The 57086-nt window shown below is 57.5% G+C and carries 43 protein-coding genes and 7 pseudogenes; 37 read left to right on the forward strand and 13 right to left on the reverse strand.

Annotated features, from left to right (window positions below):
- Positions 1–835 precede the first annotated feature (835 nt).
- The 3 genes and pseudogenes from hisC (at position 836) to EN932_RS00880 (ending at position 4529) form a co-directional block, all read left to right on the forward strand.
- Positions 836–1966, forward strand: coding sequence for a histidinol-phosphate transaminase (gene hisC / locus EN932_RS00870; protein ID WP_063169376.1), 1131 nt, complete (start codon positions 836–838; stop codon positions 1964–1966).
- A gap of 71 nt (positions 1967–2037) precedes the next feature.
- Positions 2038–3072 carry an LLM class flavin-dependent oxidoreductase gene (locus EN932_RS00875; RefSeq protein ID WP_063169375.1) on the forward strand — a complete coding sequence of 345 codons (1035 nt, stop codon included), beginning with the start codon at positions 2038–2040 and terminating at the stop codon, positions 3070–3072.
- A gap of 254 nt (positions 3073–3326) precedes the next feature.
- Positions 3327–4529: pseudogene (locus tag EN932_RS00880) on the forward strand (IS3 family transposase).
- Here the strand turns inward: EN932_RS00880 and EN932_RS00885 are convergent.
- A pseudogene (locus tag EN932_RS00885) lies at positions 4524–4665 on the reverse strand (transposase); the annotation flags it as partial. The pseudogenes EN932_RS00880 and EN932_RS00885 overlap by 6 nt on opposite strands.
- Positions 4666–5034: 369 nt before the next feature.
- On the opposite strand from EN932_RS00885, the gene queC reads away from it, so the two are divergent.
- The 21 genes and pseudogenes from queC to EN932_RS00995 all read left to right on the forward strand — a co-directional run bounded on the left by queC (position 5035) and on the right by EN932_RS00995 (position 25109).
- The gene (gene queC / locus EN932_RS00890; RefSeq protein WP_063170389.1) at positions 5035–5733 is read left to right on the forward strand and encodes a 7-cyano-7-deazaguanine synthase QueC; all 699 of its coding nucleotides are present in this window, start codon (positions 5035–5037) and stop codon (positions 5731–5733) included.
- Positions 5733–6089, forward strand: coding sequence for a 6-carboxytetrahydropterin synthase QueD (queD, locus tag EN932_RS00895; RefSeq protein WP_063169374.1), 357 nt, complete (start codon positions 5733–5735; stop codon positions 6087–6089). Before queC ends, queD begins: the two co-directional genes overlap by 1 nt.
- Positions 6090–6094: 5 nt before the next feature.
- On the forward strand, positions 6095–6820 hold the full coding sequence (gene queE, locus EN932_RS00900; protein ID WP_164548811.1) for a 7-carboxy-7-deazaguanine synthase QueE: 726 nt from the start codon (positions 6095–6097) through the stop codon (positions 6818–6820).
- Between the two features lie 770 nt (positions 6821–7590).
- Positions 7591–8343 (forward strand): carbonic anhydrase, encoded by a 753-nt coding sequence (locus tag EN932_RS00905; protein WP_063169372.1) that lies wholly within the window; start codon positions 7591–7593, stop codon positions 8341–8343.
- A 160-nt stretch (positions 8344–8503) separates the two neighbouring features.
- Positions 8504–8700: pseudogene (locus EN932_RS38650) on the forward strand (7-carboxy-7-deazaguanine synthase QueE); the annotation flags it as partial.
- A 1097-nt stretch (positions 8701–9797) separates the two neighbouring features.
- Positions 9798–10691, forward strand: coding sequence for a nitrogenase iron protein (nifH, locus tag EN932_RS00920; RefSeq protein WP_024505261.1), 894 nt, complete (start codon positions 9798–9800; stop codon positions 10689–10691).
- 87 nt (positions 10692–10778) lie between these two features.
- Positions 10779–12281, forward strand: coding sequence for a nitrogenase molybdenum-iron protein alpha chain (nifD, locus tag EN932_RS00925; protein ID WP_024505262.1), 1503 nt, complete (start codon positions 10779–10781; stop codon positions 12279–12281).
- A gap of 129 nt (positions 12282–12410) precedes the next feature.
- The gene (gene nifK / locus EN932_RS00930; RefSeq protein WP_024505263.1) at positions 12411–13952 is read left to right on the forward strand and encodes a nitrogenase molybdenum-iron protein subunit beta; all 1542 of its coding nucleotides are present in this window, start codon (positions 12411–12413) and stop codon (positions 13950–13952) included.
- Positions 13953–14013: 61 nt separating this feature from the next.
- Positions 14014–15498, forward strand: a complete 1485-nt coding sequence (gene nifE, locus EN932_RS00935; RefSeq protein WP_024505264.1) for a nitrogenase iron-molybdenum cofactor biosynthesis protein NifE — start codon at positions 14014–14016, stop codon at positions 15496–15498.
- Positions 15499–15506: 8 nt separating this feature from the next.
- Positions 15507–16859: a nitrogenase iron-molybdenum cofactor biosynthesis protein NifN gene (gene nifN / locus EN932_RS00940; protein WP_024505265.1), complete on the forward strand. Its 1353-nt coding sequence runs from the start codon at positions 15507–15509 to the stop codon at positions 16857–16859.
- Positions 16856–17353: a nitrogen fixation protein NifX gene (gene nifX, locus EN932_RS00945; protein ID WP_063169371.1), complete on the forward strand. Its 498-nt coding sequence runs from the start codon at positions 16856–16858 to the stop codon at positions 17351–17353. The genes nifN and nifX overlap by 4 nt, the downstream gene beginning before the upstream one ends.
- Positions 17354–17369: 16 nt before the next feature.
- Positions 17370–17849 carry a NifX-associated nitrogen fixation protein gene (locus EN932_RS00950; RefSeq protein ID WP_024505267.1) on the forward strand — a complete coding sequence of 160 codons (480 nt, stop codon included), beginning with the start codon at positions 17370–17372 and terminating at the stop codon, positions 17847–17849.
- Positions 17846–18661, forward strand: coding sequence for a response regulator transcription factor (locus tag EN932_RS00955; RefSeq protein WP_063169370.1), 816 nt, complete (start codon positions 17846–17848; stop codon positions 18659–18661). The genes EN932_RS00950 and EN932_RS00955 overlap by 4 nt, the downstream gene beginning before the upstream one ends.
- 95 nt (positions 18662–18756) lie before the next feature.
- On the forward strand, positions 18757–19629 hold the full coding sequence (locus EN932_RS00960) for a universal stress protein (protein ID WP_063169369.1): 873 nt from the start codon (positions 18757–18759) through the stop codon (positions 19627–19629).
- An 842-nt stretch (positions 19630–20471) separates the two neighbouring features.
- Positions 20472–21770: a SidA/IucD/PvdA family monooxygenase gene (locus EN932_RS00965; protein WP_063169368.1), complete on the forward strand. Its 1299-nt coding sequence runs from the start codon at positions 20472–20474 to the stop codon at positions 21768–21770.
- Positions 21771–21783: 13 nt separating this feature from the next.
- Entirely contained in the window at positions 21784–22161 is a 378-nt protein-coding gene (locus EN932_RS00970; protein ID WP_024505270.1) for a hypothetical protein, read from the forward strand.
- A gap of 272 nt (positions 22162–22433) precedes the next feature.
- Positions 22434–23579: a TlpA disulfide reductase family protein gene (locus EN932_RS00975; RefSeq protein WP_063170388.1), complete on the forward strand. Its 1146-nt coding sequence runs from the start codon at positions 22434–22436 to the stop codon at positions 23577–23579.
- A 320-nt stretch (positions 23580–23899) separates the two neighbouring features.
- Positions 23900–24343: a DUF269 domain-containing protein gene (locus EN932_RS00980; protein WP_245483244.1), complete on the forward strand. Its 444-nt coding sequence runs from the start codon at positions 23900–23902 to the stop codon at positions 24341–24343.
- A gap of 90 nt (positions 24344–24433) precedes the next feature.
- Entirely contained in the window at positions 24434–24592 is a 159-nt protein-coding gene (locus tag EN932_RS00985) for a CCE_0567 family metalloprotein (protein ID WP_224571204.1), read from the forward strand.
- Complete coding sequence (gene fdxB, locus EN932_RS00990) at positions 24589–24906, forward strand: ferredoxin III, nif-specific (RefSeq protein ID WP_174800308.1); 318 nt, start codon at positions 24589–24591, stop codon at positions 24904–24906. The genes EN932_RS00985 and fdxB overlap by 4 nt, the downstream gene beginning before the upstream one ends.
- Positions 24903–25109 (forward strand): exopolysaccharide production repressor protein, encoded by a 207-nt coding sequence (locus EN932_RS00995; RefSeq protein ID WP_082826584.1) that lies wholly within the window; start codon positions 24903–24905, stop codon positions 25107–25109. The genes fdxB and EN932_RS00995 overlap by 4 nt, the downstream gene beginning before the upstream one ends.
- Positions 25110–25706: 597 nt before the next feature.
- On the opposite strand, the gene EN932_RS01000 is transcribed toward EN932_RS00995, so the two are convergent.
- Entirely contained in the window at positions 25707–27509 is a 1803-nt protein-coding gene (locus EN932_RS01000) for an ABC transporter ATP-binding protein (RefSeq protein ID WP_063169366.1), read from the reverse strand.
- Between EN932_RS01000 and EN932_RS37850 the strand changes: the two genes are divergently transcribed.
- Both EN932_RS37850 and EN932_RS01005 read left to right on the forward strand, forming a co-directional pair.
- Positions 27489–27791 (forward strand): hypothetical protein, encoded by a 303-nt coding sequence (locus EN932_RS37850; protein ID WP_127262113.1) that lies wholly within the window; start codon positions 27489–27491, stop codon positions 27789–27791. The genes EN932_RS01000 and EN932_RS37850 overlap by 21 nt on opposite strands.
- A gap of 354 nt (positions 27792–28145) precedes the next feature.
- Complete coding sequence (locus EN932_RS01005) at positions 28146–28892, forward strand: LuxR family transcriptional regulator (protein WP_063169365.1); 747 nt, start codon at positions 28146–28148, stop codon at positions 28890–28892.
- Positions 28893–28908: 16 nt separating this feature from the next.
- Here EN932_RS01005 and EN932_RS01010 read toward each other — a convergent pair.
- A pseudogene (locus tag EN932_RS01010) lies at positions 28909–29144 on the reverse strand (transposase); the annotation flags it as partial.
- Positions 29145–29863: 719 nt separating this feature from the next.
- Between EN932_RS01010 and EN932_RS01015 the strand changes: the two are divergent.
- The 7 genes from EN932_RS01015 (at position 29864) to EN932_RS01045 (ending at position 40464) form a co-directional block, all read left to right on the forward strand.
- On the forward strand, positions 29864–30580 hold the full coding sequence (locus EN932_RS01015) for an SPASM domain-containing protein (RefSeq protein WP_224571099.1): 717 nt from the start codon (positions 29864–29866) through the stop codon (positions 30578–30580).
- 1064 nt (positions 30581–31644) lie between these two features.
- Positions 31645–32901: a diaminobutyrate--2-oxoglutarate transaminase gene (ectB, locus tag EN932_RS01020; RefSeq protein ID WP_063169362.1), complete on the forward strand. Its 1257-nt coding sequence runs from the start codon at positions 31645–31647 to the stop codon at positions 32899–32901.
- Positions 32894–33733 carry a hypothetical protein gene (locus tag EN932_RS01025; RefSeq protein ID WP_063169361.1) on the forward strand — a complete coding sequence of 280 codons (840 nt, stop codon included), beginning with the start codon at positions 32894–32896 and terminating at the stop codon, positions 33731–33733. The genes ectB (EN932_RS01020) and EN932_RS01025 overlap by 8 nt, the downstream gene beginning before the upstream one ends.
- Positions 33734–33899: 166 nt before the next feature.
- Complete coding sequence (gene ectB / locus EN932_RS01030; protein WP_063169360.1) at positions 33900–35201, forward strand: diaminobutyrate--2-oxoglutarate transaminase; 1302 nt, start codon at positions 33900–33902, stop codon at positions 35199–35201.
- A 463-nt stretch (positions 35202–35664) separates the two neighbouring features.
- Entirely contained in the window at positions 35665–37494 is a 1830-nt protein-coding gene (locus EN932_RS01035; protein ID WP_063169359.1) for an IucA/IucC family siderophore biosynthesis protein, read from the forward strand.
- A 390-nt stretch (positions 37495–37884) separates the two neighbouring features.
- Positions 37885–38451: a GNAT family N-acetyltransferase gene (locus EN932_RS01040; protein ID WP_158515808.1), complete on the forward strand. Its 567-nt coding sequence runs from the start codon at positions 37885–37887 to the stop codon at positions 38449–38451.
- A 282-nt stretch (positions 38452–38733) separates the two neighbouring features.
- On the forward strand, positions 38734–40464 hold the full coding sequence (locus tag EN932_RS01045; protein ID WP_224571100.1) for a GMC family oxidoreductase N-terminal domain-containing protein: 1731 nt from the start codon (positions 38734–38736) through the stop codon (positions 40462–40464).
- Between the two features lie 81 nt (positions 40465–40545).
- On the opposite strand, the pseudogene EN932_RS38655 reads toward EN932_RS01045, so the two are convergent.
- Positions 40546–40689, reverse strand: a pseudogene (locus tag EN932_RS38655) (transposase); the annotation flags it as partial.
- Between the two features lie 456 nt (positions 40690–41145).
- Here EN932_RS38655 and EN932_RS01050 point away from each other — a divergent pair.
- Both EN932_RS01050 and EN932_RS01055 read left to right on the forward strand, forming a co-directional pair.
- Positions 41146–42075: a 2-oxoglutarate and iron-dependent oxygenase domain-containing protein gene (locus EN932_RS01050; protein WP_063170383.1), complete on the forward strand. Its 930-nt coding sequence runs from the start codon at positions 41146–41148 to the stop codon at positions 42073–42075.
- A 476-nt stretch (positions 42076–42551) separates the two neighbouring features.
- Positions 42552–42992 (forward strand): GNAT family N-acetyltransferase, encoded by a 441-nt coding sequence (locus tag EN932_RS01055; RefSeq protein WP_158515807.1) that lies wholly within the window; start codon positions 42552–42554, stop codon positions 42990–42992.
- 142 nt (positions 42993–43134) lie between these two features.
- On the opposite strand, the pseudogene EN932_RS01060 reads toward EN932_RS01055, so the two are convergent.
- The 9 genes and pseudogenes from EN932_RS01060 to ectB (EN932_RS01100) form a co-directional block, all read right to left on the reverse strand.
- Positions 43135–43365 (reverse strand): annotated as a pseudogene (locus EN932_RS01060) (IS3 family transposase); the annotation flags it as partial.
- A 117-nt stretch (positions 43366–43482) separates the two neighbouring features.
- Positions 43483–44652 carry a Xaa-Pro peptidase family protein gene (locus EN932_RS01065; protein WP_063169356.1) on the reverse strand — a complete coding sequence of 390 codons (1170 nt, stop codon included), beginning with the start codon at positions 44650–44652 and terminating at the stop codon, positions 43483–43485.
- Positions 44653–44733: 81 nt separating this feature from the next.
- On the reverse strand, positions 44734–46002 hold the full coding sequence (locus EN932_RS01070) for an acetyl-CoA carboxylase biotin carboxylase subunit family protein (RefSeq protein WP_082826583.1): 1269 nt from the start codon (positions 46000–46002) through the stop codon (positions 44734–44736).
- 313 nt (positions 46003–46315) lie between these two features.
- The gene (panD, locus tag EN932_RS01075; RefSeq protein WP_063169354.1) at positions 46316–46759 is read right to left on the reverse strand and encodes an aspartate 1-decarboxylase; all 444 of its coding nucleotides are present in this window, start codon (positions 46757–46759) and stop codon (positions 46316–46318) included.
- Between the two features lie 986 nt (positions 46760–47745).
- Positions 47746–48939, reverse strand: a pseudogene (locus EN932_RS01080) (IS256 family transposase).
- Positions 48940–49695: 756 nt separating this feature from the next.
- Entirely contained in the window at positions 49696–50163 is a 468-nt protein-coding gene (locus EN932_RS38660; protein ID WP_224571101.1) for a transporter substrate-binding domain-containing protein, read from the reverse strand.
- Entirely contained in the window at positions 50141–50509 is a 369-nt protein-coding gene (locus tag EN932_RS01090) for a GNAT family N-acetyltransferase (RefSeq protein WP_063169352.1), read from the reverse strand. The genes EN932_RS38660 and EN932_RS01090 overlap by 23 nt, the downstream gene beginning before the upstream one ends.
- 328 nt (positions 50510–50837) lie before the next feature.
- Positions 50838–52298, reverse strand: a complete 1461-nt coding sequence (locus tag EN932_RS01095; protein ID WP_063169351.1) for an aldehyde dehydrogenase family protein — start codon at positions 52296–52298, stop codon at positions 50838–50840.
- A gap of 225 nt (positions 52299–52523) precedes the next feature.
- Positions 52524–53840 (reverse strand): diaminobutyrate--2-oxoglutarate transaminase, encoded by a 1317-nt coding sequence (ectB, locus tag EN932_RS01100; protein ID WP_063169350.1) that lies wholly within the window; start codon positions 53838–53840, stop codon positions 52524–52526.
- Positions 53841–54461: 621 nt separating this feature from the next.
- On the opposite strand from ectB (EN932_RS01100), the gene EN932_RS01105 reads away from it, so the two are divergent.
- Positions 54462–54926: an Lrp/AsnC family transcriptional regulator gene (locus EN932_RS01105; RefSeq protein ID WP_063169349.1), complete on the forward strand. Its 465-nt coding sequence runs from the start codon at positions 54462–54464 to the stop codon at positions 54924–54926.
- A gap of 523 nt (positions 54927–55449) precedes the next feature.
- Positions 55450–57086: GMC family oxidoreductase (locus EN932_RS01110; RefSeq protein ID WP_245483245.1), on the forward strand; the 1637-nt coding region annotated here is incomplete at its 3' end.

Genomic DNA, 57086 nt, shown 5'->3' on the forward strand with positions numbered 1-57086 from the left:
ACGCAGCGGTGTGAGACGGGCATTCTTGTGGATGTTCATTCGGACCCTCCGATGGATGCTGAAGCGTGGTAACTCCAGTCTCCTCGGTCCGGTCCGAATGGACAACCTCTCGAAAGCTCACACCTAGTGCCGGCAGTGGCACCGCTGTTGTCCGTCGACAGGTCCCGCGCTTGCTCGGTGCGACCAACAACCTTAAGCGCTAGGGCGTAACCTGACCCTGCAAGATCTCCTCACCGACTATAAGGTGCGCCTCACGATCTGAGACGATGGGACAGGATGGCTAAGGAGGTGCGCCGTCTTGCATGCCCCGCCAGCGAGGCGAACCCTCTCGGCTACGCGCGCCACCAGCGACGCTCCATATCGTCAGGCCTGCGTCTCATGCTCAGATGAGCCGGTATTTGGCTCTCTCATCAGCAAACCGAGAGAGCCCATGCCAAGACGGAAGCAAGCAAGACGAACGAGCGTCAGAGATATCCTGCGCCTGACCCATAAACAGGGCAGTCCGGTGGGCCAAGGTGGCAGAGCAACTGAGGTTCGGCAAGACTTCGGCTTCCACCTATCTGCGGGCGCTGGAGACGGGCTGTCGTGCAGGCCCTGCATGCGGCTTTGAGGACGATGCGATGTTGAAACACCGTCTGTTGCGCCGAATCGGCCGTCGGCCAAACGTTGGGTCGTCATCAGGTTCTCGACAGCTTCCCGGTGTCAAATCCAAACCGTGGTCGGCGATCCCCACCAGGGTGGGAAGGCAGCGCTGATATAGCCGAACGTCGATCAAGTCACGATCAACGATTGCCTCATGTCACATGCCCTGCGGGACTGAAAAACGGAGAAGAACATGTGCGATGCAAAACTGAAGACCGTGCTTTCGCTTTTTTCGCCGGTGGCCAGCAAATTAGATGCTCTCTCGTCCAACGGACCAGCGACGGATGCAAACTGCGTTAAGCTAAATACGAACGAGAACCCGTTTCCGTTGCCGAAGAGCGTAATGCAAAGTGCAATTGCTGCGATCGAACACCAGTATCTTTATCCGGAAGACGACAATCTCAGCTTAAGGGCAGCTGCCTCCGATGCTTACGGATTTTCCAAAGATCAGGTGATTGCCGGCAACGGTTCGTCGGAGCTGCTCGGACTCATCTACAGAGCTTTCCTCGCCCCAGGAGATAGAGTGGCAATGCTGTCGCCCGGATTTTCGTTCAACCGTAAACTTGCCATGTTGCAGGGTGCCGAGTTTCTCGAAATCGCATCGAGCGAAGCTCATCCCCTGCCGATAGAAAAACTGCTGTCCGGCCCCGCAAAAGACGCGAAGTTCATTCTGTTGGCTAATCCGAACAATCCGACCGGAACATTCGTGCCGGTGGCCGAAATCGAACGCCTTGTGGAGCAAGCAGATCGCTTGGTCGTCTTGGATGAGGCCTACGTTGACTTCGCACCCGACAATGCCCTGCGCCTCGTCAATAGACATCCGAATCTTTTGATCTTGAGGACTTTTTCAAAGAGCTATGCTGCCGCTGGCGTGCGAGTCGGCTTCGGTTTCGGTCACCCAGAAATCATTGGCAGGCTGCGCAACATCCAGAATGTCTTCAACATGAACGTGATCGGGCAGGCGGTCGGGAAAAGCATTCTTGCGCATCGCCACGCCTACGAAGAGAACCACAGGCACATCAAGCATGAACGACAGCGAGTGACCCTGGCGCTGTTGCAACTTGGCTTTTCCGTAACACCCTCCCACGCAAACTTTTTGCTGGCCCGTGTGCCGGCGGGACAGGAGGGCTCATGCTGGCAAGCCGCGTTGAAAGAGCAGGCGATCCTCATCGCCAGCTTTCCTGACGTAGATTTGAAGAACTGTATTCGCGTCAGCATTGGCACCACAGAGCAGATGGACAAATTCCTTGCTGCCGCCGAACGCGTCTGTATGAACTTTAAGAAGGATCGCGGTGCTCACAAGCATGAAGTCGATTCACATTAAGCATCAAGTAATGATATGTCGTGAGCTATGATGATTAGCGAATAAATATAGGTAATTTGGAGAACAATTAATTGAAGAAAATTTCCGCTTCGGGCCTGACCTTCGGCATCTTCGATCATCTGGACGAAAACGGCGATGACATCGCACAACAATATGCAGATCGGCTGAGCCTAGCAGAAGCGTGCGATGGCTATGGCTTTTATGCGTATCATCTCGCCGAGCACCACTGTACGCCGCATGGCAGAGGTCCATCACCGAATTTGTTCTTAGCGAGCGTCGCCCAGCGAACCCGCAGTCTTCGTGTTGGTCCCATGGTAATGCTACTTGCGCTCTATCATCCGCTGCGTGCCTTCGAGGAGATCTGCATGCTTGATCAGTTGAGCGGCGGCAGGCTTGAACTCGGCATAGGGCGCGGCTCTGCTCCCACTGAATTGGGATACTTCGGGGTTGCTGTAGAAGCAGCACCAGAACAGTATGCGGAGGCCAGTGAGATTCTCATCAATGCGATGAAAGGCGGGACGCTTTCTTATCAGGGCCGCCACTTTGAGTTGAAAGATGTTCCGCTGACGTTGAGACCTCACCAATATCCCCGTCCGCCGACATGGATCGCCACCAATCGACCCGAGCCGGCTAGCTGGGCCGCTGCGAATGGGGCAAACATCGCCTGCGTCGGACCTTCCACTTCTGTTCGCAGCGTTACCGACGCGTTCCGCGCCGCCCGAATTCACGATGCTGACATTGGCCAGCAAGCGCCATTTCTTGGATTGCTCCGAATGGTGGTGATAGGGCGTTCTGAAACAGATGCGTATTTGCTCGCAGCACCTGCCTATGAACGATGGCTCAATAGCTTCAAATTTCTATACGAACTAAATGCCATTTCCACTCCACCAAACTTGCCTTTGAACTTCGATGCAGCAATTGAAAGTGAATTGTGCGTCGTGGGAACGGCAGATTCTGTCCGAAAAGCTCTCCTTGATCAGCTGGAAGAGGCAGGTGCTAATTATCTTCTGTGTCAACTGGCATTTGGGGATTTGCCGCTGGATGCCTCACTATACACCGCATCGGCCATTGGATCCGAAATCATGGCTCGAGTTGCCGCATCGTGAATCCGTCGTGTGATTGGAGGAGCAGCGGCAGCGCTGCTCCTCATTGCGAAACGGTTGTGGGGGCCGGACTCCTGTGTCAGGTGTAAACCATTGGAGCACGTCCTATCTGATCCAGGTCATATCCTGCGGCTTTGAAGTAGTTGGCACATTCGGCTGGGGTGAAGAGGTCGACGACCGCGCCGAGGCGTCCTGACCTTGCCCCTCTGATCTAATCCGGTTTGAAGTTCGTTCTGGCCCATCCAGAGGACCAGGACATGAAACGCAGCCGCTTCTCTGAAGAGCAGATCATCGGAATTTTGAAGAAACACGAGGCCGGGGTATCGGTTGGCGATCTGTGCCGCAAGCACGGGGTCAGCGACGCCTCGATCTACAATTGGAAGGCCCGCTTCGGCGGGATGGATGTCACCGAGGCTCGGCGACCTGAAGGCGCTGGAGGACGAGAACACGCGCCTGAAGCGGCTTTTGGCCGACGCCATGCTCGACAATGCCGCGTTGAAGGACCTTGTGGGAAAGAAATGGTGACGCCCGCCGCCAAGCGGAAAGCTGTCGCTCGCCTGAAGGAAGGCTTCGGGATGAGCGAACGGCGGGCGTGTAAAGCCATCGGCTGTTGCCGCATGACGGTTCGCTACCAGACCAGCAGGCCGGACGACCGCGAGGTTCGCGAGCGGATGAAGGCCGATCGCGCAGGAGCGTCGCCGGTTCGGCTACCGGCGTCTTCTCGTGATGCTGAGGCGGGAGGGCCTGGTCGTGAACCACAAGAAGCTGTTCCGGCTCTATCGGGAGGAGAAGCTCGCCGTCGCCGCCGTGGCGGCCGCAAGCGGGCGATCGGGACCAGGGCGCCGATGCTGGTGCCGCTGAGGCCCGACGAGCGCTGGTCGCTCGACTTCGTATCGGACCAGCTCACCGACGGGCGCCGCTTCCGCATCCTGGCCGTCGTCGACGACTGCACGAGAGAGTGCCTCGCACTCATCGTTGATACGTCTCTCTCGGGCATGCGGGTTGCCCGCGAATTGGACGGCTCATCACCGAGCGGGGCCGGCCCAGGATGATCGTCAGCGACAATGGCAGCGAGTTCACCTCGAACGCCATCCTCTCCTGGGCGGATCAGAACCGCGTCGAATGGCATTACATTGCGCCCGGCAAGCCGATGCAGAATGGCTTCATCGAGAGCTTCAACGGCCGACTGCGCGATGAACTGCTCAACGAGACGCTGTTCACCTCGCTGGCTCAGGCGCGCGTAGCCATCGCCCTGTGGCACGCCGACTACAACACCGCGCGGCCGCACTCCCCCCTGGCAGACCCCGGCCAAGTTCGCCAGCACCTTCAATCCGCGACGGTCGCTCGCGCTGCGCTATGCCAAAGGCTCCGCGCCAGCGCCCGTCGCTTCACCCGCCCAGCAGGGCACAACCCACGCCGGAAACGAACTCAAAACTGCTGGGGCAACGTCAGTCCCATAGAGCCTTGATGGTTATCTCGGCCTTTGCTCGCAGCAGCGCCTTAGGTTGGGCGAAGGCGTTCTCAATCGGATTGAAGTCGGGACTGTAGGGCGGCAGTTAGAGCAGGCTCGCCTGCGGCCTCAATCGCGCCGCGCAGGGTTCTCCAGGCGGATGTCGCCAATGTCAAATTTGCTGGCATCCATGTCGCCCTCGCCAACCGCACAAGCGAAGGCCAGAAAGCCAACATGTGTTCTGCGGCTTAATTAAGAGTCAGCCGATGTCGGCCGAACATCACCTTGTCTCGAAGTCGACGATCGGACAGCAGGTTGCGAAAGTTGGCGCGATGCGAAACAAACTGCTGAAGCGCTCAACTTTTATTGATCACGCGTGTTGGACGCGACGCACTCCCGTTCCAATCGGGCTGAGCGCAAATTCTCCCGGTTCACAAAACTGAGTCGCTGGAGTAGTGGGGGCGCAGAGAAATCTCCGGTCGCAGCCTTACCCGGTCAAAACAAGGATACCAATGATGAAGACTCTCGCCGTCTGCTCTGGCGGATTGGACTCCGTTTCCCTTGCTCACATGGTGGCAGCGGAGCACGAACTCACCGGCCTTCTATCTTTCGACTATGGCCAACGGCACAGGAAGGAATTGGGCTTCGCCGCTCTTTGCGCGCAGCGACTGAAGGTCCCGCACCAGATCATCGACATCGGCGAAATTGGCCGTGGCCTTTCCGGCTCAGCGCTGACTAGCAGTATCGACGTGCCGGACGGCCACTACGCCGAAGACACGATGAAGATTACGGTGGTGCCGAACCGCAATGCCATCATGTTGGCAATCGCCTTCGGTCTCGCCGCCGCCCACAGCGCCGAAGCGGTGGCGGCGGCCGTGCATGGTGGGGACCATTTCATCTATCCCGATTGCCGTCCGGCCTTCATTGAAGCTTTCCAGACAATGCAAGACCGCGCGCTCGACGGCTATGCGCAGATACGCCTCTATGCACCGTATGTGAATCTCGGAAAAGCTGACATTGTTGCGGATGGCGCAAGATACGGCACCCCGTTTGCTGAGACCTGGTCCTGTTACAAGGGCGGCGTGCGTCACTGCGGACGATGCGGGACCTGCGTCGAGCGGCGCGAAGCGTTCCATCTCGCCGGGCACGCTGATCCCACCGACTACGAGGACGCCGATTTCTGGCTTGAGGCGCTGCGCAGGAGGCGCGCGTAATGTTCCACATCAGCAAGGAATTCCACTTCTCGGCCTCGCATCAGCTCACCTCCTTGCCTCCCAACCATCAATGCGCGCGCCTGCACGGGCATAACTATGTCGTCGTAGTGGAGCTGTCGGCCAAGGAACTGGACGCCCACGGCTTCGTGCGCGACTATCACGATCTGGCGCCGCTCAAACGCTACATTGACGAGAGCTTCGACCATCGGCACCTCAACGACGTGCTGGGACATGAGAAGGTCACGGCGGAATGCCTGGCCAGACATTTCTATGAATGGTGCAAGGCACGTCTGCCGCAGACCGCGGCCGTGCGCGTTAGCGAAACACCGAAAACTTGGGCGGAATACCGTCCGTGACCGACATGCATCCCGCAATCCGTGTGAGCGAGATATTCGGGCCGACTATCCAGGGCGAGGGCGTGCTCATCGGCTTGCCGACGGTGTTCATCAGAACCGGCGGATGTGATTATCGCTGTTCATGGTGCGACAGCCTTCACGCGGTGGACAATCAGTATCGCCATGAATGGCTACCGATGCCGATCGATGCCGTGTGGCAAACCGTCCATGCGCTTTCCGGCGGCAGGCCGGTTATGGTCTCCTTGTCAGGCGGCAACCCGGCCATTCAGCCGTTCGGTCCCCTCATAGAACGAGGCCATCGCGAGGGCTATCGTTTTGCACTGGAAACGCAGGGTTCCGTGGTGAGGGAGTGGTTTGCGGATCTTGACGTGCTGACCCTTAGCCCAAAGCCGCCGTCCAGCGAGATGACGACCCGTTGGGCTGCGTTTGATGCATGCCTCGAAGCGGCGCAAGAGAAGCCGCAAATCGTGCTCAAGCTCGTCGTTTTCGACGAGAGTGACTATGCCTACGCCAAAGAAGTCGCGGCGAGATATCCGCACCTTCCGATCTATCTGCAACCCGGCAATCACACGCCGCCGCTCCCTGGCAGTGAAGACGCCTCTGTCGACTTGGACGGAATAATGATGCGAATGGAATGGCTTGTCGAAAGGGTGACTAGCGACAGGTGGTTCGAAGCCCGCGTGTTGCCGCAGCTGCACGTTCTGCTTTGGGGTAACAAGAGGGCGGTCTAGTCTGTGGCTTGCGTCGCACCGGAAGGCCGGGCTCCAACGGCTTGGCAGGCTCTCTTCGCGTGCCGAGTACAGCCGAGCTTTGTTCGCGTCAGCGGTCTCGCGATTGTGCGGCTGGAAACCGCCCGGACACCCCGCTGCCGGCGTGTGTCACCTTGACTCCGATGAGCTGTCGTCACGCAAAGTTGAAATCCGCAAGAACTGGCCTTCTCGCCCCACCTGCTCCGTCGCAAGCACGTCATCCCCTCATCCTTGTCCAGCTCTTATCGATGTATCTCATTGTCCGGCCTGACGCACGACTGTCAGCATGGGAATGCATCCATTGCGCAAATGCCTTCCATAAAGAAGATCGATTTCCTCATTGGCCCAACGTGAAATATAGCAACGTTTTCGTGGCGTGGGTCGGCTGCGTCGGGAGTAGCGATGAAAACGTATTGGGGTCGCCTGCGTCTCCTTGGGCAGCGAGTGTAAAGTATAGCGATGCGGCCTCCGGCGCGAACGGCAGCCGCGCAGTGATCACCTTCGCCTGTGCCTTTGCGGCGGGGGTCAAGCGCTGGTCTGCTAAAATTTTTTATCGTTTAGCTGGTTGAAACTGCCCCCGTTGCGGGCTGCAGAAGCCGGCCAGCCGAGAAACGGCAGCCGCACTTATGAAAGCACGCCAAGGCGTGCGGGCATCTATCAGTTGCAAAGGACAATACTGGCCGCGCCGATTGGCCATCACGCGTCCATTAGGGCAGCCACCAACATCAGTTCGCAAGAGGAGCAAAAGTAATATGTATCGTCGTCACCTGATCAAAGGGTTGGTTGCGCTCGGCGCATGCCGGATTTGCGTTCAAGCCGCCCAAGCGACCAGTGCCCATTGGGGGTACACCGGTCCGGTCGGACCGGAGCACTGGGCTGATCTGGATAAGGAAAATTTCGTATGCTCTGCCGGCACGCAGCAATCGCCGATCAATATCAACAGCGCGGTCAAGGCGGATATCCCGCATATCGCCATCGGCTGGCACAAGGGCGGCGGCAATATGGTGAACAACGGCCACACCATTCAAATCAATATGCCACAAGGCAGCACGCTGACCCGCGGCGATCGTGTCTACGAACTGGTACAGTTCCATTTCCATGCGCCAAGCGAACATCACGTGGCGGGCAAGAGCTTCCCGATGGAGGTGCATTTCGTTCACAAGGACACGCAAAGTGGTACTCTGGGCGTGCTGGGCGTCTTTTTAACGCCCGGCGCGACAAATGCCAGCTTTGCTGCCCTTGCTGCGGCCTTTCCCGAACTGCCGAATGGGGAGGTGACGATCGACGAGGTGAATCCCAACTGGCTTCTGCCAGCCTCGCTTGGCTATTGGACTTATGAGGGCTCACTGACGACGCCGCCGTGCACCGAAAACGTCGAGTGGATGGTGGCGATGGAACCGGTTGACGTTGATCCGGCAGACATCCAGCGATTTGCCTCACTCTACCCGTCGAACGCGCGCCCTATTCATTCACCCAATCGACGCTTCATCCTGCGCCAGAGTTGAGCGCCGCCCCAGCGGTTCCGCACGGTCCAACATTCTTGGCACAAGTTGGCGCGAAGCCTCCTCTTCCGGTCTGGCGGTCTGACGGCGCTCCCCAAGCTGGCTAGTCTAAATGATAGGGATTCGGTGCCGACACCACTCGTCCCAAATACGTCGCGGCGAGGTTTGTCTGCAACCCGGCAATCACACGCCGCCCCGCCGTGGTAATGAAGACGTCTCTGTCGAGTCCGACGGAATATGATGCGCATGGAACCGCTGGTAGAAAAGGTGACCAGCGACAGGTGGTTCGAAGCCCGCGTCTTGCCGCAGCTGCACGTTCTACTCTGGGGTAACAAGAGGGTAGTGTATACCTTCTCCTAGCTTCGCCGCCAACTACTCGGTTTTCCGAATTGCTCTCTATATTCTTGAAGACGATGCGTTCGTTAAAGACATGTGCTGCGCACCTGGTGTAAAAGCTGCTCTCATCATGCAGAGGTCAAGCCAGTCGGGCTCATCCGAGGCTATGGCCGTGAGCACTGTTCAGTTCGGCAGAGAGGGCGCTTTTGTACACACTTTGCGATCGTGGCGGCCCCGTGGGCAGATCTGCAAGCTGCCGCGACACTAACCTCTCGAAGCCCGCCCGCCCGCCTTTCGTGCAGCTTCCTCTGAACAAAACCACCGCTCGCCCTTCAATAGGTTGATGCGTGTCTCCCAGTAAGATTCCTGTCCAAGAACGTGATAATCTTCTTGCCAGTGTTGTAGCTGATGTTGCCCTTGATGCCGCAGCCTACCGCGGCGGGACCAAACTCAATGGCAAGCAGGCCGGCTAGGATCGTGCAGCCAGTCGCGAGCCTCGCCCACAACGGGGTCTCACGCGCATGAGGGCGCCGACCATGGGTTCGGCGGTTCATACGCGTATAACACGTATCTTTCTGAAAAAATCAATGCTCTCGGCTAAGCTACTGAATTATTTGGCTTCCATATAGCGCGTCGGCGGAACCAACTTGTAGACGGGCTATGAAAGGTTAAGCGCGGATGTCTATCGGCCGCCGGCGTTCCCGCTCTGTAAGCCTGCCTGAACTACCCGCGCCGCGGTCAAGCCCCAGGCTCCTGCTCATCCAGCGACCGCCCGATCAATGGCAGGCTGGAAAGACAAGAGCCGATGTCTTCCGATGGTCTCGCCATCAGCTTTGGGCTAACTTCCCCATTCTCCCGCTTCGAGCTCGACACACGGCGGTTTGGATGGCGCACGACAATCTGTGTCGGCTTTGTCGTGTCCGTGACAGACGCCTGAAAGGCCCGTTCGCGCGTTTTGCCGCCGTCTAAGCGGCTGGAATTTAATGACAAAGTTTCTTCTGGGATCGGCCGATCACGCTGGTACGCTTTTTGCGATGCTTGGTGTGAGGCGGCACGAGCTGCCTATCGGCACTTGTGTCGCGGGCAGTCGCGATAATTAGAACGAAGGAAGGAAAGCTATTATGTCAGGTCTGCGTCAGATCGCCTTTTACGGAAAAGGCGGCATCGGCAAGTCCACCACGTCCCAAAATACGCTCGCTGCCCTTGTCGACCTCGGGCAGAGAATCCTCATCGTAGGATGCGACCCCAAAGCCGATTCCACACGCTTGATCCTGAATTCGAAAGCTCAGGATACCGTCCTGGATCTCGCCGCACAGGAAGGCTCGGTGGAAGACCTCGAACTCCAGGACGTGCTCAAGGTGGGCTACAGAGGCATCAAGTGCGTGGAGTCCGGCGGCCCCGAGCCGGGTGTCGGTTGCGCCGGCCGCGGCGTCATCACCTCGATCAATTTCCTCGAGGAGAATGGCGCTTATGACGATGTCGATTATGTCTCCTATGACGTCCTCGGCGACGTGGTATGCGGCGGCTTCGCCATGCCGATCCGCGAAGGCAAGGCCCAGGAGATCTATATCGTCATGTCCGGCGAGATGATGGCGCTCTATGCCGCCAACAACATCGCCAAGGGCATCCTCAAATATGCCCATTCGGGCGGTGTGCGGCTGGGCGGGCTGATCTGCAATGAACGTCAAACCGACCGCGAACTCGATCTGGCCGAAGCACTGGCTGGCCGATTGAATTCCAAGCTCATCCACTTCGTGCCCCGCGACAACATCGTCCAACATGCCGAACTCAGGAAGATGTCGGTGATCCAGTACGCGCCGGACTCAAAGCAGGCAGGGGAATACCGCGCTCTGGCCGAGAAGATCCACGCCAATTCGGGCCAGGGTACGATCCCGACGCCGATCACCATGGAGGAGCTGGAGGAGATGCTGCTCGACTTCGGCATCATGAAGACCGACGAGCAGATGCTTGCCGAGCTTCACTCCAAGGAAGCGGCGAAGGCGGCGGCCCAGTAGTGACATTAGCGCTGCCATGAATCGGCGCGCCTTGCAGAGAACGGCGCCTATTCTTTGAGGCGTCACCCAACCTTGAAAGGGGGACTCATGAGCCGGGAATACGAGAATGACGGTGCTCTTCATGCGAAGCTTATCGAAGAGGTGCTGTCGCATTATCCCGACAAGGCGGCGAAGCGCCGCAAGAAGCACCTCAACGTCGCAAAGAGCGGCAACGAGGCTGGCGGGGAAAGCGAGGTCCTTTCCGAATGCGACGTCAAATCGAACATCAAGTCCATTCCCGGGGTGATGACGATTCGCGGCTGTGCATATGCTGGTTCGAAAGGCGTGGTGTGGGGGCCAGTCAAGGATATGGTCCATATCTCGCACGGCCCGGTCGGCTGCGGCCAATATTCTTGGTCGCAGCGCCGCAACTACTACGTCGGTACAACGGGCGTCGACACGTTCGGGACAATGCAGTTCACCTCCGATTTCCAGGAGAAGGACATCGTCTTCGGCGGCGACAAGAAGCTGGAACAGATCATTGACGAGATTGAAGTCTTGTTTCCGCTCAACAACGGCATCACCGTGCAGTCCGAATGCCCTATCGGCCTGATTGGCGATGACACCGAGGCCGTTTCTCGCAAAAAGACCAAGGAGTATGACAAGACGATCGTGCCGGTACGCTGCGAGGGCTTCCGCGGCGTCTCGCAGTCGCTTGGCCACCACATCGCCAATGATGCAATCCGGGATTGGGTCTTCGACAAAAAGGATGTCAAGTTCGAGGCCGGCCCCTACGACGTCAACGTCATCGGCGACTACAATATCGGCGGCGATGCCTGGGCCTCGCGCATACTGCTTGAGGAGATAGGGCTGCGCGTGGTTGGCAACTGGTCGGGTGACGCCACACTCGCAGAGATCGAGCGCGCCCCGAAGGCTAAGCTCAATCTTATCCACTGCTACCGGTCGATGAATTACATCTGTCGGCATATGGAGGAAAAGTATGGCGTCGCCTGGATGGAGTACAATTTCTTCGGTCCCTCCCAGATCGAAGCCTCTCTGCGCAACATAGCCAAGCATTTTGGGCCGGAAATCGAGGAGAAGACCGAAAAGGTCATTGCCAAGTACAGGCCGCTTGTTGATGCGGTCATCGCCAAGTACCTGTCGCGCCTGGAAGGAAATACCGTGATGCTCTATGTCGGCGGCCTGCGCCCCCGCCACGTCGTCACGGCCTACGAGGACCTCGGCATGGTCATCGTGGGCACCGGCTATGAATTCGCCCACAGCGACGACTATCAGCGCACCGGCCACTACGTGAAGAACGGCACGCTGATCTACGATGACGTGACCGGCTATGAGTTGGAGAAATTCATCGAAGGGATTCGCCCAAATCTGGTCGGCTCGGGAATCAAAGAAAAATACCCGGTGCAGAAGATGGGCATACCGTTCCGCCAGATGCATTCCTGGGATTATTCAGGCCCGTATCACGGCTACGACGGCTTTGCCATTTTCGCACGTGATGTGGATCTCGCCATTAACAACCCGGTCTGGGACCTATTCCACGCGCCTTGGAAAAGAAGCCGGGGCGATGAGCGGGCGATGGCTGCCGAATAAACATTTGCTTCAGCCCCAGTCTCCCACTGAGACGGTGAACTCCCGCGGCCTCTGATCCGCCGGAGCCTGGAACGTCTTGACGTCCTGAGCTGCCGTCCCGCGCAGCCAGATGCAAAAGAGGTAATCATCATGCCGCAGTCGGCTGAAAAAATTCTCGATCACGCTCCCCTGTTCCGCGAGCCGGAATACAGAAAGATGCTCGCTGAGAAGAAGCTAAACTTCGAATGTCCGCACCCCGATGAAATCGTTTCCGATCAGCGCGATTTCACCCAGACGTGGGAATACCGCGAAAAGAACCTCGCCCGCAAAGCGCTTGTCGTGAACCCGGCCAAGGCCTGCCAGCCGCTGGGTGCGGTATTCGCTGCCGCCGGCTTCGAGCGAACCATGTCCTTCGTCCACGGCAGCCAAGGTTGCGTCGCCTATTACCGCTCGCACCTGTCGCGCCATTTCAAGGAGCCTGCCGCGGCGGTCTCCTCCTCAATGACCGAGGATGCGGCGGTGTTTGGCGGCCTGAAGAACATGGTCGACGGGCTCGCCAACACCTACCAGCTCTACGACCCCAAGATGATTGCCGTGTCGACGACCTGTATGGCAGAGGTCATTGGCGACGACCTGCACAGCTTCATCCAGAACGCCAAGGACGAAGATTCAGTCCCGCGCGACTTCGACGTGCCCTTTGCCCACACCCCGGCCTTCGTTGGCAGTCATGTCGACGGCTATGACAACATGGTCAAAGGCATTTTGGAGCACTTCTGGAAAGGTCAGGAGCGTACGCAAATCGAAGGAACCATCAACATCATTCCGGGCTTCGACGGCTTCTGCGTCGGCAACAACCGGGAGCTCAAGCGCCTGCTCGATGTAATGGGCGTGTCCTATACATTGATCCAGGATGCCTCTGACCAGTTCGATACGCCTTCGGACGGTGAATACCGCATGTATGACGGGGGCACGAAGATCAACGAGGTGAAGAAGGCCCTCAACGCCGAGGCAACGCTTTCGCTGCAGCATCACAACACCCGAAAGACACTGGGCTATTGCGAGGAGGTCGGGCAGGCGACGGCCTCGTTCCACTATCCGCTCGGCGTTCAGGCGACGGACGAATTCCTGATGGAGGTCGCGGCGATTTCCGGCAAGGAGATTCCCGAGGCAATTCGCCTCGAGCGCGGCCGACTGGTAGACGCCATGGCGGACAGCCAATCCTGGCTGCATGGTAAGAAATACGCCATCTACGGTGATCCCGACTTCGTTCACGCAATGGCCCGCTTTGTCATGGAGACCGGCGGCGAGCCAACCCATTGCCTCGCCACCAATGGCACCTCGGCATGGGAAGCCGATTTGAAGAAGCTGCTAGCATCCTCGCCTTTCGGCAAGGCTGCCCAGGTTTGGGCGGGCAAGGACCTGTGGGCGCTGCGCTCGCTGCTCTTTACCGAGCCGGTGGACCTTTTGATCGGCAATTCCTACGGCAAGTACCTGGAGCGCGACACCGGAACGCCGCTGATCCGGCTGATGTTTCCGATCTTCGATCGGCACCATCATCACCGCTTTGCGCTCTTTGGCTACCAGGGCGCGTTGCGCGTGCTGACGACGATCCTCGACAAGATCTTCGACAAACTCGATCGCGAGACGAGCGAGACGGGTGTGACGGATTATTCCTATGACCTCACGCGCTAAGAGCCGTGGCCGGCTTTTCGCCGAGGCCATTCCTTGCCCAATGGACTGGGGAGGCTGAGCGATGTCCTCCCTCAGCGCCAAAATCAAGGACGCCTTCGATGAGCCCGCCTGCGATAAGAACCGTGGCAAAGATGCCAAGGCGCGCAAGGAGGGCTGCTCGAAGTCGCTGACACCAGGGGCGGCAGCCGGCGGCTGCGCCTTTGACGGAGCCAAGATCGTCCTGCAGCCGATCACCGACGTTGCGCATCTGGTCCATGCGCCGCTCGCCTGCGAGGGCAATTCTTGGGACAACCGTGGTGCGGTTTCGTCAGGGCCGACCTTGTGGCGGACAAGCTTCACGACCGACCTCACCGAACTCGACCTGGTGATGGGGCAGGGCGAGCGGAAACTCTTCAAGGCGATCCGCGAGATCAAGCACACATACGCGCCGCCGGCGATCTTCGTCTACTCAACTTGCGTAACGGCGCTGATCGGTGACGACATCGAGGCCGTGTGCAAACGCGCCACGGAAAAGTTCGGTTTGGCCGTGGTGCCGATCAATGCGCCTGGCCTGGCAGGCTCCAAGAACCTCGGCAACAAGCTCGCCGCCGAGGCGTTGCTCGATCATGTCATCGGCACGGTCGAACCCGACGACCCCGGGCCCTACGACATCAACATCCTTGGCGAATTCAACCTCTCGGGCGAATTCTGGCTTGTAAAGCCGCTCCTCGATCGGCTCGGCATCCGGGTGCGCGCCTGCATTCCCGGCGATGCGCGTTACCGCGACATTGCTTCCGCGCACCGCGCCCGGGCGGCAATGATCGTGTGCTCGACCGCGCTGATCAGTCTTGCCCGCAAGATGGAGGAGCGCTGGGACATCCCGTTCTTCGAGGGCTCCTTCTATGGCATCTCCGACACATCGCAAGCTCTTCGCAACCTTGTCAGGCTGCTGGTGAGGAAGGGCGCCGATCCGGAGATCCTCGAGCGCACGGAGACGCTGATCGCGCAGCAGGAGGCGATCGCGTGGAAGAAACTCGAATCCTACCGGCAAAGGCTCCAAGGCAAGCGCGTGCTGCTCAACACAGGCGGTGTGAAGTCCTGGTCGGTTGTCCGTGCGCTGATGGAGATCGGAATCGAGATCGTCGGCACCTCGGTCAAGAAATCTACGGTGCAGGACAAGGAGCGCATCAAACAAGTTCTCAAGCACGACAAGCATATGTTCGAATACATGGCTGCGCGCGAGCTGTACGCCATGCTCTCTGAACACAGGGCCGATATCATGCTGTCGGGCGGTCGCACGCAATTCATTGCGCTCAAGGCCAAGACGCCCTGGCTCGATATCAACCAGGAGCGCCAGCACCCTTATGCCGGCTATGCCGGCATGGTGGAACTCGTACGCCAGATCGACCTCGCCATTCACAATCCGGTCTGGTCTCAGGTGCGCCAGCCGGCCCCGTGGGATTGCCAGCCTGATCTAAAAGACGAACTGCCATGCACGAAGAAGGAGTCCGGGCACCTGTTCGATGAATTCGCCGGCGCGACGGCACACGAGTTCAGCGAGTGTTGAGGCGACCGATGGCCCGCATCCTTCCCCAGACCAAATCCGCGGCGGTGAACCCGCTGAAGTCGTCGCAGCCGCTGGGTGCCGCCTTTGCCTTTCTTGGGGTCGACGGCGCGATGCCGCTGTTCCACGGCAGCCAGGGATGCACAAGCTTCGCGCTCGTGCTCTTCGTACGGCACTTCAAAGAAACGATTCCATTGCAGACAACAGCGATGGATGAGGTGGCGACCATCCTCGGCGCTGCCGACCATCTTGAAGAAGCCATCCTCAACCTCAAGAACCGCACGAAGCCAAAGCTGATCGGGGTGTGCACGACCGCGCTGGTGGAGACGCGTGGCGAAGATTGCGCGAGTGATATTGCGAACATCAAGCTGAAGCACACGCAAGAGCTTGCGGGTACGGAGGTCGTGCTGGCCAACACGCCGGATTTTGACGGCGCGATCGAAGAGGGCTGGGCCAAGGCAGTCACCGCAATGATCAAAGGGATTACAGGCTCGGGCGAACGTGCGCGGCAGCCGAAGAAGATCGCGATCCTGCCCGGATGCAACCTCACTGTCGCCGACATCGAGCATATGCGTGACATGGTTGAAAGCTTTGGGCTCAAGCCGGTTATTCTGCCCGACATTTCAGGCTCGCTCGACGGTACGGTTCCTGACCGCTGGGTAGCGACCACATACGGCGGCACCAGCGTCGAAGACATTCGCGAGTTGGGCACGGCCATGCAATGCATCGCCATCGGTGAGCACATGCGCCGCCCGGCGAAAGCGCTGCACGGGTTGACCGGCGTGCCTTACGTGTTGTTCCAGTCACTGACTGGGCTGCAGGACACGGACCGCTTCGTGTCGCTGCTGTCTGCGATTTCGGGCGCGGCGGTACCGGCCCGCGTGCGCCGGCGCCGGGCGCAATTGCAGGACGCGATGCTCGACGGACATTTCCATTTCGGCGGCAAGAAAATTGCCATCGCTGCCGAACCAGACCAGCTGTTCCAACTTGCGACCTTCTTTGCTGGCCTCGGCTCCGAGATAGCCGCGGCCGTCACAACGACCGACAGGTCTAAAATTCTCGAGAAAGTCCCGGCGGTTTCGGTTCAGATCGGCGATCTCGGCGATCTGGAAAGTCTTGCCGTCGGTGCTGACCTGCTTGTCACGCATTCGCACGGGCGCCAAGCATCGGAGCGGCTCCGAATTCCGCTCATGCGCATCGGGTTCCCGGTCTTCGATCGACTAGGCAGCCAGCACAAGCTCGCAATTCTCTATCAGGGCACCCGCGACATGATCTTCGAGGTCGCCAGCATCTTCCAGGCCAACCAACACGCGCCCACTCCTGAGGCGCTTGATCCACTCCGTAATCGAGAAATATCACGATGAACGCTGTTCGCCGCCTCTCGCTGGTCAGTAGTGAGGTTTTCGCCCCGATGCCTGAACGACGTAAGGGCGCATTGCGCGTTGCGATCGCCACTCAGGACATGCAGGACCTCAACGCCCATTTCGGGTCGGCCAGGCGCTTTGCTGTCTACGACGTGACGCGCGAGGAATGGAATCTCGTAGAAGCCGTGGCCTTCGATGACGTGTCCGATGAAAGCGGGGAGCATCGGGCCGAGCGCGATGATCGCATCACGCCAAAGGTGGATGCGCTCAAGGGCTGTCAGATCCTGTTTTGTCTGGCAATTGGCGGCCCTTCGGCAGCCAAGCTTGTCGCGGCAAAAATCCACCCGATCAAAGTGGCGGAGCCCCAATCGATCCCACAGGTGCTCTTGCGCACGCAGATGATGCTCAGGACGTGTCCTCCGCCTTGGCTGCGCAAGGTGCTGGCGCGAGCGGGCATTGCCGAAAAGAAACCGTCCTTCGAGGACGAGGACTGAAAAGAGGAGGACGCCAATGCCTGACCCCGCAATCCCCCCAGCTGTCGCCGAAGACGAGGCGGCTCTTTGCACCCCGTTCGTCAAATGCCTCGTGCGGCTGATCCGTTCTCAGGATTCCTATGGCTCGTGGGAACGCAAAGCGGACGCTGAGCTGCTGGGCGACTTCATCATTACCAAGGAACAGCGCCGAGGGATCCCAATCATCGGAGATCCCGATCCCGACGTGCTGTGGAGGCTCGACAAGTACTACGCCGCCATCGGGCTTGCGATCGAGGAGCGCTGCGGCCTTATGGCATCGCCGATGATCCAGGTGAGCCATGAGGGTTTTGGTCGGGTGCTTTTCACGACCGGACGGCTGGTCGTTTTGTCCAAAACGCTGCGCGATGTCCACCGGTTTGGCTTCGAGACGCTCCTGAAGCTCGCCACGGCCGGTACGAAGCTGGTCGACGATGCGATTTCAGTCATCGAAACCTTTCCCCACGTGGCGCTGGCATGATGGGCGCGATTTTCGAGAAAGGCCATCATGACGGACCCGAGAAACTATGTTGGCCAGTCCCCTCGATCCAGGGACTCGAGGCCGACCAGGTTGTTGGGGTATCGCCGATGAAGAAGCCGCTGGTCCTGATCTGCTCGCAAGATGCCGAGTTCTATCTGCTCTACAGCCACATACTGGAGGTTGACGGTTTCAGCAGTGAGACGGCAGACGGCGCGAAGGCTGCGCTGGCCTTGGCCGAACAACGGGAGCTTCAGGCCGTAGTGCTGGATTGCGACCCAGCCAGCATAAACGGGTCCGCAATTTGCGCCCACCTCAAGCGGGAACCGCGCACCACCGACCTGCCTATCATCGCCCTGATCGCGCCTGGCGCCGAGCACCAGCACCTCGATCTCTTGAAGGCAGGCGTTGAGAGCTTTGTGCGGCCGGTGGCTCCGGCCAAGCTGCTCGACTGCCTGCGGGCGAGGCTCGGGCTGACCAAGCGTGGTCCGAACGGGGTTGAAAACGACAGTTGGATTTGTTGTGGAGGCCTGGAGATGAAGCTCGATGCCCATCGGGTTCGCGGTAATGGCCACGACATCCATCTCGGACGGATCGATTTCAACGTGCTGCGGCTTATGATTGAGGCCCCCGGCAAGGTCTTCAGCCGGGACGAGCTTATCGGGGCGGCCTGGCTGCCCAACATTCATGTCGGTGCACGCACCGTCGATGTCCATATCAGCCGAATCAGGAGGGCGCTGAAAACGGCCTTGCCCGGCAGCGTCATTCGCACCGTCAGGTCGGCCGGCTACTCGCTCGAGAAGCCGGACGACTGAAATCGGTGATCGAACGTGGTGCCGCTCTCTCTTCCTCCTGAGAGCGGTGTTGCCGCTTTGAGGCGCTCCTAACGAAGACCAGGAGAAGCAGGCAAATGGAATTTAAAAGCATATTCAGTGTGACGGGTGCTGATCATTCTGATGAGGACCTCACAACAGCTGCCGGACTGTGTGCCGAGGTCGGCGCGCACCTATCGGTACTCATTATACCGCCTCCATTGCTCTTGATGTCGTCTCCGCCCCCCGAATGGAATACAGGACGTGCACAGGCAATTGCAGTACCGAACTATCGATTTCAGCAAATCGAGAAATTTTCACAGGACGTGACCAGAATGGAAAGACGGTCCGCGGATATCCTCAAAAGGCTGAAAGCTATGTCGCTTTCCTGTGACGTTGACACCGACTATTGCGATCCGGCTAGCCTCGGTGAAGTGGCACGACAGCGGGCGCTCTGCGCTGACCTGACGATCGTTGGAGGAGACCTCCTCAACGATGAGACTCTCGGACCTCCTGTTGTCAACGGCTGCTTGTTCGATAGCGGAAAGCCGGTGCTCATCGTGCCGAAGGGCGTTAAGGCGACGCTGTCGCCTCGACGCGTGCTGGTCGGCTGGGATTCGCGTGTAGAGGCCTCGCGTGCGGTTCGGGAAGCTCTTAGTATCCTATCCGCTGCCAAGGAAGTCTGTGTCGCTATGGTCGATCCAAAGGCGCAAAACAACGGGAAAGGCGCGCAGTCTGGAGCTGACATCGCTGCCTATCTTACTCGGCACGGTGCTCGGGTCTCCGTTGACCTGCTTAAGAGCGCCGGCAAATCGGCGGGCACAGTGCTGACCCAGCACGCGAACGACATCTGTGCTGACATGATGGTTATGGGTGCTTATGGCAGCCGTGGGCTGCGTGAGCGGATTTTCGGCGGTCCGCCGAGCTGGAGCTTTGGGAAGACCACATTGCCGCTGTTTTTGGCTCGCTGATCAGCTCCGTAGGAACACCGATCAGGTCGTAGGACCGCCAACCAGTCCGAAGTCGTCGTCGGTTACCGGTCGGATTGCGGAGACATGGCTGGATCCGCGAACATCTTGCGACGCTTGTCAGAGCCAAACCGGACGCCTCGACTGCTTCACGACGCTCTCGTGAACCAACTCGTGCGAGATCGTCCGCAACGGGCAGTAAAGACGAACGGCTGCAGCAGACCGCAGCCAAGCCACAGGGCGGGTGTACCAGGAGACCCCGCCTCGTGCGCGAACCCTGTTGGAAGGCCCCTTATCAGTACCCGGACGCGCGTCAAATCGGCGGCTGTCCCTGTCAGCCTGCGGTGTGCAAGGGCCGCTGCCGCGGAGCTTCCCCTGCCCGATCGTCGGGCGTGCGACAATGTCGGATTCCAGACGAGCTGGAACTGCGCGAACTCGTTGGTTTGACAGGTCTTTATCCGGCACGCCGCATGCATGGGAGTCTCCGAAAGCATTAAGAGCCGTTATCCATGGTTACGCCCCTCGAAAGAAAGAGCCGCTTCCGTCGTGGCAGGGAAACAGCCACTCCTGGGGTGGAGGCCGGCGCTAGAAGCCGCCGTAAGATCCGGAAGAGCCGCGCGACAGCATCACACACTTTCCTTCTGCTCTTGGGTTCGGATCACGCCGCGCCGCTGTCGATGCCGCCGACATTGAGCCCAAGACCTGGAAGGCGGCACACGCTTTTGCTGTCCTCTCAGTCGGGACCGCGGCTCAAGCATGCCTGTGAGGTTCGCATTGCTCAATGCCCGGCAATCGACGTCAACATGCCGCTGAGTTGGAAAACACTCCTAGAGGAGTAAGGATAAGTGGACCTCTTTTGTATTGGTGTGGGTGCTGGACCATCTAATTTGAGCCTTGCGTGTCAGATACAGGAAGAGATTGCGCAAGGGGCACTGTTCCTGGACCGGGAGGTCGATTTCCGAGGACATCCAGGCAGCGCTTTCGATTGCGCGGAGCTCCAGGTCGGCCACTTCCAGGATCTGGTTACTCTGGTCAATCCGCGATCAGCCTACACATTCGTAAACTACCTCCACGAGAACGGGCGTCTTTACAATTTCCTCAATGCGCAATTTCACGGGGTGCTTAGAGCCGAGTTCGCCCAATATCTCAACTGGGCGTTCCAGAAGAATCCGCTTGTCCGTGGCGGCGAGGCCGTTCGCGAAATCCGCTTTGACGGCGAGTTTCGCGTGCGGACGGACAACGCGGTCCTTGATGCAAGAAACCTCGTCATCGACATAGGCAAGCAGGCGCAAATTCCGCCTCAGTTTCATGGCTGGACTGGACCCAACCTGTTCCACTCATCTGAGTTGGCCCACATCAATCCTGAGGTGCAAAAAAAGCATGTCTGCGTTGTTGGCGGCGGACAGTCGGGAGCCGAGCTGCTACTGCACCTTGTCGGCCGGCCGAAAGAACGGCGGCCCGCGGCGATCACATGGGTCTTGACGCGCGAGATGCCTTTCGACGACCACGCGTTCACAAACGGGCTGTTCACGCCATGCTTCTCGGATCGTTTTGCTGCGATGAGCGAGGTGCATCGACAGCTGTTCCTGCGGCGTTTCGCGCTTGCCTCCGAGGGCATTTCAGAAAGCAAGTTGCGCGCGGTCTATCAGGCGCTCTACCACCACGCCTTTCTCGAGCCACACCAATGCGAGATCACATTGCGGCCAAGTTGCAACGTGTCGCGCTGCATCAATGCCGGAGCAGGGCACAGGCTCACGCTGCAACGCGGCTTGGACAACATCGGAGAAGTAACCGCCGATATCGTCATCCTGGCCACCGGGTACGAGAAACCGCTGCCGGGTTTCCTAGAACCGATCGCAGATCGCCTCGAACAGATCGGCAATGAGCTCGCCATCGGCGAGGATTTTTCGGTGTACTGGGACGGACCGCGAGACCGACGCCTTTTCGTTCAGAACGCCTGCCTTGGACAGCGCGGGCTGGCTGATCCGAACTTTGGGCTGCTGGCCTGGCGAGCGCGCCGCATCCTTGACAGCCTTCTGCGGCGCGCGCCATGCGCCAATCCCGAGCATCTAGGGTTCATCAACCGTCCCTTGACGGAGTGCTGGCCCGACCTCGGAGTCGAACAAATGGGCAGCGGGATATGATTCGTCGATATTGATGATCGGCGGTGGCATTCAGGAAAGATTTCCGCCTCTGGCGGCAAAAGCGGGACGAGCAATATTCCTACGGCGTCAGATCGCTCTGCTCGCGCTTGAGCAAGGTAGCGTCGCGCGACTCCTGCTTGGCGTGAAACAGCAAAGGGCATTCAATCACGATGCAGCTTTACGTGCTGTCGGGCTCAACGCCACGTGGATCGAGCCCAACGCCGCCGTTGGCAACCGCGACGCGAATTATGACGCCGGGCCACATGCGGCGGTGGCTGCAAGGGTACCGAGCCTCTCCCGCACTTTCGACCCCATCGCCGAAGTGCGACTACTCCAGGACGCCGAAGCCGGTCTTATCGCCAGCGGGCCAGCCAAACTCTCACCTTCCTAAACGGCAGCCGCTAAGGTGAGCCGTCGAAAGCCGACATTCAGGTTAACGTCAGCTGGCCGTGTTAGGGCTCGCTTATTCAAGGCGGTACCGGCGCTTGCCGAAGCTAAGAAGGGTTGGCATGCCCTTTGCCGTGCTTGATGTGCGGCAACACGGTGAGAGCTCCGCTGAAGCAAGCGAGAGGGAGCAATGCCCTCGAGACCGTGTCCGATTTTGACTGGAAAATATTCCGCGACAAAAGAGACGAAAGGTGTGGAATGACTTTGGACACCAAGATGGAACTGCGTATGGGGTCCCCGGCTCCTGCGCTGAAAGTGGAGAACTGGCTGCGTGGCGAGCCCCTCACGAGCCTTCGGCCCGGCAAGGTCTACCTCGTTGAATTTTGGGCGACTTGGTGCCGACCATGTGTCCACGCCATGCCCCATTTGATCGAACTGCAGGAGAAATATAAAGACAGCGGATTTGAGATTATCGGAGTCGCAGCTTGCGAAAAGGCTGCAACCGCGGACGAAGCGCGGACCAACGTGGATGCCTGGCTGACCGAGAAGTTCCCGAATCTGAATTATCGGACAGCGTTCGATTGCACTGGCGAAATGAAAAAGCTCTGGCTGGAACCCAGCTCTTCGTTCGGGATTCCCACCTCGTTCGTGGTCGACCGCGACGGCCACATCGCTTATATCGGCCACCCGGCACCTCTCGATGACGTTTTGCCGAAAGTCCTTAACGGCAGCTGGCGCAGCAGCTATGAAGCGAAAGCCGTCGATGCAAAGCGAATCTCGCGTGTGCGCGAATCGTCGCTGAGTCAGCCGATATACGCCAAACTTGGGCCGGCGATGCAGGACGAGGATTGGGCAGCGGCACTATTGGCCATCGAAGAAGGCCTCGCCGTGATGCCAGACTCTTTTGATTTTCGGCGGGTTCATGCGGATATTCTGCTTCACAAGCTGCGCGACATCAAAACCGGCTTGCCGCTTATGCGCGAATTGGTCGAGGACGCGATCAACAAAAAGTTCGAAGCGATGTCTTGGGTGGTGATGGCGCTGAACCAACTCTTCCATCCCACGATCGACAACTCCCATCTTCCGCATGATGATCGCTTTGCGATGGGCAAGGAGCTCTCCGAACAGATCCTGGAACTTAATCCTCCGCAAGGCGATGGAGACTTTAAATTCGGGTGTTACTTTCCGGTCGCTCAGTATTATTACGAGAGCGGCAACAAGGACCGGGCGATCGAGTTGATCGAGGTGGCAATCAAATCGCTGGACCATTCGGAGCCAGTGCCGGACCAAACCAAACAGCGCTACCTCACCTCGTTGCTCCAAGCCCTGGCCAACTACACGGGTGAGCCTGCCTGTCACGCGGGTCTCTGTGTGGCTCCGCAAAACAAGACTTCCGAAACTCAAAACGCTGTCACTTCCTGAGCAAGGATCGCGAAGGGCATGACAATTGGAATTGAACACCGGCAAATCCGCCCGCCCAGGCGCACTTCGCAGCAATAACGTCGATGCCGCAAAAGTGCGCGGCTTGCGGCAGGTGGAATTTCCATTGCGTTTACCTCGGGTCGAACCGCGGCGCAGGCGTTCGCGCCGCGGTGAAAGGTCTCGCATTGGTGGACGTGCTCGAGGTCGGCCACGGGACACTGTTGCGTGGGATCGGCTCGCCCAAGCCATTCCCCGCCCACGCAAGCGCCCGAACCACACATCGCAGAAAAAGAGATCGTCCTTCAAGAGGAGTACTGAAATTGGGGAAAAGCGAAATTCCTCATGAACCGGTTGGCCCTGCTGTCCACGGGGACGACGAGGCCCTTGCTTCCCCGTTCGTCAAATGCCTCCTGCGGCTCATTCGTACTCAGGATTCCTTCGGCTTATGGGAAGGCCATTCGGATGCCGAGCTGCTGGCCGAGTTCATCATCACCAAGCAACAGCAACGTGCGGTACCCTTTGGCGGCGATCCCGATCCTGACGCGCTGTGGAGGCTCGACATGTTTTACACCGCCGTAGCGCTTGCGATCGAGGAGCGCTCCGGCGTGTCGACGTCGCCGATAATAGAAATGAAACCCGTGGGGGCTTCCAGCGGTTGGGCGTTCTGTCGAGACGTCCACCGGTTCGGCTTCGAGACTTTCCGCAAACTTGCTGAGGCCGGTACGAAACTGGTCGACGATGCGACTGCAGCCATTGAAGCCTAGCCCGAGATGGAGCGCATCAAGAAACCATTGTTCCAGGAAGGATCTATGTCAGACCTAGATAGGATGAGGAAAAAAGTCTGAAAGCTCCAGTTGCGTGCAGCTATTGCCAAGATGGCATTGCAGGACCTCGTCGAGGGTCTGCCGGGCAAGTGGGCCGACATACAGGAAGTCGCCGAGAAAACCCAAGCCGTTTATGCCGAGTTGGATGTTGCCAAGAGAGAACTCGCTTCAATGAAGAATTTAGGATGATGCGCACATTCACCACCCGTGACGGCTCCATTTGGATGCCGTCGTACCTGACCTCCATCGATAGCAAGACCTGCATCGGCTGCTGCCGTTGTTTCAAGGTCTGCTCGCGCGATGTCATGCATCTTCACGGCGTTGATGATGCGGGTGAAATCCTCGGCCCCTGCGATGACGAGGACGACGATTTCGACGGCAAGCTCAATCGCATGATCATGGTTGTCGATGATGCCGGCCGCTGCATAGGCTGCGGAGCCTGCGGCCGCGTCTGCCCCAAGAACTGCCAGACGCATGTTGCGGCCGACGAGCTCGCAACATGATCTGGCGAAAACCAGGAGAACGGCGTTGCACTTCATCTTTTTGTCGGCTCGTGGGGCTGGTCCTGTGCAGCAATGCGTCGATGGTTTACTTCGCTTTGGATTCGATCCGTGTGGCAGTCGTCACGACGCTGGCCTGTTCGCTGCTGCTTCAGGCCTGCTATTTCGGCTGCGTGCTCTTTTTCGCGGACGTCGATGATCTGTAGAACTGTTCATTCGCTCCGCAGAGGGCCGGCGAATCCAATCTCTTCCTAAGCCCGTTGGCCGTAATCGAAAGACACGGGGCCGGCGAGTTCGTGCTCAGCTGCCACTGTGCTAGCAAGGGAACGGAATCCAATCCCGGAGCAGATGGCCAGAGTTGAGCGAAGACTGCGGTCGGAGCTCCTGCGCTTCCGGGTCTCCAAGGGGACGACTTTGCGAACCGAAGGGACTTTGAACCGTTGACGTGGCCAGCGTGCGGTAGGTTGGGCCAGCGACAGGGATCCCGGCCGGCCGGGAAGCACCGCCCTCTCAATGTGCGTTGACTTCGCTTCCTTTGGCGAAATGTGGGTAACGGCGAGGGCCGCACTCTTCCCGGGCCGTCGACATTCCCGCCCTTTTGGTGCGTGCGCCGTTAGGCGCGACAATTCGGTGCCCGCGTGTAACTGCGCGCATTCGCCGAAGCTTAGACGTGGTGCATTCCCGCTCGCCCGTTTGGCGGACAGTTCCGGCCGTGCTGGTTTTGCCGCCTAACGCCCGCCGCTCGTCACTGCCACACCCCTCTCCGGCAACGGCTCGGCGCATCGCGCAAGCCGGTTTAGCGATCAGGCCAGGCCCTTCGCGAGTTCCAACGCCTGCCGTTCGAAGAGGCGGCGGTAAATGCCACCATCGAGATTGATCAGGGCGGCATGATCGCCGTCCTCCATGATGCGGCCACGGTCGAAGACGAGCAGCCGATCGAGCGAGCGGACCGTCGACAGCCGGTGTGCGATGACGAGTGTGGTTCGGCCCACCATCAACCGATCCACCGCTTGTTGAATGAGCACCTCGGATTCCGAATCGAGGCTCGATGTGGCCTCGTCCAGAATAAGGATCGGCGCGTTCGCGAGGAAGGCGCGCGCGATCGCCACGCGCTGGCGCTCGCCGCCGGAGAGCTTCAAACCCCTTTCGCCGACCAATGTCCCATAGCCCTTCGGCAGGGGCGCGATGAATTCGTGGGCACTTGCCAGTCGTGCCGCTTGCTCGATCTCGGCCTGGCTCGCGCCAGGCCGGCCATAGGCGATGTTCTCGGCAAGCGACCTGTGAAACAGGATCGGCTCCTGCTGCACGATCGCGATCTGCGAACGAAGGGACTCTTGGGTCACCTCCGAGACGTCCTGACCGTCTATCAGGATCCGGCCGCCGCTCAGGTCGTAGAGTCTCTGGATCAGCTTCACGAATGTTGTCTTGCCGGAACCGGAGGGTCCAACCAACCCAACCCTTTCGCCAGCTTCAATCGACAGCGAACATTCGCTATAGAGCGGCAGGGGATGGTTGGCGTAGCGGAAGTGGACGTTCTCGAAATCGATACGGCCGTTCGTGATCCGGATCGGCTTGGCCTCTGGACGATCGGCAACATCCACCTGCTGATTGTGGATGGCCACCAGTTCTTCCATATCATTAACCGAGTGCTGCACGTTGCGGACATGCATGCCGGCATCACGCAGATAGCCCTGCAGGACGATGAAGGACGTGAGAACATATGCTATCTCGCCCGGCGTTGCCTGTCCATGCGACCACAGAAGCAGGGCATATCCGACCACCGCCACCCTGAGCGCAACCAAAGTTACGCCTTGGGTTGAGCCGATGATCGTTCCGCGCACCCAGCTCCGGCGCGCGCGGTGCCGCCATTTCGTCATGATATTTGCAAGCCGCTCGTCTTCGCGAACCTCTGCGCCGAAGCCCTTGACCACAGCGTTGCAACTGACCGCGTCCGCAAGCGCGCCGCTGAGCCTTGTGTCCCATCGGTTGGCAAGGCTCGCCGCTGGCGCGACATAGCCGAGCGACAGCGAAATCGAAAACGCAAGGTAGACGAGAGAGCCGCAAGCAAAGATCACGCCCATGACCGGCCAGTGCCAGCCGAGCAGCACCGTCGAGCCGATCAAGATGACAAACGACGGGAGCAGCGTGACGAGTATCGTGCTGTTGAGGAGGTCGAGCGCCCACATGCCGCGCGTTATCTTGCGCACTGTCGAGCCGGCGAAGCTGTTTGCATGCCAGTCTGTCGAAAAGCGCTGCACATGATGGAACGCTTCGGTCGCGACGTCGGAAATCATTTTCAACACCAGGTCGCTCAGGCCAATGAAGGCGACGTGGCGCATGGCAATGCCACCGAGTGCCAATGCAATCGGTACAGAGAATGCTGCAACAGCTGAATCCGAAGCTGGTGCTGCCGCATTAGCAGCACGAGAAACAGCGTCGATGAGTCGGCCAGAATAGAGCGGCATCAACACGTCAGCCAGCGTGGAGGCGAGCATCGCGGTCATGATGATCGCGAGCCGGGCCGGCTGCCTGTTCCAGAGGCGAACAGTGAAGGCGAAAACGTCGCGACAAGTGGCGCCGCGCCCATGGACGGGGAAACGTCTCATAGTTTCCAAGCGGGCGCATCAACACGCTCGGTCCCAAAGACGATAAAAGACAAAACTGGAATTTCGACCTCCCCCATAACAGCATCAATTTTGGCGGGCAGCTCTTGCCGCCTCACGACGGTGAGTTCAAAAGTCGTGCCAACTGAGCGGGAACATCCGAAGGACAAATTCAGCAGGTTACCGAGCCTGGAGAAAGTCAGCCGCCATCCAGTCGATACGATTGCTACGGCTGCTCAACTCGGGAGATTGGAAAAGAAGGTCGATGTATCGATTGAATTTTGAGCTTGTTCTTGCCTCGATCAAATAAGTACAGTTGCAATGCAGCTTTCTCAGGCCCGGCACTTAGGTGCTGATTTCAAAAGCGCGCCGCGAATACTTTCCTGCCCATATTCCGTCAATCGAATGCTCGACTGTCGGATTGTGCGCTCCCCGACACAGTGCTGTCGGTTCGCCTCCTGGGTACCTCCCCCGTCGATTGACGACCTGAAGGAGAAGCTTCGCTCGCAAGCTGGCACGACTCTTGAGGGTACTCCAGGTGGCGGAAGGAACTCCGGCTCGAGTCCCGTTGACTTCGGATGTTGCGAGGCTGGGTTGGAGCAAACTGTGCACCAATGAGAACGCAATGAAGGAGACATCATGGAACTCCGGCGGATTGCGGTGGAGTTAGACCTATTCCTCAAGATGACTGATGATGTCGCTCAATCCGAACAGTTGTTCGAACTGTTGTCTGCGTTTGCGCTGAATTTCGATTGCCCGTGGATTGCCTATGGGCCGCTCGCATCAGAGAGGGCTTTCAAGCCGAACCGGGAGGGTTCTGTGGTGATGTGGAATTATCCTGCTGAATGGCAGGAGCGCTACTCGAGAATGGGCTATGCCAAAATAGACCCCCTCATCAAGAAAGGTCGAAAGGAGGCGGGACCCTTTCGATGGAGCGAGGTGTATACTGATGAAAACATAACTGAAGATGGACGCCGCGTCTTGGACGAAGCAGCAACATTCGGCTTGAGGTCAGGCGTTACCGTCCCATTACATGGCCCTGGTGGCAGCTTTAGGTTTGTGAGTTTTGCTCAATCCTCGGACTGCGAATTGCAGAATAGAGCGATCACCTACCTGCAAATGGCCGCGCTGCGGTTTCATCGGATGGTTACGAAGTTCGACACTACGACTGCGTCGGAACGAGCTCATAACCTGTCTCCGAGAGAAATAGAGTGCATTGATTTGGTGTCACAAGGAAAATCATCTTGGGAAATAGGAACTATTTTAGGCAGATCACGAAATACGATAGATTTCCATTTAAAAAATGTAATGCGGAAGTTGGATGCGACCAGCAGAACGGTAGCTGTTGTAAAAGCTTTGAACCTTGGGATTATCCAACCGCCGTAGGTGCGCAGCTAGTTCTCCGCCCGTAGTAGCGCGCGTGATAGCCGAGACGCTCCGGCGTGCGCTCGCTCTTCGAAGCACCCAGCGCCTCGTCCATCTCGGCCTCGAGCACCTCCTGCATCACGGCGCGAATCACCTCGTGCAATCCATCCGGCTTCGAAAGCAAAATGTCGTTGACGCTGCTACGGCGGATTTATCTTCAGGCTTGGTCCTGGTGGCGATGCTGAGTTCGCTTCGCTGAGATTGGGCGGTCATGACAGGGTGGTGTTCAATGTCACCGATTCCTGGAAGAAATTACCATCCGTATTAAGCGACTGACGATGAGTGATGTGTGTCCAAAATCTGACAGCTGTCAGAAAACATTTCGGGTTCAATACAGCGGAGCGTCTTAGCCCTGTCGGGCTTTTCGAAGCCTATCTCGCAGTAACTGCGCGCCAGGCGCACTAGCTCGGCCTTTGCTGGTCGATGTGCGGCAATATAGTGTGAGGGCTGACCCGCATGAGAACACGGAACTCGCTCGATGAAGGATGATCGACGGCATCCAGAAAGCTTCTCTCCGGCGGGTTCGAGGGTGCTGCGCGCGCATCTCGGCGACGGGCCAGCGACCAACGGTTGAGGCTACATCTCCGGAGCGAGTGATGCCTCGAAAGATGCAATGCTGTCTCTGGTCCGACGCGCTGGAAGTTTGTGAAGGGTCGGCCCGGCAAATCGGTGAACCGGGCGGCTTAGGCTGCCAAAAAGGGTAGATGTCTGCGTTGCCTCGGTAGATCAGCAGGCGGTATCAGAAAGCCAAAGGCACACGCACACCATCGTGGCGCTTCGCAGGAAGTAGATGGGAGTAATCACCAGTGATTTTACCGGAACTTCGCTCAGCAAACACAGCCGGCAGGGTTTTGGAGATAACGACGACCACGGGATGCGTCGTAGGATGTTCATATTGTCCCCAGGACAAGTTCGCGGTCCGGCAAAGAAAAGTGTCTCATGCGAGTCATCTGGATCTTGAAGATTTCAAGCGGTGTCTGGCCCGCGTACCGACTTCCGTCGACATTGGTTTTGCGGGATACTCCGAACCTTGGCTCAATCCGGACTGTACCGAAATGGTGGAGCACGCCTTCGCCAAAGGCCATGGCATCAGGATTTTTACGACGCTGGTGGGAATGAACGGGCAGGACCTGCAGCGATTGCAAGCCTTGCGCTTGGGCGTATTCGTGGTCCATGTTTTCGATGACGGCACCTACATGAACAGCCGCCTGGTCGGAGACAAGTATCGCGATCTGGTTCGTCAACTCGTCGACGCGGACATCCCCTTGATCCGATTCGTGGCCTTGGGCGAGCCCCACCCAGATATAGCCGACATTATTCCTACCGAAGCCCTGATAAAAGCGCGGCCGGTGAGCAGTAGGGGTGGAAGCGTCGACCCTAAGATCGTTGCACCACGTCAGCCAGTGGTCGGAGCCCTAACCTGCGTGGACGCACGACAGTATCGGAATGTTCTTCTTCCAAACGGCGACGTTACCCTGTGCTCTATGGATTTTGAACGGCGTCACGTATTGGGCAACCTTCTATATGAGGGTTACTCCGCTCTGTTTGAAAAGCCAGTTTTTCGCGAAATCGTCGACCGCATGAATGGAGCAGATGGTTTTCTGCTTTGCAGGATGTGTGAATTCGCCGACCCAAACGACCGGACCTGAGTGCATGCCGGCCGAGAGGGCGTGCCTGGCAGTGCGGATGGCCCCACGACAGATGCACCTGCCCGCGACGCCATCGTGTTTTCACGTTACGCCAGTATGTTCCTGTAGGCGCGGCAGTGGGCCTCGAGCATTTCGGAGACGAGCTCATCGAAAGGTCTTCGCCTTCCAACCGAGCTTGTCGGCCTGCCTAGCTTGAGGTAACGCCGATCACAGGTCAACCATCGGTCGGATGGAAACAGTGTTAGTCGATCCCGATCAGAGCTTGATTGCTTACTCACGGCTCACCTCGTCAACGCCTTCACCCTCCCGGACGATCTCCTTTTCGACTCGCCTGAAGGCAGCAGCCCAGCTGCGGCCGGGGATGGTTGCCGTCGCGGTAGTGGACGTTCTCGAAACCGATGCGGCCCTTCGCCAGCGCGTCTCCCGGTTGCTTCCGCCTGGCCTACGAACGGGCTTTCCGTCAAGGGGGTCCACGGCGGCCCCGCCCTCTTGATCCGGCGGCTCGGGCCAGTCATCGCGCAAGAGATCGGAATCCGCATTCTTCTCAAAGAGAGCGTGGCTTTCGCTGTGTCATCGGTCATCAAATAGTTTCTTGAATCAGGTTGGTGTCCGCAGCCCGAGGTTGAACGGCGAATATTGATGACCGCCGCGAAGCCGCTCGCTCGCTACGGCGCTATTGAGGAGCGCGCTCGCGAGCGGCTTCGCTACCGCCGAGCGACACAACCTCTGGCGACGCGACCCTGCTGATCTCCTTGGACTCATTCATTTGTCCGGAGCGCTATGGGCAGCGAAGGGTGGGTACGTCAACTACCTGATGCCATAGTAGCGATGCTTTCGCGGAAGCTTTAGAAGCCATCCTGTTGCAGCACATTCGAAAGCATCCGAATGGAGGGCAACGCAACCCAACAATATTTGATGAGGATGCCGGCATCACCAGACCAAACCCAGACCAAACAAAGCTGCCTCCGGCATTCTGCTTCAACGTTAAGCGACGAACATCTGCCGCAAACCACTAGCCATTAAACAGCTCTCTTCTTTGAAAGACTATGTGCAGAGGACTTGATATGGACACCGACGCTTTCACGGCTCATGAATCTAACGTTCGTCGTTATTGCCGGGCGTTCCCCACCGTCTTTACGAAGGCCCTTGGGGCGACGATCTGGGACGAGACGGGTAAGCCCTTTATCGATTTCCTGGTGGGTTCCGGCGCACTCAACTACGGGCACAACAATCCGGATATTATGGCGCCAGCGATTGAATATCTCGTCGGTGAGAACATTCTTCTGTCGCTTGATATGCATACGGCGGCAAAGCGTGACTTCATTGAAGGGTTCGTCGATTGGATCCTGAAACCCAGAGGCCTTTCGTACAAGATTCAGTTTCCCGGGCCGACCGGCACGAACGCCAACGAAGCGGCGCTGGCGCTGGCGCGAAAATACACCGGCCGCTCGAGCGTCATGGCCTTTACGAATGCGTTCCACGGCATGTCGCTCGGCTCTCTAGCGGTGTCGGGCTCGGCCTCAACCAGGGAACTGGGAGGCGTCGCTCGCCACGATGTGATCCGTGTTCCCTATGACGGCTATCCGAGCCAAGCTTTCGATTCCGCCAGTTACATCGACAGCGTTTTGAGCGACCCGGGGAGCGGCATAGAAAAGCCTGCCGCAATCATTCTGGAGACCATCCAGGCCGAAGGCGGCATGAACGCCGCATCCGCAGCTTGGCTCACGGAAATTCAGCGCATTTGCCGTACGCACGGCATTGTTTTTATCGTCGACGATATTCAGGCGGGTGCGGGCCGAACTGGCGATTTCTTCTCATTCGAGTCCGCGAAAATCGAACCGGATATTGTGTGTCTTTCCAAGTCCCTAAGCGGTTCAGGTAGTCCGTTGTCCATCGTTCTGATTCGACCCGACTTGGACATATGGAAGCCCGGAGAACATAGCGGGACCTTCAGAGGCAACAATTTCGCCTTCGTGACGGCAGGAGCCATGTGCAAGATGTGGTCGGATAGGAAATTTACTGCAGGTGTCGAGCGGACAGCCGTCAGGCTGCAAACGCACCTCGATCGCCTGGTTGCGAAATTTCCAAGATACATCGAACAGAAGCGCGGCCGCGGTCTGATGGCCGGCCTGAAATGCCGTTCACCGGCAGTTGTCGGCCGCGTGCACGATGTCGCATTCGAAAATGGCCTTCTTATCGAATCCTCGGGGCCAAATCGCGACGTTATCAAAGTCCTCCCACCGATAACCATCACCGATGCCGAACTCGATCGTGGCATCACCATCCTTGAACACGCACTACAGGAGCAAGACAATGCCTAGTCAGATATCTCAAGTGCCAGCCATCTCGCCGGTTTCGATCAAAGAACGGACCGGGTCGATCAACACGGCGGAGATCATCTCGGTCCTGAAAGGTGAGCTCACCGCTCTGCACATCAAGCAAGCTTTCAGCACCGAAGTAGCCGAGGAGATCACTACGAACTTTATTGGAAGCTCTGGTCTCAGAGAGCGTAAAGATGGTGTGCCCGGACAATATGTCGGCGCATCTCACTACAGGAAGGATGCAGCCACCTATTTCGCAGACGCCGAAAACGCGCGGCCGTACGTCGATGCCCTTTTTAAGAATTTGGTTGACCCGGTTCGAGCAGTATTCAGGGCGTTGAAGCGAGAGCTTCACAACCAGGGAATCGAATTGCGGCTAGCCCGTTCCGAACACGGCCAGGCCAATGTTTGTCGCGGCCTCAGTTGGTCGGGCACAGGCACATTTTCCTTGGATCCCCACGACGACGTCGCTCAAGTCTTACGTGCTGGCGATGATTACGAGCTTTCTGCGGTGGCGCACAATACGGTCGCAGCGCTCAACCTCTATCCCAGCATGCCTGAGGAAGGCGGCAATCTGAAGCTCTGGAGCCACAAGCCGACGGTTGCGGACCGGATATCGCAAGGTGTGGAGACCACTGGATATCCCTATTCGGCAGCCTATCTGGAAGCCGTCCCTTGCCGCGAGTTCGAGCTCAAAACCGGGGATATCGCCCTAATCGATGGCGGCTTCGTTCACGGGGTTACCGGTCAATTAGGCGACGGAAAGCGTCGCCTAGTGCTGAATTGCTTTTTCGGATTTGCGCGGCCTGATCTTGTTCTCTGGTGGACGTGACGTTGGACCTCGCAGCGATCGACTGGCTTGGGCCGTGAGTTGGCGTGGCCAGGCGTGTGACTGCTCATGCTGCCGTCATACAAGCCGAACCTCGAACCGATTGAAATGGCCTTCGCCAGACAGTTTGGGCTGATGCCTTTGCAGGCTACAATTCAGGACTCGCCCTATGAAGAAGCAGTTTACTCCTACAAACGATGTAAGCCTCGCGATCTTTGATCGTCTTGAGTCTGAGGTGCGGAGCTACGTCCGTGCGTTCCCAGTTCTGTTCGATCGAGGCGTCGGCACTGCCCTCATAGCTACAGACGGTCGGGAATACATCGACTTCTTGGGAGGCGCGGGAGCCTTGAATTACGGGCACAACAACCCAGCCTTCACGCGGGCGTTGTTGGACTACATTGCGCGCGACGGAATTGTGCACGGGCTCGACCTTGCTACGACCGCCAAGAAGGCCTTCATCGAAGCTTTTGAGCAGTTTATTTTGAAGCCCCGCGGTCTGTCTTATAAATTGCAATTTACTGGCCCCACAGGTACGAACGCGGTCGAGGCGGCTCTGAAGCTAGCTCGCCAAGTGACCGGCAGGTCAAACATCGTTTCGTTTACGAACTCGTTTCACGGAGTCAGCGCTGGGGCGTTGGCGGCAACCGGAAACACGAAGTTCCGAGATGCTGTCGGCTTTCCCCTCGCGCACGTGACATCGTTGCCGTACGAGGGCTATCTCGGCGCTTCAGACACGATCGAGTATTTCGAGAAGCTTCTCGATGATCCTAGCAGTGGTCTCGGCAAACCCGCTGCGGTGATCCTAGAAGCAGTGCAGGGCGAAGGCGGTGTCAATGCTGCTACCGTTGAATGGCTGCAACGGCTGCGTGATCTGACCTCTCGGCACGAGATCCTGATGATCCTCGATGATATTCAGGCTGGTGTCGGTCGCACAGGGAAATTCTTCAGTTTCGAGGCGGCTGAGATCGTGCCGGACATCGTTACCCTGTCAAAGTCGTTGTCTGCAATTGGAACGCCTATGGCCCTTGTCCTCATGAAGCCTGAACTTGATGTCTGGACGCCGGGTGCGCACACCGGCACGTTCAGGGGCAACAACTATGCTTTCGTCACTGCTCGTGCGGCCCTTGAGACTTACTGGTCCGACTCCAAGTTTGAAGATGAGATTGCTCGCAAATCAGCCATCTTGGCTCAAGAACTCAAGTCGATCGCAGACGACTTCCCCAGCCTTGCTCTGAATGTCCGAGGCCGCGGCTTGATGTATGGACTCGTATCACCAAAGCACCACTCATTGCCGGGGCTCATTTCCCGGGAAGCTTTTCGTCGCGGCTTGGTGATCGAGATCGCTGGCTCGTATGGTGAGGTGCTCAAGTTCATGACAGCCCTTACCATAACCGAGGCTGAACTGCGCCGTGGTCTGTCGATCGTACGCGACAGCATTGGCGCGGTGCAGGACAGCATTTCAGCGGAGTAGGCATTCACTCAGTCCCCCCTACCCAGTCTGGGCTTATCAAGCAAAGGAAATTCCGCTTTAGACGTATGCGATTGTATGGAGACGGACAGCAAAAATGGACACTCGGAGAGCTCAAACAATGGACACCGACCGCTTGACGTGATCGAACGACAGTACGGCATGTGCAAATCAATACACACTTCTTGCTCGTTGCAAGATGAAGGACGACGTCCAGGGCCGGTGAAACCGGTATTCTAATATATTATATAAGTAAGATGGTAATATTGCTGGTTTATCACGAGCGAAGACGAACGGTACACAACACATTAGAAATTAACTTGTATAAGAGGTCCGGTATTTCTTATCCTTTCTGATGAAAAATAGAACGGATTTTGTGCGACGTCGAAGTTTGGCGAGACGAGTGTAAGGCGCGTTCGCGAACCTTACACCGTTACGTTCTGAAGGAGTTGAGATCGTGAGTGATATGACAGCCCGAGACGATGAGATAAGCCTAGCCGAACGCGTAACGCAGCATTTGAAACCGCATTTATGGGCAAAGGCCAACCGGCTCCTTATCCGTAAAGCAATCAGCGAATTTGCACACGAGTTGCTAATTGCTCCTCGACTCCAGCGAATGGAAGGCGACTGGGGGAAGTATGTGCTGGAAAGCGAGACCCCTGGGTTGGAGTATTGGTTCCAGGCTCGGCGCCTCCTGCTAGATCACTGGCAAGTGGACGCCGGCTCTCTGGAGAAAAGGATTGAGGGCAGGCCGGCCCCCCTGGATGCGCTTGATTTTGTTATTGAGTTCAGCCGCCATCTTGGCATAAAGGAAGAGATGATGCCGGTTTACCTGCAGGAGATCAGCAGCACGCTGTATGGCAGCGCGTACAAGCAGGCCAAAACAGAGATATCCGCCGCAGAACTGGCTTTTGCCGATTACCAGATCGTTGAGGCTGGCATGACGGAGGGCCACCCGACCTTTATCGCGAATAACGGTCGCATTGGCTTTGACGCGCTCGACTATAGTCGCTATGCGCCGGAGGTGGGCAGTTCGATAAGACTCATATGGCTGGCCGTCCATAAAGAAATGGCAACGTTTAAGTCCATTTCAACGCTCGACTACGACCTTCTCATGCACGAGGAACTCGGTCGACAGGCGCTGGAACAGTTCGACGCAGCGTTGCGTCAAAAGGGACTAAACTCGACCGATTACATCTATATGCCAGCGCATCCTTGGCAATGGTTCAATCGGCTCTCAACTATCTTCGCGGCGGATATCGCCAACCGGCACATTGTCTGCCTAGGCCAGGGGAAGGACATATATCATGCCCAGCAATCGATCCGCACACTTTTCAATATAAGCGATCCGCATAAACGGTACGTGAAAACGGCGCTGTCGATACTTAACATGGGGTTTATGCGCGGCTTGTCACCGACACACATGCTGGCGACGCCCGCCATCAACGAATGGTTGAAGAATTTGCTCGACAGTGACTCCTATTTAGCCGCCAACGGCTTCAGCATCCTTCGCGAGGTCGCGACGATTGGCTATCGCAATCGTTGTTTCAACACCGCCCTCAAGAAGGACTCCCCTTACAAGCAGATGCTTTCTGCGCTGTGGAGGGAAAGCCCCCTTCGGCAGTTGAAAGAAGGGGAACGTCTGATGACAATGGCGTCGCTGCTTCATGTCGATTACAATGGTGAAGCACTCGTGACAGCCCTCATCAATGCCTCGGGGTTAGACGCCGCCGCTTGGCTACGCCGCTATTTTGAATCTTATCTGGCGCCGCTTCTCCACTGCTTTTATGCTTACGATCTAGCGTTTATGGCACATGGAGAAAATATAATTCTAGTTATGAAAGATCACGCTCCGACGCGAGTTATCATGAAAGACATTGGCGAGGAGCTTCGTATTCTAGGCGGAGATCTCAACGTGCCGGAGGAGATTAAGAGGATCTGCATTCAAGTAAATCGCGACATGAAGCACGACTTCATTTTCACCGACGTTTTCGACTGCTTCTTTCGTTACTTGGCTGTAACACTCGAAGAACATCTTGATTTTCCGTCGACACACTTCTGGCAGCTCGTAAGCGAGTCCATCCTTGGCTACCAGACGAAACATCCGGAATATGACGAAAAATACAGGCAGCATGACCTATTCGCTCCAGAATTTCTGCGACGATGTATGAATCGACTGCAGATACAAAAAAACCAGCAAATGGTGGACTTCGGTGATCCGGGAGAATACCTGCACACCGTCGGCACGCTGAAGAACCCACTGGCGGGCATTCGCAAAGTGACCAGTGCAGGTTAAGCTTGAAGGAGGCGCGTATTTTAAATGAACAATGTAGTTAGCCGGTTTTGGGCCAATACCATACCCCCCCCTTGGGGTAAGCAACCCCTTGCGTAAACGCCGCCGCAGCATGTTGCGCGTATCAGGCGCCCGCTCACCAGCGCGTCGCCTGCTTCCATTCTGAAAGGAGGCGCCTAATTTTTTTATCGCCTTCGGGCCGGCTTTCCAGGTGCCGTCAACACTGACACGGTTAGGCGCCCAAAGCTTGATTTGTGTAGACCTCGCTACCTTAAGCATAAACCTCGTCGAACGCCTTCAATCAAGCACTGCGGCCTTGACGCTCATGCTAGGAGATCATGGCCGCGTTGGAGGTAAGTGCGGCTCTAACTTATGGCTAGAAGGGAGCTTCTCATGTACATTCTAGAAACGCCGCGCCTAATCCTAAGGCCACCGTCGCATAGCGACGAGCTTCTTCTACATGAGCTTCATAGCGATCCATTTGTGGTAAATGCCATGTGGGATGGAGTCTATCCGACCCGAGAGCAATCGAAAGCTAAACTACAACAGTTCATCCATCATTGGCAGAGCAATGGTTTCGGCTTATGGATGGTGTTCGTAAAAGGCGAAGGCCAAGTCGGAAAATTCGCAGGCTACTGTGGATTGATGTACAGTGGCCCGTATCTGCCCGAAGATCCCACTAATGTGGAAACCGTATCGTGCCTCCACCTTGCGTCTTCCGGTAAGGGGATCGCCGCAGAGGCCGGCAGGGCAGCGATCCAGTTTGCTTTCGAGAACCTAACGCTCGAGAAGGTCACTTCATTCATTCGCCCAACGAACACGCGTTCGCTTCGGAAAGCACCGAAAGTAGGCCTTCGCTATGTAAGAGACCGGGTCTACAATAACGTAGTTATGCGATATTTTGAAGTGACAGTCTTGACTGCTGTAAAAATCGAAAAAGTCGTCGTTATCTCTTGTTAGTATCATTGTTTCTCGGAAGACGGTGATGCAAGAAACCGTAGGCGAGCGCTGCTCTCGCCCTACGAACTTGCAATCATTCACACCGACGCACCGGCGTGTCCGGAGATGCATGTGCCCTGGAATTGAGAGCTTGTCGGTTCAGAGATAGTTCAGATGGGTCGCTCGGTCTCGCTTCGGGCATGCCCTCGACCGATTTGGCGATCAAATCGCTCCGTTACAGACGGCATGATGTGGAGCTGCCGCGCCGTAAGTGACCATATCTCAGGCGGTAGGAGGAGCGCTTTGCTGAAGAAGCCCATCACACTTGGTACCTTGATGGGGAGTTGCGTGGTTTTCGATTATATCGTCGTGGGTGGTGGCTCCTCTGGATGCGTGATGGCGAGCAGGCTCTCCGCCTATGGCGCTCGCGTGCTGCTCATTGAAGCTGGCCCTGATACGCCGCCGAATGCCATTCCTGACGACATCCAGGATGGCGACCCAACGCGTGCTTACCTTAATCCCGGTTATCGATGGCAGTCACTCCACGCGACAACGGTGCGAGGTGGCCGCAAGCCTGTCCATTACGAACAGGCGCGCGTCATGGGTGGCGGCTCCAGCATCAATGCCCAAGTCGCCAACCGCGGCGGGCCCGGAGATTACGATGAGTGGGCCTCAAGCGGTGCAACGGGCTGGGGTTGGGAAGACGTGCTGCCCTACTTCCGTCGTCTAGAATGCGATTTGGATTTCGGCGGGGAATTTCATGGCACGAACGGCCCCTTGCCAATCAAACGTGTGCGCCAATCAGACTGGTCGGGCTTCATCCGGGCAATCTCCGATGCTTACGATGCTTTGGGGCTTCATTTCAGGCCAGACTTCAATGGTGCATTCGGTGATGGCTATTCAGTTGTCCCATTGACCAACCGCAATGGTCATCGGGTCTCCTCCGCGATGGCGTACTTACCCGAAACCGTCCGCTCTCGCCGCAATCTAACGATTTTATCCGAAACGACAGTTGCGCGGCTGACCTTTTTGGGAACAACGGTAACGGGGGTCGAGACGGAGAACAAATCGGGCGTGCAATCGTATAGCGCTTCTTGCGTTATCCTGTGCGCAGGAGCACTCCATTCACCCGCCATATTGATGCGCTCCGGGATCGGCCCCGCGAAGGAATTAGTACAATTCGGAATCCCTATCGTTGCAGATTTGAAAGGTGTGGGCCAGAATCTTCAGGAACACCCCACGATTTGCGTTTCGGCCTATTTGAAGCCGGCCGATCGCTTGTCACCCGGCGTGAGCGAATATATTCAGATGCACGCCCGCTACTCGTCGGGTTACGAAGGCTGCCCGTCGACCGATATGGCAATATCGACTGTTGCCAAATCATCCTGGCACCCGCTGGGGAGGCGCCTCGGCACTCTCGCCGTGTGGGTCAATCGCAGCTACTCGACGGGAACTGTGGCGCTCAAGGGTAGTTCGCATAAAATAGAGCCGGAGGTCGATTTCAACTGGTTGAGCGACAAGCGGGACGCCGAGCGCCTCAAGCAGGGCTTTCGCTTCATAGTCCGCCTGCTGCAGCAAGATTCTCTGTCCTCTGTGGCGCTGGACCCGTTTCCGTCAGCGTTGAATGCGCGAGCGAAGCTGGTGAGCAAGGTCACAAGCACAAACTATGCACTCACGTCATTTCTGGCGCTGCTCATGGACGCGTCGCCGCGGCTGCGCCGTGGGCTGATTAGGCGCGTCATAACGGATGGGGATAGCATTTCCGATCTCGTCAACGACGAGAAACATCTGGATCGGTATATTCGCCAGAACGTCATCCCAAGTTGGCATCCGACGTCGACCTGCAGGATGGGGGCAGCCGCGGATCCTGGCGCTGTGACCGATCCGTCGGGACGCGTTCATGGTATTTTGGGTTTGAGGATCGCCGACGCTTCCGTCATGCCATTTTGCCCTCGGGCGAACACAAACATTCCGACGATTATGGTGGCTGAGAAATTGGCCGACACAACCTTGAGAGACGGCAGACGGAGCTAAATCGCTGCCTGCTTTGCTGCTCGGCTAGTCGTCTCGTCGAGACGGCGGATAACGTCGACAAGCGCTTCCTCAGCTCATGTGCTCCTTGGTGCCGCCAGGCAGAACGCCGAACCCGATGTAGATGGCTTTTTTGCGAACGAAGTCTTCGTCCCTGAGCTTGACCGCTCGACCCGGATAGCGTCGAAAAAGACTATGGGATAGGAAAATTTCGAGCGGTCGGTTTCTGCCATTCGGCCATCGTCCGGGACGGCGTGTGTGATGGACGAGCTCAGGTAGCTGGCGATACCTCGCGTCATAGAGCTCTTCGAGATGGCCGATCCTGCCATGAAACCCGGAGGTCGGCGCTGGTCTGGATTGAGCCTGGAAGTCATAAAGCAATTCAGAATTGTAAATCGCTCTTAGTATCTTGGCCGTGATAATGTTAAACTAACCGCGACGGATGTAACAATATATACAACTATATTAACATACAAATCGTTGTTATCTTCACCAGGAAGCGCTAGAGATCAATTGCTAAGACGGAATCACCGCCCAGCCATCGGCTTAGCCTTAGAATGGGACATCATGTCGACTTTCGTTATTATTGGAAGAGACGGCGCGTTGCCCACATCCAAGGAACTGTCGACTTTGAGAGCCGCGGCAAACACTAATCAACTTAAGCGCCCAAAAAGGGGATTGACTATGACCACGCTGCCGAAAATTTCACTTTCGAAATTGAGAGACGATGCAACGCGACGTGACGAGCGCCAGCGCCTGCAAATGGCATGCCAGGAATACGGGTTCTTCTACCTTGTCGAGCACGGCATCCCCGGGGAACAGATCGCGCAAGCCATTGAGGCTTCCCGGCGATTCTTCGCATTGCCACAGTCGGTTAAGGAACGCTACGGGCACGCCTTTCAGGACGTGTACCCCACTGCCGCCCGTGGATACAGTCCTTTACACGGCGAAATGCTACATCCTGAGGCCGGCTTCGATCCAAAGGAGGTATTCGACCTCGGAATTGAGAACGAAGGCGACCGGCGTCCGTTCTCCGGCCGCACGCGCCTTCCGGATGAAGCCTTGGCTCCTGGCTTCGCAAGAAACCTGCTTGCTTTGCAGGCTACCGTGCTCGCCGGGATTGTCCCCCAGATCGGGGATGCGCTGGCGGACCTGATAGGTATGGAAGAGGCATGGTTCCAACGCCATTTCAGCACGCCGACGCTTGGGCAACGCGTGATACGGTATCCAGCTCGCGGCGGCACTTGCGCAAAGCACACGGATCATGGCTTCTTCACGCTGCTGCTGCAAGAGGAACTCCCCCTGCGTTCCTTGCAGGTGTGGTTCCGCGGTCGATGGATGCCGGTGCCGAGCCTGCCCGATAGTCTCGTAGTCAATCTGGGCGACCTCCTTCAGGTCTTGAGCGACGGCCGCTTCAAGAGTACGCCCCACCAGGTCGTGCATAGTGGTCCGACTGATCGAATTTCGCTGCCCTTCTTTATTTATCCCGAGATCGACGCTCGCCTGACTTCGCGACAAGGGCAGCAAGTTAGTGTTGTAGAAATGATGCTGCGCAACGTTGAGTCAATATGGGTGACTGGGAATGGCGCCGGACGCGCGCGCGAACTGCAATGATTGTCTGCTTTTCTAAAGCATGCGCAATTATGGCGCCGACGCGGTGCAGATCTCCGTGGTAAGCTGGAAGAACTCTCGCATCCGCTAGATTGTCCCGCCGTCGCGCGTGTAGCGCGGCGGTCGGAAGCCCGCTTCGGGATGAATGCACCTATGGTGTCAGATTGTTTGCATCGTGTGGTCGCAGGGAAAGATCGCACTAGATCTGCACCGCTGTCGCAAACGTGCTGCGGGAAAACCTGAGGGAACTTGATCCCATGATAACGCTCGCCCAACTCGCGCTTGACGTATCGCGAACCGAGCTCCCGGGAACCAGTTCCAGCGCGACCACGACGCCGTCACAGGCGGAAAGATCTTATAACACCCGGCGGTCGCGTGCTGCACGTCTTGCGGGCCGGTGGCAGTTATCGCAAGCCGTCAACCTTTCAGGCCGAACACCTCGCGCCCTGGAGCCCATTCTCAGCCGGAGCCCGCCCCTCATGGAGATTCGTCTCGCAGGCACTGCCGACCGCGATGCATGGCGGTCCCTTTGGTACGCATATTGCGCCGACCAAGGTCTCAATTCATCAGAACAGGCGACAGATAGGATCTGGCGGCGCATCGAGCGCCCAGACGAACCGATTAACGCGCTGATCGCGGTCTCAGCAACTGGCGTTACCATAGGTTTTGCTACCTTTGTCATTCACCCGTATACTCTTAGCGATCGTCCGGTCTGTTTTCTCGCAGATCTCTATGTCGACGAGTCTTCGCGGCGCCAGGGGATTGGCCAAGCCATGCTCACGAATCTGGCCTCCTACGGTCGCGACCAAGGCTGGCTGAGAATCTATTGGAATACGGACAGATCAAATTATCATGCGCGGGCGCTCTATGACAAGATCGGTAAATTGAGTCCATACCTTACCTACTACTATGACCTGTAGACTTGCTCTGAGGTCGTAACGAAAGCGCATTGACCTGCCCCAGTCTTTTAAACAGTGGCGAGTAGACTAGAGGTGCAGCCATTTATGTTGCGCACATGGGCTTGCAGCGGAATGTATTTTCGGCGCGATGATCCATTGATCAGGCAAGGACCGTGTTCGAGGTAAACTCCGTGCGGTGGTCTGCGACGATCATGCCGGGCTTGCCGCGCTGGGCGATCAGGTCGTCAGTTCGCGAGCAACGCGGCGACCAGAGATCTGTGTCCGGAATCGCGTAAGGCATTCGCGCGTCACGTCGTCGACGAGTTGATCGGCCGCAGGAGAACTGGTCGTACAGCGACCAGCGTGCGTTCGGCTTCGCCTCGACACGGATCGGCCCCGCATGCCGACCGCCGCTCGCCGTCCGCACTTCAACAAGGTAGGCGACATCTCGTCGACCGGCAAGATCTATTCCGGACGTCCGCGCTGTCGTTATGACAAGCCATATTCTAATTTAGATCTCAAAAATCTTCCGGGGAGCAGTGGTCAGTACCTCGACGCCGGAGTCTGTGACACGGAACGTTTCGCTGATGACGTATCCAAAATCCTCCTCGATCCAATTACCTAACATCAGGTGAAAGGTCATGTTTGGTAGCAACTCTGTCATATCGCCATCCTTAAGGCTTGCGGTCGGCTCCAACCAACCAATGCCGTGTGCATAGCCGCAACGCGTCTCCTTTTTGAGGCCCCGCTTCTCGATGCTGCGATTGAAGGCGTTGGCAACATCGCTGCAAGTCGCTCCTGGCCGTATCGCATCAAGAGCGACCTCAAGGCCGGCGACTTGGATCTCATGCACGCGACGTAGACGATCGGAGGGTGAGCCGATCGTGTAAGTGCGCATAAGCCCAGCACAGTAACCATATCGCGCACCGCCGATTTCGAGATTCACCTGCGATCCATAGCGAAAAACGTCCTCGCTCCACGGAATGTGGCACGTTCCCGTTCGCGGTGATGAACACAAACTTATTCCCTCGATCCCGCTTCCTGGCTTACCGTTTGCGCCGCGCACCAACGTTGCCACAATTTCCGCGCACGCGTCTGCTTCACGCACCCCGGGGCGTATTACCTCAGCAGCGCGTCGAATCGCGGCGTCTGAGATTGCCGCCGCCTCCCGCATTACAGCTATCTCGAGATCTGACTTGATGAGCCTTTTCCAAGTGACCGCCTTAGTAGCATCGACGATCGTGGCACCAGGCAGGCGCATCCTAAACTTTTTCGCCGATTGCGATGGAAGGCAGCATAGCTCGATTCCTATGCCTCGACTCGCGAGGCCGACGTCCTCCAAGTAATCGACTACCGCGTCATAGCCATCCTTGTCAGGATTTCCAATATACGCTTCGGGGTATGCGACGATTTTGTCGCGCTCCATAAAACATTGATGAATGGCTGCCGGCGCATCACAGCGGCGCAGAATGAACGTCGGTTCCTCTTCTCGTATCGAAACCACAACGGCCTGAGGAACATAGGCTGATAGCGCGGTGTACCCCGTGAGATAGGTAATGTTATGTTGGTCGGAAACGACGAGCGCGTCGATATCGCACCGACCCATTTCGAACTTCACCGAGCCGAGCCGGCGAAGGTATTCACTTCTAGGGAATGCCTGGGGTCCCTTGGATATATTCATAAGTTTGAACTCCAGCTATGCTTTTGACAACAAGGCGAGCTATTGCGGGTAAGAGTTCTTATGCTGGCGACGGATCACCTCTCAGTTGGGGGGGAGTCGTGGGGCTGCAGATCGCTCCTGTTCGCCCGACGGCGGTGTGATAGACCAAGCGATTAAGTCGACAGCTCGTTGGAGTATCGCTTCGGTCTGAGCAAGGCTGGGTGAAACGGCGACGACATGTCCTATCCAGTCTCGAAAATCGCCTTTCCTGAAGATCGGCGCGTTGGGTTCAACATACAATTTGATTTCAGCGACACCTGGTACCGCGATCGCCTGACTGCCGCCATCGATCCAATCGAGGGTGCCGTCGCAATCAGCAACTAGGAACCGCGCGGCTGCGGTCTGCAAATGCCTTCTGCGCAAATCCCATTCCTCGCCGACGACAAGCTTGATGTGCTCGGTGACCAGATCGACACCGCTCGCCAGTTGGACCAGTTCAGGCTCAAGCGCACCAGCAAGACGCGGATTCACTTCGATTACAACCGGGCCATGATTAGTCAACCGGAGCTCGATGTTCGTTGGCCCCCAATTAAGGCCAAGAGCTTGCAAGCACCTCAGCGAAACATCAACGATACGGTCATGATCGTCTTCCGCAAGCGGGGCCGGGAAGGTCGTTTCACGGAAGACGAAATGCGGTGGGGGGCCGAAATCAACGGCGACAATCCCAATAACCTCATTGCCCATTATCTCCACGCTATAAAAAGGGCCGCGCGCGAATTCCTCAACCAATATCCTCGGCGAAGACGGCCAGATGTGCTTCCCACCCAACAGATAGGTCGTGTGGTCAGCTAACTCATCGGCGTTGCGGCACAATCGGACACCGATGCTACCGCTGCCGATTGCCGGCTTAACAATTACGGGAAAGCCGATCTCCGCGACAGCGCTTTCTACTTCTGCCACATTCAGCGCCATGCGATAAGCGGGTATCGGAACTCCGGCTTCCGCAAGTAGCTGGCGCTGAGAGAATTTGTCACAGCATCGTTCAATCAATTCGGGGTTGGGTCCCGGTAAGTCGAAATGCCGACATAGTTTGCCAACGGTTGCATAGACCGACTCGTCGATGCCCGAGAAGCCCGTGATACCAGCGATGTCATTGGTCTCACGCAGCCTGGAACATTCGCGAATCAAGGTATCAAGATTGGTTGTATCGACACGGATTGCCTCGCTTCTTTCCGCCGCAAGATACTCGTACTGTGTTGGATCAACTGATAGTGTAATTGGATGAAAGCCAAGACGCCGGGCCGCGTGGATGTATCGTATTCCATTACCTCTTGCATGGCCTTCAACCAGGATGAGAGCTTTCCTTGACATTGGCTGTTCTCCACTCTGCGTTTTTGTCGATAGGTCGTTTTGCCATCGTGGACCTCAGACTTAAAGACAACGATCCAAGGCCAAACATTCCGTGAAATTGGTCGCCTCTACCCGCAGCCGCTGGCTGAAGCTGAAGTTGCCTTTGGCGCAGCAAAATCGTCTTCCCAGATCTGGGCAGAACCGATTGGGCTTGATGGCAACTGACCGAATAGTGGCCGAGTGGGATAATGCACTGTATCGCGTACCAGAGTACTGGGGACGAGTACGCCCTTGACCGGGACCCGGCGCCACGAGCTGTCACCGAAAGGCCCTACTAGGGAGTGAGTTTTAGCGCGTTATCGCCGGGAGAGCCCTCGCGAATCGAGAACGTTATCCTTCCATCGTCGTCTATTGCACCCTCGTAGAACATGTGGTCGCAGATAGAATTATCCCGGTGGAAAGTCAGCACTCGCGGCTTGATCTCCACCATCTGATGCTCCTCGATGTATGCGGAGGAGCAAACGATTATTTCGTCCCCGACCTGACAGGTGCGAGCAGCGGCTCCGTTCAGCACGCAGCAACGAGAACCCCGCTCTCCATAAATCACGTAAGTGCTGATTCGAGCGCCCGATGATTTATTCCAGATTTCAACGAATTCCATTGGAAGGATGCCGGCTTCGTCGCAGTGATCTGGATCCAAAGTTATTGAGCCCCGGTAGTTCAAATTCGCGTCGGTCACAGTTATTCCATGAAGCTTGGCGGCAACAAATTTTCTCATCTACATTTCCTCTCGGCGGTGGGACACTGCGTCGACAAGCGATTGCTGTGTCTTGGTTTCAGGATGGATGGATGGACGTTCTGCGATTTGTCGTATTGTGGTTCTTAGGACAAAATTGATTACTCTGGCGTGGCCAGCACGAGACAGTCAGGCGAAGGCTGGTTGTGGTGGGCGGAGGCATTGCCGGCCGGCTGTCCCCCATTGGTAATGCCATCCGATACAGTTCCGACATGTTCCGTTCCTTTAATTAGTTGTGATTTCAGGTGACTGTGCCAATCGGCCCGTTCAACTGGATCGCACACAAAGTTGCAAACCTCGTGCCAAACTGGCTAATCAGGCCGGAAACAGAAATGCGTGATCTCTTTCAGCTATTTAGGTGAGCAGACCACGGATCGGATCAAGAAGGCACGTCGCGGACGCGACAAAATGTTGAGTGTAGGACGGGTTGAGGTGGCGCCCTTCTGCTGGTGGTCGTGCGGCCGATCTGGGCATCGTTGACTTCTGGCGGCGGGGATGTCGAGGACGCTCGGGTATTGGCTGTTCGGATCTTAGACGCGTGCAGCCTCATGCCTCGAATGCGGCCGTTTTACTTGTCCCAGTCGAGGCCTGCCTAAATGTTTGATCTCAGGTTTTGATGGGGCATCCTTATCTTCCGAATCAAAGGATGCACTATGGGCCAGGTTCTTCATGGGAGCGCCACGACGACAGAGGCGGTCCGTCGGGCGCCCGCTGATCAAGGGTTTGTTTTCAGCGATGGGATGGTCGCGGGGCTTACGCTCCTAAGGACGACCTTAAGAGCCCAGCCTCGCTACCGTGCCATGATCGCGCAAGGCGGCCCTCGCCGGAGGCGTACCCGAGGATCGCCCCTGACCAACAAGGAAAAGCCGGATCGACGCGGTCATGTATCCTCTAAGAGTTGTCATGACGCTTACCTCCTTCAGGTTGTGTGCGTCAAGTTCTGCAAAATGGGGCGGCCACGATGCTGGTCATGCGGCTTGGCGTAGAGCGAGCTTCTTGTGCTCGCGCAGATCGTCCATGTTGATGTAGCGGTTGGCCTCCATCCAGTTCTCGTTGGTCTCGCAGCCAGCGCCCTGACGAGGCGCAGGCAGCTTTCATTGGGGAAGATGCGCATGACATTGGTGCGCCGGCGGATTTCCTCATTGTGCCGTTCAAGCATGTTGGTGCTCTTGAGATGCTTGTGATGCTGGCGCGGCAGGCAAAAGAAGGTCAGCGTGCGCTCGATGGTCTCCTCCACCCAACTCGTCAGTCGCGGATAGCGGCCCGACCATTTGGACAGCCATGCGGCGAGATCGGCCTTGGCCTCGGCGAGATCGCGCCGGTCATTAGAGCCAGCGCAAGTCCTGCAGGCAGTCGGCGCCGTGCTTTCTCGGCAGGTGATCGAGCGCGTTCCTGAGGAAGTGGACGTAGCAGCGCTGCCAGGCGGCTTCGGGGATCACCTCGCCGATCGCCGCGACCAGGCCGGCATGATTGGCGGAGACAACCAGCTCGACGCCCTTGGGGCTGCGCGCCTTCAGCGCGACGAGGAAATCCCTCCAGGCCGAGCGGCTTTCGCGATTGGCCATCTCGACGGCCAGGATCTGGCGCCGGCCGTCCCAGTCGATGCCGACAGCGATCAGCACCGCCTGGCTCATGACGACGCCGGCCTCACGCACCTTCTCTTAGCGCGCATCGAGGATGAGGTAAGGAAACGGCTCTTGAAGGGGGCGCCTGGCAAAGGCAGCGAGGCTCTCGTCCAGCCGCTTGTTGATGGCCGAGATCGACGAGGCCGAGAACGCATGGCCGCACAGCTCTTCCGTGATCGCCTTGACCTTGCGGGTCGACACGCCCTGCACATACATCTCCGCAAGCGTCGCCACCAAGGCCCGCTCCGAACGCTGGTAACGCTCGAGAAGCTCGGTCGAGAAGCGGCCGGCCCGGTCCTGCGGAACCCGCAGCTCAAGCTTGCCGACCCGCGTGACAAGGGTGCGGCCGTAATAACCCGAGCGGTAGCCGAGCCGCTCAGGTGTGCGCTCGCTCTTCGAAGCCCCCAGCGCCTCGTCCATCTCGGCCTCGAGTACCTCCTGCATCACCGCACGGATCACTTCGTGAAGTCCGTCCGGGTCCGAAAGCAGAATGTCTTTGATGGCAGCGCTGCCGGTCTTACTTTCAATCTTGGTCATGGTGGCGTTCCTTCGCGGGAATCGGTGACGTGAACAATCACCAGCCTGCCATGACCGCCCTCTCTCAGCGAATTTGCAGAACTGTCAGCACACACCCTCCTTCATCACAAACCCAACCGAACAACTGGGCAGGTGTTCCAAAAAACGCCGAGTTCCAATAAGGACTCAGGTCCTGGTCCGCTATTGTCACCCCTTCCAAGTCGATGTGTTCGTCACAAATCTTGCGCAATTGAGAAAGGTCGCCCGGGCGTACAACTCTGATTTCCACAGTATTCTCCTGCTTCTCGTTCCGGCACACGTCAGGGGATTTGCTTGCGCAGTTGCCTGATGTGGCAGGTGAGCCAGCCCGCATATTGGCCGTCGTATTGTGGGCCGCGACGCTCACATGTGCGCACCCGATGAAGTGTAGATGTGTTTGTTTCAGGCAATGAGGCGCGTCTTGTGAGCACCGCCACGGTGGACCTGAAATCGCCTCACAGACGCTTGCCCACTGAACACGTCCCCGCCATGACCGGGGACGTGTTAAGGCACATTGCCTTCAGCCTCTGCAGAGGTCAGCGGTCTTGCTGCCGTCCGCAGGTTGTCTTTGCCGTAGCCGTATTTGCCGAATACTGCCATCATTTCGCCAGAGCCAACATAGTCCTGCATACGGCATTGAACGCGTCGACCGCAGCCTGCTCGTTGAGCTCGAAGGCGATAGCAGGATAGTTGGCTGGCGCGATGAACGAATCGGCCAGCTCAAGGCTGTGGTCCTTCTTAACAAGTCCAGTCGCTGTAAAGTAGTCGAGGGCACCGGCGGCGGCGCGACAGCCTGTCCGCCGGCGGTCCGGCGACCTGCATGATTTTGTCGTCGGCGATGCCTGACTTTTTCGCGTCCTGGACCGCGGTGTAGCCTGTATCACTGACGAAGGTGAGTCCCTTGTCACGCACATCCTCATAAGAATGCAGCCCTTCCGGGTTGCCCTTAGGCACCAGCAGTGCGCCTCTCTCCGTAGCGATCGGTTCGCTGAACAGCACGTTGCGGCAGCGCTCCGGCTTGATCCACATGCCGGCCGTGATGAAGTCGAAGCGGCTAGCCTGCAGGCCGGGGACAAGTGAGCCCCATTCGGTTACGACCGGCTCGATTCTATTCTCGTGTTTTTGCGCGACGCACGCAAATGCCAGACAATCCGATCCCCAAATTAATTCCCAGCACCGCAGGTTATTTGGTGTCCGCTTTTTCAACGAGACGCTCCATGAGCGTGCTGTAGGCGACAAAACCGGTGTGAGACCAGAAGGTCTTGCGGCCAGGATTGGTCTCCAGCACGTCGAGGAAAATCCTTGATTTGTTGTGGAAACGAGACCGAATAAGCAGCTCAAGGGTCCTGCAGCCAATCTCCGAACGTCGGTGTTGGCAGCTGACGTAGAATTGCCTCAAAAAGACGCGTTGCCCACTCGGCTCCGCATTGTCTGGCTCCAAACGATGAGTGGCGAGGCCCACAATCTCGCCGTTCTGGCTGAAGAGGTCGACCATCCAAATTTCGCGATTCACCAACTGAATAAACCGCTCCTTGAGTTCTGAAACCGTCATCGGGGTTTCGATGCTTCTCGGCCTCGATCAACTCGCGGTTCAACATTGCCAACTTGTCGAAATCTTCGGCGGCAGCTCTGCGAATCTCAATTGTCTCTGAAGCACTGTGATCCTCTCCTGACCCATGCGACCCACGCAGCGGGCTAGGCAATGCGCTCCTACATGTCCGTGGTGGGTAAAGCCCGTCCGCAGCCAAAAATCCTATGATTAGAGTTGTTCTCGATGACCTCCGATACGGATTCTCTCGCCGGGCTTATTTCGATTTGGTCGAGGTCATTGAATCCTGCATCGCCCGACAGCCGCGCCGTCGGTAGGGATCAGCAAGCGTTCAATTTCCAGATGGTGGCTGCGAGAGGCGGATACCAACGTTTCTCGTCTGAACGTAGCCGTCCAGCGCTTCCTGACCCTTCTCCCTGCCGTAGCCGGACTGGTTTATCCCACCGAACGGTGTTTCCACCCCGCCCACATACCACCCATTCACGTACACTTGACCGGCCCAAAGGCGGTCGGCGGTCCAGAGGGCCCGGTCAATATCCCGCGTGAACACGCCCGCTGCCAGACCGTGAACGGTGTCGTTCGCGAGATTGACGGCCATTCCCGGATTATCGAACGTGGTAACGGCAAGAACAGGACCGAATACTTCTTGCTGGAAGAGATTGCTGTCTCGCGCGACATCGGCAAACACCGTGGCCGCCATAAAGTAACCGCTCCGCTCCGAAAGCGCAGTCCCGCCGGTTACGAGTCGCGCGCCCTGCGAGAGGGCCGTCTGGCAGGCCCGCTCAACTCCTTGTCGTTGGTTTCGGGAGATCAACGGGGTGATGTCGCAGTTTTCGCGTCCTGGACCGACCGACAGTCCTTCGACGCAGACCCTCACTCTTTCCACCAGTTTGTCTGCAATAGAACGTTCCACAATAAGACGTGTAAGGTTGTTGCAATTCTGGCCTGCATTCAGAAAGGTCCCGACGCGTACCGCTTCCACAACGCAGTCGAGGTCGGCATCGGAATACACAACTGCAGCCGACTTTCCGCCCAGTTCCATTATGCAGGGCACGATCCGATCCGCTGCCGTCTTGAGCACCGTCCGCCCAGTAGTAATCGAGCCCGTGAAGACGATGTGGCGAACGTCGGGATGTTCGATCAGCGCCTGGCCTGCCGTTTGGCCGTATCCAGTGAGCACGTTGACCGCTCCGGCAGGCAGCCCCGCTGTCTCACAGGCACGCGCAAGTTCAACTCCGGAAAGGGGAGCTAGTTCCGGCGACTTCACCACGACTGAGTTGCCGGTTGCGATGGCGCAGGCCAGCGAGCGGGCCGTCAGTTCAAGTGGACCATTCCACGGAACGATCTGGGCGGACACGCCGAAGGGACTTCTGACTGTGTAGTTGACCAGGTTGGCCCCGCGCGGGATCGAGCGCCCTTCAAGTTTGTCGGCCAAGCCACCATAGTATCGCAGGTATCTGATGGCGGTCTGAACCTCGCCATCGGCAAGTTCCAATGCCTTCCCCGTCTCCGCGCAGTTAATGGCTGCGATCTCGTCGAAACGCGCTTCAAGGGCGTCGGCAACGCGAAACAACATGCGACCGCGATCATACGGATGCATGTCTATCAGCACGCGGTCGCGAAAAACGCGGTGAGCAGCAGTAACGGCAAGCTCGATGTCTTGGGGTCCTGCTTCAGCTACGACAGCAATCGTTTCGGCGCTCGCCGGGTCATCGACCTCGATGCGTGTGCCGGACACAGAATCCCGCCACTCGCCATCGATATAATTTTTGACTACGTCGTTGCTGGCCATCCAGTCCTCTTTCTTATCGCTCGATTTTCTTCGAATTGGCGCAGCGACAGTGGTCGGCGCCGCAGGAAGAACGGCAACCGTGGTATCGGTCCGGCAGTGAAAGCCCTAGTCTGCCGTTCAGCCGCTCCGAGTTCGCCCACTGCCACATGCCACGGAACGGCCTTCCCGTTCCGTGACTGCGAGCGGCCCGATTTTGGACCTGCTAGTGGCCCGGTGCTTTGTCGGCTAGCGAGCCGCGCCTCCACCGTCGAGGGTAGTCGCTACTGCGCCAATGCTGTCGCGAATGATGGACAGACCACGCCGAAGGTCAGCCTCGGCGATGGTGAGGGCAGTCATGAACTTAAGCACCTCACCGTATGAGCCGGCGATCTCGATCACCAAGCCCCGACGAAAAGCCTCCTGGGAGACCAGACCTGGCAAGGAGTGGTGCTTCGGTGAAACGAGTCCGTACATCAGACCGCGGCCTCGCACGCTCAGGCCGAGGGTGGGGAATTCCTCGGTAATCGCGTTGAGTTCTTGGACCAAGATCGCAGACTTGCGAGCGATCTCATCCTCGAACTTGGAGTCGGACCAGTAAGCTTCGAGGGCCGCACGAGCAGTGACGAAAGCATAGTTGTTGCCTCTGAAGGTCCCGGTGTGTGCGCCCGGGGCCCAGACATCAAGTTCAGGCTTGATGAGAATAAGGGCCATTGGGGTTCCGATCGCCGACAAAGATTTGGACAGGGTAACGATGTCCGGCACAATTGCAGCCGCTTCGAAACTGAAGAAACTGCCCGCGCGACCGACCCCGGCCTGGATGTCATCGAGGATCATCAAGATTCCGTGCCGCGACGTTAGCTCGCGCAGCCGTTGCAGCCAAGTAACGCTCGCAGCATTGATGCCGCCTTCACCTTGGATCCCTTCCAGGATCACCGCGGCAGGTTTGTCGAGGCCACTGTTGGGGTCATTGAGAAGCTTTTCGAAGTAATCGATTGTGTCAACTGACGCCCCCAGGTAGCCTTCGTATGGCAACGATGTCACATGGGCGAGGGGAAACCCGGCAGCGGCCCGGTGCTCCTTGTTTCCCATCGCTGCCAATGCTCCAGCGCTTTCCCCATGGAACGAGTTGGTAAACGAGACGATGTTCGATCTCCCGGTCACCTGGCGAGCCAGTTTTAGACTCGCTTCGACCGCGTTCGTACCTGTGGGGCCGGGAAACTGTAATTTGTATGTCAGACCACGAGGCTTGAGAATGTATCGCTCGAAAGCTTCGATGAAGGCTTTCTTGGCCGTCGTGGCAAGGTCCAGCCCATGCACAATTCCGTCGCGCTCGATATAATCCAGCAGCGCCTTCTTGATGACGGGGTTGTTGTGCCCATAATTCAAAACGCCTGCACCGGCGAAAAAGTCGAGATATTCCCGACCGTCTGCAGCGATGAGAGTGGTCCCGACTCCGCGATCGAATAGGGCGGGGAAGGCGCGGACGTAGCTGCGCACCTCAGACTCCAGGCGATTGAAAACCGCGAGACCTGCATCCATTTCAGGTGCGAATTGCTTGCTCATAGGCGAACTCCTCAATCTGAAGCCTGCAAAGCCAGGCCTCTTCTGCTTTATGAAGTGGCGTGTAGGTGCCGTTGTGAGACAATAGCGCGCTACATTGGGCGCCTTGCGCAAATTCTGAGCGGCGGGATGCAGTAATTATGCGAAATTGCCGGCAGGTTGCATAAGGCCGGCGGTTTGTGTGGCTGCGGTGACGATTTTTCCCAACCACCTCAAGACGGCTGCATTTGATGCAGCAACCGGGGCAGGCGAACCTAGCGCTCGATTCCCTATACACAGATGAGACTCTTGGCAGCGTGAGCCAACGAATGGAAGCCGAAGCGCGGAAATAGAGGTCCCCCCTATCATCATCGTCCAGTCGGCTTAGCGTTTAAGTTCCGAGACGTTTCCTCGGCCGAACTGGGCGCAAGGCCTCGGCTTTTGACCGTCGGCTGCCATTGTCAGTTGGGCGATGGTGGACAGCACTCTTCGGCCAATGGCTATAACTGACGTCGAGGACGATAGCCGACTTTGGTCCCATGCCTGGCCTGATCGTTTGGGCTTCCGTCTGCGCGGGGTTGAGGCTACAGTCGAGTGCATATCGCAGTTTTTCTGCGCAAATTGCAGCTATTCCGGAGAATGACCATGGAATTGGATCGGATAGATCTGAAAATCTTAAGCGCTGTTCAGCGCAACAATCGCCAAACAACGGAAGAATTGGGCCAACTGGCCGGTATATCGCCCACGGCCTGTCAGCGGCGATTGAAGCAGTTGCGACAAATTGGCGTAATTGAGGCTGATGTTGCAATCGTGTCGCCTGAGGCGGTGGGCAGGTCCCTGATGATGCTGGTCTTGGTCGACATTGAGCGCTATCGTTCCGACGTCATCGATCGCTTCAAGCAGTCTCTACAGAAGGCGCCTGAAGTAATGAGCGCGTATGCGGTCACCGGTAACGCCGATTTCGTTCTCCTTCTCTCCGTGCGTGACTTGGCAGAGTACGACGCATTCTCGAGGCGTTTCTTCTTTGATAGCCCGGCTGTTAGAAATTACAGCACGATGATTGTGATGGATCGCACGAAGGTAACCTTGGCGGTGCCAATCGATGTATAGAACGCGCAATCTTACGCGCATTCAACAACTGGTTGATCCGATTCACCGATGACTGGCGCAAGGGTCAGCCGCCTTGCCCGCCGGCCATGATTGGGACGGGAGTTTTCGTACCGCTAAAGCGGCGATGGAGCGCAAGGCGAAGCATCATTCTGCTCCTTACAACGGCCTCGTCAGCGCGATGCTGCAAAAGCACTTCTGGACCTACCGGGCTGCATTCTGATGTATCTCGCGATAGGTTTGTCCCCTTCAGTCGCGATGCGCTTTGTCCACTTAAGTCACGACGCTCCGGCATCGCCTTCAGCCCTGATGGACTGCTGGCAAGGTCATGTTTAAACGTTCCGCCCCGTTGGGAGGCCGCCATAATGCGAATCTCTTAAGAATGCGCTGATTTCCTGCGTCCTGCAAGATAATTGCGCGTTTTTGCTTGCTCGCCGTCTGCTAGATTTTTGCCCGACTCAGACATTTGCGAGTTTGCGTGGTTTTCGATTATATCGTCGTGGGTGGTGGCTCCTCTGGATGCGTGATGGCGAGCAGGCTCTCCGCCTATGGCGCTCGCGTGCTGCTCATTGAAGCTGGCCCTGATACGCCGCCGAATGCCATTCCTGACGACATCCAGGATGGCGACCCAACGCGTGCTTACCTTAATCCCGGTTATCGATGGCAGTCACTCCACGCGACAACGGTGCGAGGTGGCCGCAAGCCTGTCCATTACGAACAGGCGCGCGTCATGGGTGGCGGCTCCAGCATCAATGCCCAAGTCGCCAACCGCGGCGGGCGCGGAGATTACGATGAGTGGGCCTCAAGCGGTGCAACGGGCTGGGGTTGGGAAGACGTGCTGCCCTACTTCCGTCGTCTAGAATGCGATTTGGATTTCGGCGGGGAATTTCATGGCACGAACGGCCCCTTGCCAATCAAACGTGTGCGCCAATCAGACTGGTCGGGCTTCATCCGGGCAATCTCCGATGCTTACGATGCTTTGGGGCTTCATTTCAGGCCAGACTTCAATGGTGCATTCGGTGATGGCTATTCAGTTGTCCCATTGACCAACCGCAATGGTCATCGGGTCTCCTCCGCGATGGCGTACTTACCCGAAACCGTCCGCTCTCGCCGCAATCTAACGATTTTATCCGAAACGACAGTTGCGCGGCTGACCTTTTTGGGAACAACGGTAACGGGGGTCGAGACGGAGAACAAATCGGGCGTGCAATCGTATAGCGCTTCTTGCGTTATCCTGTGCGCAGGAGCACTCCATTCACCCGCCATATTGATGCGCTCCGGGATCGGCCCCGCGAAGGAATTAGTACAATTCGGAATCCCTATCGTTGCAGATTTGAAAGGTGTGGGCCAGAATCTTCAGGAACACCCCACGATTTGCGTTTCGGCCTATTTGAAGCCGGCCGATCGCTTGTCACCCGGCGTGAGCGAATATATTCAGATGCACGCCCGCTACTCGTCGGGTTACGAAGGCTGCCCGTCGACCGATATGGCAATATCGACTGTTGCCAAATCATCCTGGCACCCGCTGGGGAGGCGCCTCGGCACTCTCGCCGTGTGGGTCAATCGCAGCTACTCGACGGGAACTGTGGCGCTCAAGGGTAGTTCGCATAAAATAGAGCCGGAGGTCGATTTCAACTGGTTGAGCGACAAGCGGGACGCCGAGCGCCTCAAGCAGGGCTTTCGCTTCATAGTCCGCCTGCTGCAGCAAGATTCGCTGTCCTCTGTGGCGCTGGACCCGTTTCCGTCAGCGTTGAATGCGCGAGCGAAGCTGGTGAGCAAGGTCACAAGCACAAACTATGCACTCACGTCATTTCTGGCGCTGCTCATGGACGCGTCGCCGCGGCTGCGCCGTGGGCTGATTAGGCGCGTCATAACGGATGGGGATAGCATTTCCGATCTCGTCAACGACGAGAAACATCTGTATCGGTATATTCGCCAGAACGTCATCCCAAGTTGGCATCCGACGTCGACCTGCAGGATGGGGGCAGCCGCGGATCCTGGCGCTGTGACCGATCCGTCGGGACGCGTTCATGGTATTTTGGGTTTGAGGATCGCCGACGCTTCCGTCATGCCATTTTGCCCTCGGGCGAACACAAACATTCCGACGATTATGGTGGCTGAGAAATTGGCCGACACAACCTTGAGAGACGGCAGACGGAGCTA

Origin of the sequence: Mesorhizobium sp. M7A.F.Ca.US.002.01.1.1 (assembly GCF_004022955.1) — a bacterium.
Classification (GTDB): domain Bacteria; phylum Pseudomonadota; class Alphaproteobacteria; order Rhizobiales; family Rhizobiaceae; genus Mesorhizobium; species Mesorhizobium ciceri.

Coding starts and splice junctions, on each gene's coding strand:
- EN932_RS01065 (WP_063169356.1), bottom strand. CDS start 44,652: ATGAATATATCCAAGGGACCCCAGGCATTCCCTAGAAGTGAATACCTT.
- panD (WP_063169354.1), bottom strand. CDS start 46,759: ATGAGAAAATTTGTTGCCGCCAAGCTTCATGGAATAACTGTGACCGAC.
- EN932_RS00960 (WP_063169369.1), top strand. CDS start 18,757: ATGGAATTTAAAAGCATATTCAGTGTGACGGGTGCTGATCATTCTGAT.
- EN932_RS00950 (WP_024505267.1), top strand. CDS start 17,370: ATGCCTGACCCCGCAATCCCCCCAGCTGTCGCCGAAGACGAGGCGGCT.
- EN932_RS01050 (WP_063170383.1), top strand. CDS start 41,146: ATGACCACGCTGCCGAAAATTTCACTTTCGAAATTGAGAGACGATGCA.
- EN932_RS01005 (WP_063169365.1), top strand. CDS start 28,146: ATGGAACTCCGGCGGATTGCGGTGGAGTTAGACCTATTCCTCAAGATG.
- nifX (WP_063169371.1), top strand. CDS start 16,856: ATGAACGCTGTTCGCCGCCTCTCGCTGGTCAGTAGTGAGGTTTTCGCC.
- EN932_RS01090 (WP_063169352.1), bottom strand. CDS start 50,509: ATGACGGTTTCAGAACTCAAGGAGCGGTTTATTCAGTTGGTGAATCGC.
- nifH (WP_024505261.1), top strand. CDS start 9,798: ATGTCAGGTCTGCGTCAGATCGCCTTTTACGGAAAAGGCGGCATCGGC.
- queC (WP_063170389.1), top strand. CDS start 5,035: ATGAAGACTCTCGCCGTCTGCTCTGGCGGATTGGACTCCGTTTCCCTT.
- nifE (WP_024505264.1), top strand. CDS start 14,014: ATGTCCTCCCTCAGCGCCAAAATCAAGGACGCCTTCGATGAGCCCGCC.
- EN932_RS00995 (WP_082826584.1), top strand. CDS start 24,903: ATGATCTGGCGAAAACCAGGAGAACGGCGTTGCACTTCATCTTTTTGT.
- EN932_RS00905 (WP_063169372.1), top strand. CDS start 7,591: ATGTATCGTCGTCACCTGATCAAAGGGTTGGTTGCGCTCGGCGCATGC.
- EN932_RS00975 (WP_063170388.1), top strand. CDS start 22,434: ATGGAACTGCGTATGGGGTCCCCGGCTCCTGCGCTGAAAGTGGAGAAC.
- ectB (WP_063169350.1), bottom strand. CDS start 53,840: ATGAGCAAGCAATTCGCACCTGAAATGGATGCAGGTCTCGCGGTTTTC.
- EN932_RS01105 (WP_063169349.1), top strand. CDS start 54,462: ATGGAATTGGATCGGATAGATCTGAAAATCTTAAGCGCTGTTCAGCGC.
- EN932_RS01035 (WP_063169359.1), top strand. CDS start 35,665: ATGACAGCCCGAGACGATGAGATAAGCCTAGCCGAACGCGTAACGCAG.
- EN932_RS01025 (WP_063169361.1), top strand. CDS start 32,894: ATGCCTAGTCAGATATCTCAAGTGCCAGCCATCTCGCCGGTTTCGATC.
- nifN (WP_024505265.1), top strand. CDS start 15,507: ATGGCCCGCATCCTTCCCCAGACCAAATCCGCGGCGGTGAACCCGCTG.
- queD (WP_063169374.1), top strand. CDS start 5,733: ATGTTCCACATCAGCAAGGAATTCCACTTCTCGGCCTCGCATCAGCTC.
- EN932_RS37850 (WP_127262113.1), top strand. CDS start 27,489: ATGGACGGGGAAACGTCTCATAGTTTCCAAGCGGGCGCATCAACACGC.
- EN932_RS00955 (WP_063169370.1), top strand. CDS start 17,846: ATGATGGGCGCGATTTTCGAGAAAGGCCATCATGACGGACCCGAGAAA.
- ectB (WP_063169360.1), top strand. CDS start 33,900: ATGAAGAAGCAGTTTACTCCTACAAACGATGTAAGCCTCGCGATCTTT.
- EN932_RS01000 (WP_063169366.1), bottom strand. CDS start 27,509: ATGAGACGTTTCCCCGTCCATGGGCGCGGCGCCACTTGTCGCGACGTT.
- EN932_RS01095 (WP_063169351.1), bottom strand. CDS start 52,298: ATGGCCAGCAACGACGTAGTCAAAAATTATATCGATGGCGAGTGGCGG.
- EN932_RS01040 (WP_158515808.1), top strand. CDS start 37,885: ATGTACATTCTAGAAACGCCGCGCCTAATCCTAAGGCCACCGTCGCAT.
- EN932_RS01055 (WP_158515807.1), top strand. CDS start 42,552: ATGGAGATTCGTCTCGCAGGCACTGCCGACCGCGATGCATGGCGGTCC.
- queE (WP_164548811.1), top strand. CDS start 6,095: ATGCATCCCGCAATCCGTGTGAGCGAGATATTCGGGCCGACTATCCAG.
- EN932_RS01070 (WP_082826583.1), bottom strand. CDS start 46,002: ATGTCAAGGAAAGCTCTCATCCTGGTTGAAGGCCATGCAAGAGGTAAT.
- fdxB (WP_174800308.1), top strand. CDS start 24,589: ATGATGCGCACATTCACCACCCGTGACGGCTCCATTTGGATGCCGTCG.
- ectB (WP_063169362.1), top strand. CDS start 31,645: ATGGACACCGACGCTTTCACGGCTCATGAATCTAACGTTCGTCGTTAT.
- hisC (WP_063169376.1), top strand. CDS start 836: ATGTGCGATGCAAAACTGAAGACCGTGCTTTCGCTTTTTTCGCCGGTG.
- nifD (WP_024505262.1), top strand. CDS start 10,779: ATGAGCCGGGAATACGAGAATGACGGTGCTCTTCATGCGAAGCTTATC.
- nifK (WP_024505263.1), top strand. CDS start 12,411: ATGCCGCAGTCGGCTGAAAAAATTCTCGATCACGCTCCCCTGTTCCGC.
- EN932_RS00970 (WP_024505270.1), top strand. CDS start 21,784: ATGATCGGCGGTGGCATTCAGGAAAGATTTCCGCCTCTGGCGGCAAAA.